The organism is Vibrio sp. 10N.222.52.B7, assembly GCF_041474275.1.
Taxonomy (GTDB): domain Bacteria; phylum Pseudomonadota; class Gammaproteobacteria; order Enterobacterales; family Vibrionaceae; genus Vibrio; species Vibrio crassostreae_C.
Genome location: NZ_JBFRTU010000075.1, coordinates 57,672 through 107,025, shown reverse-complemented (window position 1 = coordinate 107,025; position 49,354 = coordinate 57,672). Strand labels below are relative to the sequence as shown.

General features: G+C 44.7%; 21 protein-coding genes (1 of these 21 running past the window's edge). 10 read left to right on the top strand and 11 right to left on the bottom strand.

Features of this window, described 5'->3' with window-relative positions; genetic code table 11:
• A partial coding sequence (locus AB4512_RS18365; protein ID WP_372175310.1) for a cadherin-like domain-containing protein occupies positions 1-17,475 on the top strand: 17,475 nt, incomplete at its 5' end.
• Between the two features lie 75 nt (positions 17,476-17,550).
• Here AB4512_RS18365 and AB4512_RS18360 read toward each other — a convergent pair.
• From AB4512_RS18360 to AB4512_RS18340, 5 genes are all read right to left on the bottom strand, one after another.
• Positions 17,551-18,315 (bottom strand): transporter substrate-binding domain-containing protein, encoded by a 765-nt coding sequence (locus AB4512_RS18360; protein WP_017072457.1) that lies wholly within the window; start codon positions 18,313-18,315, stop codon positions 17,551-17,553.
• A gap of 263 nt (positions 18,316-18,578) precedes the next feature.
• Positions 18,579-20,345, bottom strand: a complete 1,767-nt coding sequence (locus tag AB4512_RS18355; RefSeq protein ID WP_048607084.1) for a sodium:solute symporter family protein — start codon at positions 20,343-20,345, stop codon at positions 18,579-18,581.
• An 848-nt stretch (positions 20,346-21,193) separates the two neighbouring features.
• A complete protein-coding gene (locus tag AB4512_RS18350) occupies positions 21,194-21,820 on the bottom strand; it encodes a bifunctional 4-hydroxy-2-oxoglutarate aldolase/2-dehydro-3-deoxy-phosphogluconate aldolase (RefSeq protein ID WP_017069898.1) in 627 nt (208 codons plus the stop codon).
• 73 nt (positions 21,821-21,893) lie between these two features.
• Entirely contained in the window at positions 21,894-22,826 is a 933-nt protein-coding gene (locus AB4512_RS18345) for a sugar kinase (RefSeq protein WP_017061485.1), read from the bottom strand.
• A gap of 34 nt (positions 22,827-22,860) precedes the next feature.
• Entirely contained in the window at positions 22,861-23,196 is a 336-nt protein-coding gene (locus AB4512_RS18340; RefSeq protein ID WP_009846518.1) for a cupin domain-containing protein, read from the bottom strand.
• A gap of 333 nt (positions 23,197-23,529) precedes the next feature.
• Here AB4512_RS18340 and AB4512_RS18335 point away from each other — a divergent pair, with 333 nt between their 5' ends.
• A complete protein-coding gene (locus AB4512_RS18335) occupies positions 23,530-25,728 on the top strand; it encodes a heparinase II/III family protein (RefSeq protein WP_017072459.1) in 2,199 nt (732 codons plus the stop codon).
• Between the two features lie 2 nt (positions 25,729-25,730).
• On the top strand, positions 25,731-27,884 hold the full coding sequence (locus tag AB4512_RS18330) for a heparinase II/III family protein (RefSeq protein WP_017072460.1): 2,154 nt from the start codon (positions 25,731-25,733) through the stop codon (positions 27,882-27,884).
• Positions 27,885-28,162: 278 nt separating this feature from the next.
• Here AB4512_RS18330 and phnE (AB4512_RS18325) read toward each other — a convergent pair whose 3' ends face one another.
• From phnE (AB4512_RS18325) to phnD, 4 genes are all read right to left on the bottom strand, one after another.
• Entirely contained in the window at positions 28,163-28,993 is an 831-nt protein-coding gene (gene phnE, locus AB4512_RS18325) for a phosphonate ABC transporter, permease protein PhnE (RefSeq protein WP_372175309.1), read from the bottom strand.
• A 10-nt stretch (positions 28,994-29,003) separates the two neighbouring features.
• Positions 29,004-29,879 (bottom strand): phosphonate ABC transporter, permease protein PhnE, encoded by an 876-nt coding sequence (gene phnE / locus AB4512_RS18320; protein WP_017072462.1) that lies wholly within the window; start codon positions 29,877-29,879, stop codon positions 29,004-29,006.
• A complete protein-coding gene (phnC, locus tag AB4512_RS18315; protein ID WP_372175308.1) occupies positions 29,876-30,694 on the bottom strand; it encodes a phosphonate ABC transporter ATP-binding protein in 819 nt (272 codons plus the stop codon). The genes phnE (AB4512_RS18320) and phnC overlap by 4 nt, the downstream gene beginning before the upstream one ends.
• 143 nt (positions 30,695-30,837) lie before the next feature.
• Positions 30,838-31,794, bottom strand: a complete 957-nt coding sequence (gene phnD / locus AB4512_RS18310; RefSeq protein ID WP_372175307.1) for a phosphate/phosphite/phosphonate ABC transporter substrate-binding protein — start codon at positions 31,792-31,794, stop codon at positions 30,838-30,840.
• Positions 31,795-32,060: 266 nt separating this feature from the next.
• On the opposite strand from phnD, the gene AB4512_RS18305 reads away from it, so the two are divergent.
• The 7 genes from AB4512_RS18305 (at position 32,061) to AB4512_RS18275 (ending at position 45,893) form a co-directional block, all read left to right on the top strand.
• The gene (locus AB4512_RS18305) at positions 32,061-32,780 is read left to right on the top strand and encodes a FadR/GntR family transcriptional regulator (protein ID WP_017069949.1); all 720 of its coding nucleotides are present in this window, start codon (positions 32,061-32,063) and stop codon (positions 32,778-32,780) included.
• A 727-nt stretch (positions 32,781-33,507) separates the two neighbouring features.
• Positions 33,508-35,286 (top strand): sodium:solute symporter family transporter, encoded by a 1,779-nt coding sequence (locus AB4512_RS18300; protein WP_017061477.1) that lies wholly within the window; start codon positions 33,508-33,510, stop codon positions 35,284-35,286.
• 219 nt (positions 35,287-35,505) lie between these two features.
• Positions 35,506-37,584, top strand: coding sequence for a DUF4962 domain-containing protein (locus AB4512_RS18295; RefSeq protein ID WP_102394655.1), 2,079 nt, complete (start codon positions 35,506-35,508; stop codon positions 37,582-37,584).
• A 541-nt stretch (positions 37,585-38,125) separates the two neighbouring features.
• Positions 38,126-39,007, top strand: a complete 882-nt coding sequence (locus tag AB4512_RS18290) for an NAD(P)-dependent oxidoreductase (RefSeq protein ID WP_004733521.1) — start codon at positions 38,126-38,128, stop codon at positions 39,005-39,007.
• Between the two features lie 1,044 nt (positions 39,008-40,051).
• Positions 40,052-41,923 carry a methyl-accepting chemotaxis protein gene (locus AB4512_RS18285; RefSeq protein ID WP_372175311.1) on the top strand — a complete coding sequence of 624 codons (1,872 nt, stop codon included), beginning with the start codon at positions 40,052-40,054 and terminating at the stop codon, positions 41,921-41,923.
• 237 nt (positions 41,924-42,160) lie between these two features.
• Positions 42,161-43,903 (top strand): polysaccharide lyase family 7 protein, encoded by a 1,743-nt coding sequence (locus AB4512_RS18280; protein ID WP_372175306.1) that lies wholly within the window; start codon positions 42,161-42,163, stop codon positions 43,901-43,903.
• A gap of 421 nt (positions 43,904-44,324) precedes the next feature.
• Complete coding sequence (locus AB4512_RS18275) at positions 44,325-45,893, top strand: polysaccharide lyase family 7 protein (protein ID WP_017069952.1); 1,569 nt, start codon at positions 44,325-44,327, stop codon at positions 45,891-45,893.
• Positions 45,894-46,861: 968 nt separating this feature from the next.
• On the opposite strand, the gene AB4512_RS18270 is transcribed toward AB4512_RS18275, so the two are convergent.
• Together AB4512_RS18270 and AB4512_RS18265 are read right to left on the bottom strand one after the other, a co-directional pair.
• Positions 46,862-48,694 (bottom strand): hypothetical protein, encoded by a 1,833-nt coding sequence (locus AB4512_RS18270; RefSeq protein WP_372175305.1) that lies wholly within the window; start codon positions 48,692-48,694, stop codon positions 46,862-46,864.
• A gap of 190 nt (positions 48,695-48,884) precedes the next feature.
• On the bottom strand, positions 48,885-49,354 hold the 3' portion of the coding sequence (locus AB4512_RS18265) for an oligogalacturonate-specific porin KdgM family protein (protein WP_017072468.1). The gene runs 391 nt beyond the window's last position; 470 of the gene's 861 nt are visible here — the last part of the coding sequence; its start codon lies beyond the right edge, outside the window; the stop codon is at positions 48,885-48,887.

Sequence of the window (49,354 nt, the reverse complement as noted above, 5' to 3'; positions counted from 1 at the left end):
GGTGAATACACCTTTACCTTACTTGAAGCGTTAGACCATGCGGATGGTTTAGATAATAACGATCTGAGCTTCGATCTACCTGTTTATGCGGTTGACACAGACGGCGATGATTCATTGGTTTCGCAACTGAATGTGACCATCGGTGATGATGTTCAAATCATGCAAGACGGTACGTTAGATATCACTGAGCCAAATCTGGCTGATGGTACGATCACAAGCAACACTATTGATGTGATGCCAAATCAGAGTGCGGATGGCGCGACGATCACTCAGTTCACTTATGACGGTCAACTACGAACACTTGATCCGAATGACACTGGTGAACAGCTGTTCAGCTTCACTGAAGGTGAGCTTTATATCACCCTTGAAGGGGAAGTGCGCTTTGAACCTAATCGCGATCTAGACCACTCAGTTAGTGAAGATATCGTGAAGTCGATTGTCGTGACTTCAAGCGATTTTGATAACGACCCGGTGACTTCAACCATTACGCTGACCATTACTGATGGTGACAATCCGACTATTGATGCGGTGCCGAGCGTATCACTTAAAGAAGCGGATCTCGCTGATGGCTCATTGCCAAGTGGTAGTGCGGTTAGCCAAACGGAAACCATCTCATTCACGAATCAAAGCGATGATGTTGAGAAATTCCGTTTAGAGCCTAGTGAGTTTAATAGTGATGACTCATTGAAATCCGATGGCCTGCCAATTGATCTGAAAGAAGATCCTGCAGGCTCAGGTAACTATGTTGGTTTTACAACTAGTGCCTCTAATGTAGAAACACAGATTTTCACATTAAGCTTTAGCGCTGCGACTCTGGGGCAATATACTTTTACGCTGTTGGAGAATATCGACCACGAGGATGGTCGTGGCAATAACGACTTCACGTTCGAACTACCAGTTTACGCGGTTGATACCGACGGTGATGACTCGTTAATGTCACCGCTATCGGTAACGATTACTGATGATGTTCAAGTGATGGTGAGTGGTTCGCTTAGTATCGAAGAGCCTACTGTTGCCGACTTGTCTGCAGGTACGCCAGCGACATCCGTTTTCGATGTATTAACATCCGCAAGTGCCGATGGCGCGAGTGTGACTCAATTTACCTATGACGGCACCGCTTACTCTCTAGACCCGAATGATGCGACCGAGCAAGAGTTTACCTTCACCGAAGGCTCACTGTTTATTACGACTCAAGGGGAAGTGCGCTTTGAGCCGAACCGAGATTTAGACCACTCAGCAGGCGATATTGTTAAAAATATCGTTGTGACATCAAGCGATGGCGATGATGACGTTCTTACCTCGACAGTGACGCTTACGATTACGGACGGCGATGTCCCAACCATAGATGTCATTCCACCAATTTCACTATCTGAAACGAATCTAGCCGATGGCTCTGATCCGTCGAATTCTGCGGTCAGTGACACCAAAGTCATTCAGTTTACTCATGAAAGTGACGATATTGAGTCGTTCCGTATCGAGCCAACAGAGTTCAATACTCTAGGTACGTTAACGTCAAACAACTTGGCGGTTCAGCTAAAAGAAGATCCTAACAGTGCTGGCGATTACATCGGTTTTGTTAAAGACGCGTCGGATGTTGAAACCAACGTCTTTACCGTTACCTTCTCTGGTACAAATCTAGGTCAATACACATTTACGTTACTTGAAGCGCTTGACCACGAAGATGGTCTGGTGAATAACAGTTTGAGCTTTGACCTGCCTGTTTATGCAGTAGACAGCGATGGTGATGATTCACTGGTGTCTCAACTGAATGTGACCATCGGTGATGATGTTCAAATCATGCAAGATGGTACGTTAGATATTATCGAGCCAAATCTGGCTGATGGAACAATCACAACTAGCACCATTGATGTGATGCCAAATCAGAGTGCCGATGGCGCGACTATCACCCAGTTTACGTATGACGGTCAAGTTCGCACTCTGGATCAAACTGACAATGGTGAGCAGCAATTTAGCTTCACTGAAGGTGAGTTGTTCATCACGCTTGAAGGTGACGTGCGCTTCGAACCTAATCGTAATTTGGACCACACGGCTAGCGAGGACATCGTGAAGTCGATTGTGGTGACCTCAAGCGATTTAGACAACGATGTACTGACTTCCACAGTGATGCTGACGATTACTGATGGCGATATCCCAACGATTGATGCGGTACCAAGTGTTACGCTTTCGGAATCTAATTTAGCCAATGGCTCTGCGCCAAGCGGAAGTACAGTAAGTCAAACTGAGACGATTACTTTCACCAACCAAAGTGATGATGTGGCGAGTTTCCGTATTGAACCTACTGAATTCAATGTCGGCGGTGCACTGAAATCGAATGGTTTTGCGGTTGAGATAAAAGAAGACTCTGCTAATCCAGGTACTTACATCGGCTTTATTACCAATGGTTCGGGCACTGAAGTTCCAGTGTTCACGATTGCTTTCTCTACGAGTACGTTGGGTGAATACACCTTTACTCTGCTTGAAGCGTTAGACCATGCGGATGGTTTAGATAAGAACGATCTGAGTTTTGATCTGCCTGTTTATGCGGTTGATACGGACGGCGACGATTCACTGGTGTCTCAGCTGAATGTGACCATCGGTGATGATGTTCAAATCATGCAAGATGGTACGTTAGATATCATCGAGCCAAATCTTGCAGACGGCACAATCACAACCAACACCATTGATGTGATGCCAAACCAAAGTGCTGATGGTGCGACGATCACTCAGTTTACTTATGACGGTCAGCTAAGAACGCTTGATCAAAATGACACTGGCGAACAGCAGTTCAGCTTCACAGAAGGTGAGTTGTTTATCACCCTTGAAGGTGAAGTGCGCTTTGAACCTAATCGCGATTTAGACCACTCAGTTAGTGAAGATATCGTGAAGTCGATTGTCGTGACTTCAAGCGACTTCGATAACGATCCGGTAACTTCAACCATTACGCTGACCATTACTGATGGTGACAATCCTACGATCGACGTCATTCCAAGCGTTACCCTTTCTGAAACTAACCTGAGTGATGGCTCTGCTCCAAGTGGCAGCACGGTAAGCTCGACTCAAACCATTACTTTTACCAATCAAAGTGATGATGTGGTTCGTTTCCGTATTGAGCCAACGGAGTTCAATACTAACGACGATCTTAAATCGAATGGTTTAGCCGTTGAGCTACGTGAAGAACCGGCAGGGTCGGGTGACTACATTGGTTTTACGACGAGTACCACAAACGTAGAAACTACAGTATTCACATTAAGCTTTAATTCTGGGTCATTAGGTGAATACACGTTCACGCTCATCGAAGCGTTGGACCACCAAGATGCCCGTGGCAACAATGACCTCAGCTTTGATTTACCTGTTTACGCGGTAGACAGTGATGGCGATGATTCACTGATGTCTCCGTTAAACGTCACCATCGGCGATGATGTTCAAATCATGCAAGACGGTACGTTAGATATCGTCGAGCCAACCGTCGCAGATTTGGCCGCTGGCACAGTGACAACTAACACCATTGATGTGATGCCAAGTCAAAGTGCTGATGGCGCAACGGTGACGCAATTCACTTATGATGGCCAACTTCGAACGCTTGACCAAAATGATAACGGCGAGCAGCAGTTTAGCTTCACAGAAGGTGAACTGTTCATCACGCTTCAAGGTGAAGTGCGCTTTGAGCCTAATCGTAATCTAGACCACACGCTGAACGAAGACATCGTGAAATCGATTGTGGTGACGTCTAGTGACTCGGATAACGATGTGCTGGCTTCAACGGTAACGCTAACCATTACTGATGGCGATATCCCAACGATTGACACGGTGCCAAGCGTTACTCTGTCAGAAACGAATCTGAGCGACGGATCTGCTCCGAATGCAAGTGCGGTAAGTTCAGCTCAAACCATTACCTTTACTAACCAAAGTGATGACGTGATGAGTTTCCGTATTGAACCGACTGAGTTTAATGTTGGTGGTGCTCTGAAATCGAACGGATTGGCTGTCGAACTGAAAGCTGACCCAACTACACCGGGTGGCTACATCGGTTTTGTGACTGATGGTTCGAACGTTGAAACTAACGTGTTCACGATTAGCTTCTCGGATACCAATTTAGGCCAGTACACTTTCACTTTACTTGAAGCATTAGACCATGCGGATGGCCTTGCAAATAACGATCTGAGCTTTGATCTGCCAGTCTACGCCGTCGACAGTGATGGCGATGATTCATTGGTTTCTCAATTGAGTGTAACCATCGGTGATGATGTCCAAATCATGCAGGATAGTACGTTAGATATCACGGAGCCAAATCTTGCAGACGGCACAATTACAACCAATACCATCGATGTGATGCCAGAGCAAAGCGCCGATGGTGCGACGATCACTCAGTTCACTTATGACGGTCAAGTTCGAACACTGGATCAAACGGACACAGGTGAGCAGCAATTTAGCTTCACAGAAGGAGAGTTGTTCATCACGCTTGAAGGTGAAGTTCGCTTCGAACCTAATCGTAATTTGGACCACACGGCTAGCGAGGACATCGTGAAGTCGATTGTGGTGACTTCAAGTGACTTCGATAACGATCCCGTGACAGCAACGGTTACGCTGACGATTACCGATGGTGATATCCCAACCATCGATGCCGTGCCAAGCGTTACTCTATCTGAAACTAACCTTAGCGATGGCTCTAGCCCGAGCGGTAGCGCAGTAAGTCAAACCGAGACGATTACTTTCACTAACCAAAGTGATGATGTGACGAGTTTCCGCATTGAACCAACTGAGTTTAATGTCGGTGGTGTACTGAAATCGAATGGGTTTGCGGTCGAGATAAAAGAAGATTCTGCTAATCCGGGCACTTACATAGGCTTTATTACCAACGGTTCGAGCGCTGAAGTCCCCGTGTTTACCATTAGCTTCTCTTCAACCACGTTAGGAGAATACACTTTCACTCTACTTGAAGCGCTAGACCATGTTGCTGGCCTAGCGAACAATGATCTGAGCTTTGATCTGCCTGTTTATGCGGTAGACAGTGATGGTGATGATTCACTGGTATCGCAGCTTAATGTAACGATTGATGATGATGTTCAAATCATGCAAGGTGGTGCGCTCAATATTACCGAGCCGACCGTCGCTGATTTAGCGGCTGGTACACCGACCACGGCTACTTTTGATGTCATGCCAAACCAAAGTGCTGACGGCGCGACCATCACTCAGTTCACTTATGATGGCGTCGTAAACACCCTCGATCAAAATATTGCAGGCGAACAGCAGTTTATCTTCGCAGAAGGCAAACTGTACATTACCCTCGAAGGTGAAGTTCGCTTTGAGCCTAATCGAGATCTTGACCATACGGCCGGCGATATTGTTAAGTCGATAGTGGTGACCTCAAGCGATTTCGACAAAGACTCAGTCACGTCAACCGTTACGTTAACGATCACCGATGGTGATATTCCAACCATTGATGTTATTCCAACGGTTAGCTTATCTGAAACGAACCTGACGGATGGTTCAGCCCCAAGTGGCAGTGCGGTAAGTCAAACCGAAACCATCACCTTCACTAATCAAAGTGATGATGTGGTCCGCTTCCGCCTTGAACCAACAGAGTTCAATACCAATGATGCACTCACATCGAATGGTTTAGCTGTTGAATTACGTGAAGATCCGCAAGGGTCGGGCAACTACATCGGATTTACAACCAGCTCGTCGAATGCGGTAACCACAGTATTTACGTTGAGTTTTTCTGGGACAACCTTAGGTGAATACACCTTTACCTTAATCGAAGCCTTGGATCATCAAGATGCACGTGGCAACAACGACCTGAGTTTTGATCTGCCTGTGTATGCGGTGGATAGTGACGGCGACGATTCGTTAGTCTCTCAGCTTGGCGTGACTATTGGTGATGATGTGCAGTTGATGCAAGGCGGCACAATAACCAGTCGTGAGCCTGCTGGAGTCGTCGAAACATCGAATACTCTGGACGTGATGCCAAATCAGAGCGCAGATGGAGCAAAAATCACTTCATTTGTGTTTGATGGAAACAGTGCAGAAAGCCTTGATCTCAATGTGAATGGCGAGCAAGAGTTTGTGTTCACTGAAGGTTCTGTATTTATTACCACAGAAGGTGAGATACGATTCGAGCCTGTGCGAAATCAAGATCACACGAGTGGTGATATTACTAAGACGATTGTTGTTACATCTACTGACCTTGATGGTGATATCGTCTCATCTACCGTGACATTGAAGATTACCGATGGTGATCTTCCAACGATCGATTTGGTCCCTGGAATTACGCTCTCAGAAGTGGATCTCGCTGATGGTTCTTCGCCAACCGGCAATCCAGTGGCGATGACTCAAGTTATTGCCTACTCAGAAGGTAGTGACGATGTTAGTTATTTCAGAATTGACCCTGCTCAGTTCAATACTTCGGGGGCTTTGAAGTCGAATGGATTAGAGGTTGAGATTAAAGAGCAGCCAGCGAATTCTGGTAATTACATTGGCTTCGTCAAGGACGGTTCTAACGTCGAAACCAACGTCTTCACGATCAGTTTCTCGACAACCAATCTAGGGCAATATACGTTCACACTGCTTGAAGCGTTAGACCATACAGATGGATTACAAAACAATACTCTAAGTTTCGATGTCCCTGTTTTAGCGGTTGATACCGATGGTGATGATTCTGCAATGTCGCCAATGACCGTGTTGATCACCGATGATGTACAAGGCGTTCAAGATGGGGAGTTAAGTATCACTGAGCCTTCACTTGCTGATATAGCAGCAGGTACGCCAACCACGCCAACAATCGACGTTATGCCGACACAGAGTGCTGATGGCGCGAAAGTGACTCAGTTTATCTACGATGGTGGCACGGCTGTTACGTTAGACCCAACTGTGTCTACAGAACAAGTTTTTACCGTAACCGATGGCTTACTGTACATCACGATTGAAGGTGAGGTGCGCTTTGAACCAAGTAGAAATCTAGACCATTCATCTGGCGATATCGTGAGAACGATAGTCGTGACGACCAGTGATTTTGATAACGATACCGATACCGCGGATGTCACGTTGACGATCAAAGACGGAATTGATCCGGTTATCGATGTAGTGCCAGATATTAACCTATCGGAAGTTGGTCTTGCTGATGGCTCTATGCCGAGTGGTTCAGCGGTTAGCTCGACACAAACGATCACTTATACCGTGGGTAGTGATGATTTAAGCCACTTTAGAATTGCAACCAACGAGTTCAATCCTGGCGACCTACTCAAATCAAATGGTCTTGTTGTTCAGTTAAAAGAAGATCCTGCTTCACCTGGCGACTACATCGGGTTTACTGATGACGGGGCCGGTAACGTAACTAATGTATTCACCATTGATTTTGATAGCGTTAATAAAGGGCAGTTCACCTTCACTTTGATTGAGGCGTTAGATCACCTTGATGGTGATCTTAATAACAGCCTCAACTTCAACCTGCCTGTTTACGCCGTTGATACCGATGGTGATGATTCGGTTAAACGCGATGTCATGGTAACGATACAAGATGACATTCAACAGATGCAAGATGGCACGTTAAGCATCACAGAGCCAAATACTGGCACACCAACCACTGCTACTGTTGATGTAATGCCTACACCAAGTGCTGATGGGGCGACCATTACTCAGTTTACTTTTGGTGGTGGTTCAGCGATCACCTTGGATCAAACTAACAATGGCGAGCAAGAGTTTACCTTCGCTGAAGGCTCACTGTTTGTCACGCTAAGCGGTGATGTAAGGTTCGAACCAAACCGAAATCTAGATCATTCTGCGGGCGACATTGTTAAGTCGATTGTGTTTACGTCTTCTGACTTTGATAAAGATACCTTTTCATCAACAGTCACGCTTACGATTGTTGATGGCGATGGACCAACAATCAACGTTGTGCCAAGTGTCAGCTTGTCGGAAAGCTTACTTGCGGATGGTTCGACACCTAGCGGAACGCCTGTCAGTGTGACTCAGACTATCACCTCGCTAGCGAGCAGTGATGACATTGGAAAAATAGTCGTTGAAGCTGGGCTGTTCAATACCAACGGCGTGTTGAAGTCTGATGGCCTTGAATTGAGTTTACGTGAGGAGCCTGCGGGTTCTGGCGACTACATTGCGTTTACGACGGATGGTTCGGGTGGTGAGAAAATCATATTCACCCTAGATTTTGATGATACTAATCCTAGCCAGTATACCTTTACGCTGCTTGAGCGTTTGGATCACGTTGATGGCTTAGGAAGCAACGATCTGAGTTTTGATCTTTCTGTTTACGCGCAAGACACCGATGGCGATATTTCAGCGTCTAAACCGCTTTCAGTAACCATCACCGATGATGTCCAGTTAATGAAGTCTGGTGCGCTTAGCATCACTGAACCAAGCACGGGCACACCTACCACAACGACATTTGATGTGATGCCTGCGCAAAGTGCTGATGGCGCTACCATAACCAAATTTACTTATGGTAGTCAGCCTGAAGAGTCTCTGGTGCAAACCAACACTGGTGAGCAAGAGTTTGTATTTACGGAAGGTTCGTTGTTTATCACGCTTGAAGGTGATGTGCGCTTTGAGCCTAATCGAAACCTGAATCATTCTGGTGGTGATATCGTTAAGACGATTACCGTGACATCAGAAGATAAAGACGGTGATATTGTTACTTCGACCGTGACATTGACGATTTCAGATGGCGCGCCACCAACTATCAATACTTTACCAACCATCGCTTTAGCTGAAGCCAATTTGGTTGATGGCTCTTCACCGGGCTTACCTGTGAGCCAAACTGAAACCATTATTTTCACAGCAGGAAGTGATGATGTGAGCCACTTCCGTATTGATTCGGCTCAATTCAACACATCAGGCGATCTGAAAGCTGATGGCTTGGTGGTTCAGTTAAAAGAAGATCCTCTGAACAGCGATAATTATATTGGTTATGTTGAAAGCGGCGGTGTCCAAACGGATATTTTCACTATCACTTTTGATAGCTCGGTGCTTGGCCGATATACCTTCATATTGTTAGAAGAGTTAGATCATCTGCCGGTACAAGGTAATAACAACCAAATCTTCACCTTGCCAGTGATCGCAGTCGACAAAGACGACACTGATTCAGCGATGAAACCTCTTACGGTGACCATTACCGATGATGTTCCAACCATCACTGATACTACTGTCGCCAGTACGTTTGTGGTTGATGAAGATGATTTAGGAGCTGTTGTGACTCAGGCTACAGGCTCGTTTGTGACCATAGAAGGTGCAGATAAAGTTGAGGCTTATGAGCTACGTAATATATCTGACCTAGAAGATGATCTGACATCAGGTAACGAAGCGATTTCGATCACAGAGGTCACCGGGGCTGCGAACACAACCACCTATCAAGGAACCACCACAAGTGGAACACCGATTTTTACTCTTGCTTTGGGTAACGATGGGTCATACACCTTTACCTTGCTTGGTCCTCTAGACCATGAGCCTAGCTCAGAGGCGAGAAATAAGCTGCCTATCTTCTTTGATGTAGTGGCTGTTGATAGTGATGGCGATGATTCCAACCAGTATCAATTACCAATTCAAGTCATTGATGATGTTCCGGAAATGACGCCGCCGACGGGCGAAACGGTTGTCGATGAAGACGATCTTACAGGCATAGGTTCGGATCAATCTGAAGATACCGTTATTAATGGCCTGTTCACTGTCGATGAAGGCGCGGATGGTGTTGTGAAGTATGAACTGGTTGATGAAGATTTGGTTCTGACTGGCTTAACCTCCAACGGAGAAAGTTTAGAGTGGCTTGCTGTTTCACAAAGCGGCACAACATTTACTTACGTTGCTCAAACTGCAACGAGTAATGAAGCTGTGTTTGAGATTATTTTCGATACCTCGGATAACAGCTATCAGTTTGAATTGTTTAAACCACTTAAGCACCCTGATGGCGCGAATGAAAACGCAATTGACCTTAACTTTTCTGTTGTTGCAGAAGATTTTGATCAAGACCAATCAAACGCGATCGATTTGAAAATCACGGTGACTGATGATGTTCCATTGGTGACAACTCAATCGATCACACGAATTGAAGGCCAGGGCTATGGTAATTCCAAAGTTGACATGTTTGCTAATGCGACGGATGTCGGCGCGGATGGCGCGGTACTGAGTCGAATTGAGGGCATTACCAGTAATGGTGCAGATATTGTTTTCCGTACAGGAAACAGCGGGCCGTACAGCAGCAGTTTCGATTTAAATAGCGGTAGTCAACAAGTACGAGTGTACGAACAAACCGACGATGGTAGTGGTGGCGTGGACACCCGTGAGCTAGGGCGTTTGCGTATCAACTCAAATGGCGAGGTTGAATTTAGAGCTAACGGCTATCTCGATCATGACGGCCTAGACACCATCGATTTTTCGATTAATGTGATTGCGACGGATGGCGATTTAGATACCTCTGAAACACCGTTAGATATAACGATTACTGATAGGGACTCTACAAGAATCGCTCTGAAAGTGACGACCTTCGAGGATGCGGGTAGAGACTCAACCATACCTTATGCAACAGGTGATGAGCCGGCTCTTGAGAATATTCAAGATAACCAAAATGGTTTGCCTAATGCGCCAGCTCAAGTTGCGCTGCAAGTTAGTCTGTATGACCAAGATAACGCTGAATCTATTGGCCAGTTGACGATTAAAAGCCCGAACGGAGGTGATAGTCATCAAGGTACTTTTTATTACTTTGATGGTGCTGACTACATTGAATTAGTGCCTGAGTCAAATGGGAGCATTATATTTGGTCCTCCTCAACTCGAACAAAGCTTTGCTCCAAATCCGAATGAGCCAAGACAAACTATTGCGACGATAGACAACTTGTTCTTTGTTCCGGACCAACACGCTAGTTCGGATGAAACTGGTGGGCGCGTTCGTTATGAGCTAGAAATTGAGAAAAATGGCAATACGGATCACACCGTTAACTCAAACTTCAGAATCGAGATTGAAGCGGTAGCGGATATTGCAACGTGGGATGACGCCAACAGTACTTATCAGTATCAAGTGAATGAAGATGAAGACAATGTTACGTTGCAGCTGAATGCTGAATCGCAAGATAACAGCAATACTGAGACGATTACCTATGAACTTGAAGCGATTCAGGGTGATGGGAAGTTTGAGTTACTTGATCAAAATGGCAATGTGTTAACGCCTGTTAATGGTGTTTATATCATCGCATCTGCTGATATTAATAGCACAGTCGTTAACCCAATCGACAACTTCTCTGGACAAATTGAGTTCAAAGCGACGGCAATTACGGAAGAGACGCTTAACCCATACGATGATTCAGCGAACGGCGGGTTAGACAAAACGACCGCTCGCTCTGTTGAGCAAAACATTATCATTGATGTGACTGCCGATGCGGACCCTGGGTCGTTCAGTGTTAACCGGATTCGTATTAACGAAGACAATATTGATGACCCAGACTACCTAGGTCCTCTGGACAACAAAGATGCCTTCACGCTAGACGAAGTCATCACAATGAACGGCTCAGTGGACACTGATGGTTCAGAAGAGCTATTTGTTCGTATCAGTAATATTACCGAAGGGGCGGTGCTTTATTTCCTTGGAACTACGACCCCAGTTCCTACAATCACTATTAACGGTATTGATTATCAGGAAGTGGCGTATTCCGATCTCGCCAACGTAGAGATTGTTCCGACTAAACACAGCAATGTCGATTTTACTTTTGATGTAACCGGTGTGGTTAAAGACACTGCGAACCTCTCTACTGGTGCACAAGTTGATGAAGAAATCCTAGGAACTAAAACGGTTAACGTTGAGGTTAAAGGGGTTGCAGATATTCCTTATGGCGGTACAAACGGTACGGCTTGGACAGCAATCACCGATGGCACAACACCTGGTGTTCAAACCACGATCCAAGAGAGCCAGAATGGAGACAGCTACGCCGAGCTTGATTTCACCGTGTTGTCGGGAGAGAGAAGACCTGATCCTGCAGCAGTAGATCAAACCCCATTACCTGACGATGGTTCAGAATCCATAACCGTTATCCTCTCGGGTATTCCTGATGGCGTTATTCTGGAAGACGGTGACGGTACCATTATTGACCTTAACTTTGTCGGTTACGAAACCGGTCCGGGTGGTAGCCCCGATCTTTCTAAACCTATCTACGAAGCGAACATCACTGACGCAGGTAAAACCTCAGGAATCCGCATCAGACCTGTCGATTCTTCAACAGAGAACATTCACATTCAGGGTAAAGTGATCGTGACTGAGAATGACGGTCATACGCTTACGTTTGACCAAGAAGTGCGAGTGTTAGTCGAACCTAGAATCGATACCTCAGCGACGTACAGCACAGTCACTAATGGCGATGAAGATACGGCGATCAGTATTGATTGGCACCCAGAGGGTACTGATTATATTGATGATGATGAGCATTTCACTTCTATTGTGATCAGTGCCATTCCGACAGATGTTGAAAGTGTTGTGGTTAATGGCGATGTAACTTGGGTTTACGATGCTTCAGCAGGCACTTTAACCATTACGCCGAAGAGTGGACAGACGGCAGAAGAGTTTACTCAAATTGCACTGAACAATAATTTTATTCAGATCACACCTGAACAAGACTCGAGCACCGACTTTACGCTTAATACGGTTGTCATGATCGAAGAGCGAGATCATGAGTATGTTGATGCGACTGATCCTGGTCAGGGCATCGCTACCGCGACAATCACGGGCTCGATTGATGTTATCGTACTTCCAGTCGTTGAGCCGAAAGACGCTAGCAACAAGCTTATCGTCGATGATGTGCTGGGTACTGGAGCACTAGCAACCGTAGTTGCTGATGCAAACACTGGCGTGCTTAAGTTCACAACCAACAGCGATAATACATCGGTTACGGATGAGTTCGTCATTCGATATCAAGAAACAGATGCTTCGTCCGCTATCGAAGAAGTTGACCAGTTAGTTATTGAATTAACAAACGTGGACGGTTCGGAGCTATCAGATGCTGTACTCAATCAACTGCTCGTTATTGGCGCTGCTTATGAAGGCAATGGGCGCTGGGTTGTAACGAATGAAGACATATTTAGCATAAGTGCACCGAACGGCCTTGTTCTTCCTTCAGGAAACAGCGGGGCTGGAGGGTTCAATGACATCAAGATGGACATCTTTAGTACGGTGATAGACCGAGGTGATGGTGCTGAGGTTGAGTCATCTACGGCCGCTCGTAGGGACGGAGAAGTCACTCTGTCATTTCCTCAAGTGGTGGTTGGGAGTAACAAGGTTGCTGCCGATATTGATATTACACCAAACAGTGTTGTTGATGCGATTGAGGACACCCAGTTAGATCTGGGGACGGCATTGAATGGTCTAATTACGTTCTCGGGCGAAGACGACTCAACTGATCAAGTGACCATCATTATTGATGACAGTGTGACCATTAATCCAGGAGCGGCGAACGAAGTCACCTTCCCAATTAGTTTATCGGGAAGCAGCGACCTCGACTTTGTTAACGGGAAATATGTATTCCAGACTACCGTCGATCAAGGGGTCTCGACCGACCTCTCTGGACTACTGCTTAACTTACCAGCCGACTACTCCGGCGACTTTAGGTTGCCGTTGACGATAGTAACTAAAGACGTATTGTCGGGGGATGAGAAAACTCTAGTGACAGAAGTAGTCATTAAAGTTGCTCCTGATGTTGAAGGTAACCCAGATATTGACGTTACTGTCGTTGGTTCGCTTGACGATTCGTTTAACCCTGTCGATACCGACGGTCAAGCAGGGCAAGATCCAGTCGGCTACGAAGATACCTATATCCAACTTGATTTCAGCTCGACCATTGATGACCAAGTAAGCGGAGTTGAAGGTGGTGACGAAAAATTCACCTCTATCACACTGACGTTAAATGACACGAGTGTTGGGGCTTTCTATACCAGCGCAGGGGTATCGCTTGGCACATCGGTGACCTTTAATGAAGCTGAGATTAATGCAGGCGCGTTGGATAATGTACTATTCCGACCGGCGTTAAATTACCCAACAGATAATGACGTAAATCAGGTGCAAGTGAATGTCAGCGGGACGATTACCGATACTGCTACATACAATGATGCAGCTTCGCCAACTGGCAGCGCGACTGATACCGATACTTTCTCAACCAATGTCAGTTTTGAAGTCGTTCCTGTGGTGGATGACGTGTCTGTCACTGGCCCGGGTAGCGATCCTGATGTTATCGAGATTACGGGTACTGAGGACCAGCTGATTTCTTTGTCGGGCACAGGGCCTGTATCGATTGCACTGACTGACCTTGATGGCTCAGAACAGTTTGTGTCGATTAAGTTTACAGATGTACCTGATGGCTTCCAGATGCGTGCAGATGCTGGTTCGGCATACACGGTGAAGAATAATGGTGGTGGTGAGTGGAGTGTTCAACTACCTCAAGCATCAGGGTTATCGTTCGACTTGAGTGAGATTTCGATTTTACCGCCTAAGGACTTCAGTGGTACGGCTGAATTTGGTGTTGCCGTATTTACTCAAGAATCTTTGTTGGGTGTGCCTACTGCAGCATCAAATCTGCCAAGCTTTAAGCTGCATGTGGTACCTGTGGGTGATGATGTTGATACTAATCCAACAGATTCTGTGACAGGTAACGAAGGTCAAAACATTGATATCGAAATCAATGCGACAATTTTGGATAAAGAGCTATCTGCAACGGGCAGCGGCACTTATACCGAGAATGCGCCAGAGACACTTCGAGTCGAAGTTGCTGGTGTGCCTCAAGATGCCTCTATCTACTACCCAGACGGCACGACCTTGGCTAGTTACGATCCAGTTACGAAGATCTGGACACTGGATGTTGCTGCGCAGTCACTTGATAAGATCGTATTCAATTCTGGTGAACACAATAGCGATACGGGTAATGTATTAGGCATTAATGGCCCGCTGCAGATTACCGTTCGCTCTGTGGATACTGACGCTGATAACACCGAATATTTGGGGACGCCAACCAGCTTCGATGTTGATCTGGTGATTGATCCTATTAACGATCAACCGATCTTTGTGAACGTAACGAATATTGAAACATCGGAAGACATTAGTGTTGCTATCGACAACTTTAGTATCTACGACGTTGATGCTAACTTTGATAATCCAGACGCTCCGTATGTTCTTACGTTGCAAGTCGATCAAACACTTCCGGGAGCGCAAGGTGTGTTTGAGTTTACGAGCTCACCTGACGTGACGTTTGTATTGCAACCTGGTGGCTCATTGGTGATTACCGGTAAAGAAGCCGACATCAATACCGCATTGACTAATGGAGCCGTGACGTTCAAACCAGACCCAGACCAGAACTATCTCAACCAGAGTGGTTTAGTCACGATTAATGCAACACTCGATGACGGCGGTAATAATGGCTTGATTGACGCGGGTGATCCGAATACAGCACAGACCAACCAAACTACTTTCACCATTAAAGTAACGGAAGTGAATGACGCTCCTGTGGCAACTGATGTTGATTTAGGTTCGATTGCTGAAGATGGTCAAATAGTGATTGTGGAAGGAGACTTGATTTCAGTAAGTTCTGACATTGAAAACCATAACCTGACGGTTACGGGTGTAACCCTGACTCAAGGACAAGGCCAATTAACGCGCTTTGAAAACGCAGGTGGCGCCGATAACGCGGCGATTACCGGACCATTCTGGCTGTTCGTTGCAGATAATGATTTCAACGGTGATGTGAAATTCAACTATTCCATTATCGATGATGGCACAACCAATGGTGTGGATGATTTCTTGACCGATAGCGCTGAAATTAGCCTTGAAGTAACGGAAGTGAATGACGCTCCTGTAGCAACGGACATCGACTTAGGCAACATCCTTGAAGAAGGTCAGTTGATCATCAAAGAGGGCGATTTAATTGCTGCGACGAGCGATCCGGAAAACGACACGATTACCGTGACTAATCTGGCGCTCGATGAAGGCCAAGGTCAACTACAACGCTTCGAGAACGTAGGTGGTGCTGATGATGCTACGATCACTGGCCCATACTGGGTATTTACGGCAGCTGATGAATACAACGGCAACGTTAAGTTTACCTATACCGTAGAGGATGATGGTACAACCAACGGCGCTAATGACTTCCTAACGGATACAGCGGAGATCACCGCGATTGTCGATGGAGTGAACGATACACCGGTCGTTAATGGTGACAGTGTCACTACGGTTATTGACGAGGATGCTGGTCAACTGTTGAGTGGTATCAATGTCAGTGACCCTGATTATGTAGATACATTTTCTGATGATCTGATGACCGTCACGCTGACGGTGGATTACGGTACATTGAATGTATCACTTCCAGCAGTGACGACGGTTGTTGTTAACGGCAACAACACGGGTTCAGTCATCTTAGTGGGGACATTGAGTGACCTGAATGCGTTGATTGATACGCCAACCAGTCCAAATGGTGTTTTCCTTGATGCGAGCCTGTCTCCAACCAATAGCATTGGATTAGAAGTTGTTGCCAAAGACAGCGGCAACCCTTCAGGTATTGCGATAGAGACAGCACCTGTGGTTTACAACATCGCGGTGACGCCAGTGGCGAATGCACCAACCCTGTCTATCGATAGTGCGACTAACTACGTGAGAAACATTACTGCGAGCCAATCAGTGAGTGCGAGTGGTATTCCTTTGGTTGGAATTATCGCAGCCTTAACGGACATTACAGAAGAGCTAACGCTGCATATCAGTGATGTACCTGCTGGCGCTCAAATCACCAGTGCTGCGGGTTCTGTGACGGATCTTGGCGGTGGTGTTTGGGTAGCAACGGCAGATGCAATTGAAAGCTTGCAAGCGGTTGGGCTTTCTCAAACTCCAGGTAACTACACACTGAAAGTCGAGGCGGTTTCTGAAGAGACTGACAACAACGATACAGCAACCTCTGCATCGATTGACCTTAACTTGAACATTGTGTCTAACGCAGTTGATATTAACTTGGCTTCGGAAACCGATGATGTTCAGTTACTGGCTGGTGCTAATGCGACTGACTTAACGGGTGGTTCAGGGAATGATCGACTTGAAGGTGGCGCAGGTGACGATACGCTTGTTGGCGGTGACGGTAACGACACCCTGATTGGCGGCGGAGGCTCAGACATTCTGACTGGTGGTGATGGTATGGACTCGTTCGTATGGCTTAACATCGAAGATGGTGTTGAAGATACGATTACCGACTTTGATTTGTCGGAAGGGGACAGCATTGACTTGAGAGAAGTGTTGCCGGAGCTTAAAAATACATCTCCAGACATGACCGCGTTGCTACAACAAATAGACGCGAAAGTGGACGGGGATGATATTGAGCTTACGATCAACCCGGATGGCTTAGGTACTACGGAACAGGTGATTGTGGTTGAAGACCTTGCGCCACAGCTAACCTTAAGTAGCACCATGCCTTCGGACATTCTGGATGCATTGGTACAGCAGAATGTGATAACTCACGGTTAAAGCGAACCATTGAACCATAACGAAAGAGGCCAGCATTGCTGGCCTCTTTTTTGTTACGGTATAAATTGAAAAGAGTTACTTAAGGGAGTTGTGGATCAGGAACTCTTCTTCAACACCTTTCAATTTCATCTCATCCATAATGAAGTTCACCGTGTTCAACAAACGTTGTTCACCTTTAGGAATCAGGTAGCCGAACTGACTGTTGGTGAACGGGGTTTCGCAGCGGGCCGCTTCAAGACGTTCGTCAGTTACCTGATAGAACAGACCTTCAGGGGTTTCTGTCACCATCACATCAACTTTGCCTTCCGCTACTGCTTTTGGTACGTCGAGGTTGTTCTCGTAGCGTGTGAAGCTTGCGTTCTGCAAGTTCGCGTCGGCAAAGATCTCGTTAGTGCCGCCAATGTTCACGCCCACACGAACAGAAGAGTGGTTCACTTTCTCAATGCTGTCGTACTGTTCTGCGGTGCCTTTCGCAACCAAGAAACACTTACCAAAGGTCATGTAGCCTTGAGTTTGTTCCGCGTTTAACTGACGCTGCATTTTACGCGTAATGCCGCCCATCGCGATGTCGTACTTATCGTCGTCTAGGTCGGTCAGTAGATCTTTCCATGTGGTACGAACAATCTTCAATTCAACGCCTAATTGTTCCGCGATGTGCTGTGCAACATCGATATCGTAGCCAGAGTAGCTTTTACCATCGAAGTAAGAGAAAGGCTTGTAGTCACCTGTGGTGCCCACACGCAGAGTACCTGATTTTTGAATGTCTTCTAGCTGGTCAGCGTGTGCGACACCAGAAAGTGCCAGAGCAATGGAAGCAAGTAATAGTGATGTTTTTTTCATTGTAATTGTCTGTTGTGTTTGTGTTGTCATTCAAAGTAACAGAAACAATCAGAGAAAGAGATCAAACCATTGGAAAGGTTGGAAAAGAAGATGAAACGAGGGCAGGAGATAGGTATTTCTATGGTTTGTGAGCATTGATCGAGGTGCGTTTCATATTCCGTTTTGATAAACCGAAGACAAACAAAAAGCCCATGTTATCGAATAACATGGGCTTCATTTTGGTTTAACTTGTTAGCTGCTTATTTAGCTATTTAGCTGTTTAGCTATTTGGCAACTGACTCGTTGTTCATCTTAGCCGGAGCTTTAGATGCGTTAACCAATAGGATACCAACGGTTAGTACCATTGAACCACATAGTAGGAACAACAAGCGTCCTGTTGGTTCGTTTGGAATCAGAGCCATTGCTAGGATACCGAAACCTGCTGTGCTGATAAGCTTACCAAGCATTGAACGCTGTTTAGTATCTAGGTTTTGTTGCTCTTCACCTTCCGCTACAAGCGGCGTGTTCCAGTTAGTGAATAGTTGGTCAACTTCTTTCTCACGCTCTGGCGATAGGCCTTTGTAGAAGCGAGAAGTCATGATGAAGTAACCACCTGTGAACACTACGTGAGCAGCTAAGCTAAGACCTACTTTCAAGTCGCTCCATTCACGGCCTGTAAGCGCTGTTTCTAGACCAAATAGGTTCTCGATGTCTTCTGCTTGCAGAGAGATACCGAAGATGTAAGAAACAAAACCACCAACCACTAGAGTAGACCAACCAGCCCAGTCAGGTGTCTTACGAATCCACATACCTAGTAGTACTGGGATTAGCATTGGGAAGCCAATCAATGCACCTACGTTCATTACGATATCGAACAAGCTTAAGTGACGCAGAGAGTTAATGAATAGACCAATCGCGATGATGAAAATACCCATCATGATAGTCGTTAGCTTACTTACAATAACCAGCTCTTTCTGAGTCGCATTTTTACGAAGAATTGGGCTGTAGAAGTTCATTACAAAGATACCAGCGTTACGGTTCAAACCTGAATCCATAGAAGACATCGTTGCAGCGAACATTGCTGACATAAGAAGACCAACCATACCTGCTGGCATTACGTTTTGTACGAATGCTAGGTAAGCAGCATCACCGGCTTTGTCGCCCATTGATGTGTATTGCTCAGCGAACTCAGGCATGAATGCACTTACGTACCAAGGTGGTAGGAACCAAATTAGTGGACCAACAACCATAAGGATACATGCTAGGCCTGCCGCTTTACGTGCGTTTTCACTGTCTTTTGCACATAGGTAACGGTAAGCGTTGATGCTGTTGTTCATTACACCGAACTGCTTCACGAAGATGAATACAACCCAAAGGATGAAGATGCTCATGTAGTTTAGGTTGTTACCTAACATGAAGTCGCCATCGAAGTTAGCAACGATGTTAGTTAAGCCGCCACCGTGGAAGTAAGCTGCTACCGCACAAGTGATTGTCACGGCCATGATTACAAGCATTTGCATGAAGTCAGAAGCAACAACCGCCCAAGAGCCGCCGGTTACAGCCATCAATACTAGAACCATACCCGTTACCACAATGGTAGCTTCCATTGGGATGTTGAATACCGCTGCTACAAAGATAGCTAGACCGTTTAGCCAGATACCTGCAGAGATAAGGCTGTCAGGCATACCTGCCCATGTGAAGAACTGTTCAGACGTTTTACCAAAGCGCTGACGAATTGCTTCGATCGCCGTTACCACACGAAGTTGGCGGAACTTTGGAGCGAAGTACATATAGTTCATGAAGTAGCCAAAAGCATTGGCTAAGAATAGGATTACAATAACGAAACCGTCATTGAACGCGCGTCCTGCGGCACCTGTAAACGTCCATGCTGAAAACTGTGTCATGAAGGCAGTTGCACCAACCATCCACCACAACATTTTGCCGCCCCCTCTGAAGTAATCACTTGTAGAGGTGGTGAACTTACGGAACATCCAACCAATCGCGATTAAAAAGAAGAAGTAGGCGAGAACAACAAAAGTATCAATAGTCATCTTTTCAGCCTTTTAAATATCATAATTAACTGGGCTTAGATTAACGCGTCCTAAGTTTTATTTGTACTACAATATGTCTTTAGTATGATCTAGGTCGCATTGATTTTTCTAGTGCCAATGTGTGATCGCGTAAGTATTTGTTTTAATTGAATTTAAATGTGAGTGTATTTTGTTTGAGATCTAAAATAAACTGAGGGTTAAATGTTTATATGTATTACAATATAAACAAGGGCGCTTACTTTGCCGTATCTATAAGATTTTAATTATAACCGTAACAAATGTGCTACAAATCGATGTGTTGTGCGACGACATTCACGTTAATTTGGAACTCTATACTGAAAATTTTTGTATTGAGATTTCAAGTGTAGCTCATTGTTTTCACTTCGCTATTTTCTGTTTATCTGCGGCTATGAAGCCTTTCTATGCCATTTGTTTATTTTTTGTGCTTTAGAGGTGCGTGTTTGGAATTTTTGTCACTGAGTGGGCGTTAAACTGGACGGGCGGGACACATTTTGCGGCTCACTTTGTCTATTGTGGTCTTCAGTGCATGCCATGAGAGATGTTTGACGACGTATCGAAAAGGAACATTGCTGGGTAAGGGGCTGGATAGGCGATAGGAGGCACCAGTAACGCTTCGTTAGATGCGTGCTGAAGTCGATTGAAAGCTTACATTACTTGTTATTGCCTGTCTTAGTCGCGGAGCTGGACGAGCCCATAGAGAGAAAGGCGATAAGGTGTGGGGGAAACATAATGTTGATTGAGCGTGTTTTACGGTTAGTCAGCGCAATAAACGCCAGATAACAAAAAGCCCCACCGAGGTGAGGCTTCATCACTCAATCTAAAATAGATTAAGCGTTAACGTGATCAACTGCGTCACGAACCAGCTTGCCTAGTTCGTCCCACTTACCTTCGTCGATAAGGTTAGTTGGAACCATCCAAGTACCGCCACACGCAAGTACAGAAGGGATCGATAGGTATTCATCAACATTCTTCAAGCTTACGCCACCAGTAGGCATAAATTTAACAGGGTAAACCGCTGTTAGTGCTTTAAGCATACCAGTACCGCCAGAAGGTTCAGCAGGGAAGAACTTCAACGTGCGAAGGCCCATTTCCATTGCTTGTTCAACTAGGCTTGGGTTGTTAACACCCGGTACGATTGCAACGCCTTTATCGATACAGTATTGAACAGTGCGCGGGTTGAAACCTGGGCTTACGATGAAATCAACGCCAGCTTCGATAGATGCGTCAACTTGCTCGTTAGTCAGTACAGTACCTGAACCAATTAGCATGTCTGGGAATTCTTTACGCATGATGCGAATCGCTTCGATTGCACATTCTGTACGTAGCGTGATTTCTGCACATGGCATGCCGTTTTCAACAAGTGCTTTACCTAGAGGGATAGCGTCTTCAGCACGGTTGATAGCGATTACAGGAATTACTTTTAGGTTTGCTAGTTGTTCATTTAATGTAGTCATGAATTCTTTCTCACGTTAAATGTGGGCTTGCTTTCAACTAAGCAAACCCTTGATTAATAGTTAAAGTTCGTAATTATAGAGACAGATCAGGCGTCGCTTCTAGAGGAATGATAGCACCTGGATGCTGAATCACAGTCCCTGCCACAATGTGACCTGCTAACGCTGCATCACGTGCATTGCCACCGCTTAAGCGCTTAGCTAGGAAGCCCGCGCTGAACGAATCGCCAGCCGCTGTTGTATCAACAATGTTGTCTACTGGATTTGGAGCAACGTACTGTGCGCTTTGGCTCTCAACTACTAGGCAGTCTTTAGCACCACGTTTAATGATGATCTCTTTCACACCAGATTCAGACGTACGTGCAATACACTGTTCAATGCTTTCGTCGCCGTACAACTCTTGCTCGTCATCGAACGTCAGTAGAGCCGTGTCTGTGTACTTAAGCATCTTCAAGTACCAAGAAATCGCTTCTTGTTGGCTTTCCCAAAGTTTTGGACGGAAGTTATTATCGAAGAATACTTGGCCGCCTTGCGCTTTAAATTTGTCTAAGAAGTTGAATAGCTGCGTGCGTCCATTCTCTGTCAAGATAGCAAGCGTAATACCACTTAGGTAAACCGCATCAAAAGAGAATAACTTATCAAGTAGAGCAGGCGTGTCTTCCTGGTCAAACATGAACTTTGCTGCAGCATCATTACGCCAGTAGTGGAAACTGCGTTCACCAGTTTCATCGGTCTCGATGTAGTAAAGCCCTGGTTGTTTGTGATCAAGCTGAGCAATTAAGCTAGTGTCGATACCTTCCGCTTGCCACTTTTCTAACATGTCGGTACTGAATGGGTCAGTGCCTAGTGCTGTTACGTAGCTCGTGTTGATATCTTGCTCTTTTGTTAAGCGAGACAAGTAAAGTGCAGTATTTAGTGTATCGCCACCGAAACTTTGCTTAAGCCCGTCTTGTTTCTTTTGTAGCTCAACCATGCACTCGCCAATGACCGCGATGTTTAATGATTTCATATGCTTACCTTAGCAACTGAGGTTGCGCTGTTTATTATTTTAGGAAATCTTCACGCGCAGGGTTGAAGATATCAAGAAGGATGCTGTCTTGCTCTAGTGCAACTGCACCGTGCATCATGTGTTTACGAGCGAAGTAAGCATCGCCTTCTTTAAGGACTTTCTTTTCGCCTTCAATCTCAGCTTCGAAGCTGCCACGAACTACGTAACCGATTTGGTCATGGATTTCGTGAGTATGAGGGTGGCCAATCGCGCCCTTATCAAAACATAGGTGTACTGCCATTAGATCGTCAGTGTAAGCAACGATTTTACGCTTAATGCCGCCACCAAGTTCTTCCCATGGGTTTTCATCTAGGATAAAGAAAGAGTTCATTGTGTATCTCCTAATCTGTTTAAATCTTTTAAGTGTTACTTAACTTGCATCCATCATAAGGGAATGAGTTCAATTGTAATACAATATATCTAAATTTGTGTGATATTGATCAAGCGATACTTCATATAGCGTAAATAAATCAACAACTTAATAAATGGCTGATATTTACCATTAGTCAGCTACATCAATGACTTATGACTAATAGTGTGACTCTACTCATCATTTGGCGACGAATAGGTATAATTAAAGCTCATATTGTATTACTTTATATGGAGTTTGAAAATTTAATCAAAGTTTAAGCAGATAAACTCTTTATTGAGGGTGACAAAGAATATGACGACTAAACCAGTATTGTTGACTGAAGCAGAAATCGAGCAGCTTCATCTTGAAGTGGGCCGTTCTAGCTTAATGGGCAAAACCATTGCAGCGAACGCGAAAGATCTAGAAGCATTCATGCGTTTACCTATTGATGTCCCAGGTCATGGTGAGGCTGGTGGTTACGAACATAACCGCCATAAGCAAAATTACACGTACATGAATCTAGCTGGTCGCATGTTCTTGATCACTAAAGAGCAAAAGTACGCTGACTTTGTTACAGAATTACTAGAAGAGTACGCAGACAAATACCTAACGTTTGATTACCACGTACAGAAAAACACTAACCCTACAGGTCGTTTGTTCCACCAAATCCTGAACGAACACTGCTGGTTAATGTTCTCAAGCTTAGCTTACTCTTGTGTTGCTTCAACTCTGACACAAGAACAACGCGACAATATTGAGTCTCGCATTTTTGAACCAATGCTAGAAATGTTCACGGTTAAATACGCACACGACTTCGACCGAATTCACAATCACGGTATTTGGGCAGTAGCGGCTGTCGGTATTTGTGGTCTTGCTTTAGGTAAGCGTGAGTACCTTGAAATGTCAGTGTACGGCATTGATCGTAATGATACTGGCGGTTTCCTAGCGCAAGTTTCTCAGCTGTTTGCACCGTCTGGCTACTACATGGAAGGTCCTTACTACCACCGTTATGCGATTCGTCCAACGTGTGTGTTCGCTGAAGTGATTCACCGTCATATGCCTGAAGTGGATATCTACAACTACAAAGGCGGCGTGATTGGTAACACAGTACAAGCGATGCTGGCGACGGCTTACCCGAACGGTGAGTTCCCGGCTCTGAATGATGCTTCTCGTACTATGGGTATTACAGACATGGGTGTTCAGGTTGCAGTAAGTGTTTACAGCAAGCATTACTCTTCTGAAAACGGCGTAGACCAAAACATTCTTGGTATGGCGAAGATTCAAGACGCAGTTTGGATGCATCCATGTGGTCTTGAGCTATCTAAAGCCTACGAAGCAGCGTCTGCTGAGAAAGATATCGGCATGCCTTTCTGGCCAAGTGTTGAATTGAACGAAGGCCCTCAAGGTCACAACGGCGCGCAAGGCTTTATCCGTATGCAGGATAAGAAAGGCGACGTTTCTCAACTTGTTATGAACTACGGCCAACACGGCATGGGTCACGGTAACTTTGATACGCTGGGTATTTCTTTCTTCAACCGTGGTCAAGAAGTACTGCGTGAATACGGTTTCTGTCGTTGGGTGAACGTTGAGCCTAAATTCGGCGGCCGTTACCTAGACGAAAACAAATCTTACGCTCGTCAAACAATTGCACATAACGCAGTAACGATTGATGAAAAATGTCAGAACAACTTTGACGTTGAACGTGCAGATGCAGTACACGGCTTGCCACACTTCTTCAAAGTAGAAGACGAGCAAATCAATGGCATGAGCGCATTTGCTAACGATCATTACGAAGGTTTTGACATGCAACGCAGCGTGTTCATGCTAAACCTTGAAGAATTAGAATCTCCGCTACTATTAGATCTTTACCGTTTAGATTCTGAGAAAGGCGGTGAAGGTGAGCATCAGTACGACTACTCACACCAATATCAAGGTCAGATTGTTCGCACTAGCTTTGAATACCAAGCAAACAAAGAGCTGAACACGCTAGGTGAAGACTTCGGTTACCAACACCTATGGAACGTGGCAAGCGGTGAAGTGAAGGGCACAGCACTGGTAAGCTGGCTACAGAACAACACCTACTACACGTGGCTAGGTGCAACGTCTAACGACAATGCTGAAGTTATCTTTACTCGCACTGGCGCTAACGACCCAAGCTTCAACTTACGTTCTGAGCCTGCGTTCATTCTACGCAGCAAAGGTGAAACAACACTGTTTGCTTCTGTTGTTGAAACGCACGGTTACTTCAACGAAGAATTCGAGCAATCAGTTAATGCACGTGGTGTTGTGAAAGACATCAAAGTAGTGGCTCACACCAATATCGGTTCGGTAGTTGAGATCACCACAGAGAAATCAAACGTGACAGTGATGATCAGCAACCAACTTGGCGCGACTGACAGCACTGAACACAAAGTAGAGCTGAACGGCAAAGTATACAGCTGGACAGGCTTCTACTCAGTAGAAACAACTTTAAACCCAGAATTAGCAAGCAGAGCAGAGCAGGGGAAATAATAATGAGCTATCAACCACTTTTACTTAACTTTGATGAAGCAGCAGAGCTTCGTAAAGAACTTGGCAAGGATAGCCTTTTAGGTAACGCACTGACTCGCGACATTAAACAAACTGACGCTTACATGGCGGAAGTTGGCATTGAAGTACCTGGTCACGGTGAAGGCGGCGGTTACGAGCACAACCGTCACAAGCAAAACTACATCCATATGGATCTAGCGGGCCGTTTGTTCCTTATCACTGAGGAAACAAAGTACCGTGATTACATCGTTGATATGCTAACAGCGTACGCGACGGTGTACCCAACACTTGAAAGCAACGTAAGCCGTGACTCTAACCCTCCGGGTAAGCTGTTCCACCAAACGTTGAACGAGAACATGTGGATGCTTTACGCTTCTTGTGCGTACAGCTGTATTTACCACACCATTTCTGAAGAGCAAAAGCGTCTGATCGAAGACGATCTTCTTAAGCAAATGATCGAAATGTTCGTTGTGACTTACGCACACGACTTCGATATCGTACACAACCACGGCTTATGGGCTGTGGCAGCGGTAGGTATCTGTGGTTACGCAATCAACGATCAAGAGTCTGTAGACAAAGCGCTTTACGGCCTGAAACTAGACAAAGTAAGCGGCGGTTTCTTAGCACAACTTGACCAACTGTTTTCGCCAGACGGCTACTACATGGAAGGTCCTTACTACCACCGTTTCTCGCTACGTCCAATCTACCTGTTCGCAGAAGCAATTGAACGTCGTCAGCCTGAAGTTGGTATCTATGAATTCAACGACTCAGTGATCAAGACAACGTCGTACTCTGTATTCAAAACAGCATTCCCAGACGGTACATTGCCAGCTCTGAACGATTCATCGAAGACAATCTCTATCAACGATGAAGGCGTTATCATGGCAACGTCTGTGTGTTACCACCGTTACGAGCAGACTGAAACTCTGCTTGGTATGGCTGATCACCAAAAAAATGTTTGGGTTCATGCTTCTGGTAAAACACTGTCTGATGCGGTTGATGCAGCAGACGACATCAAACCATTCAACTGGGGTAGCCTGTTTGTAACAGACGGGCCTGAAGGCGAAAAAGGCGGCGTAAGCATCCTTCGTCACCGTGATGTGCAAGACGACGACACAATGGCGTTGATCTGGTTTGGTCAGCACGGTTCAGACCACCAGTACCATTCTGCGCTAGACCATGGTCACTACGATGGCTTGCACCTAAGCGTATTCAACCGTGGCCACGAAGTGCTGCACGATTACGGCTTCGGTCGTTGGGTAAACGTTGAGCCTAAGTTTGGCGGTCGTTACATCCCGGAGAACAAGTCTTACTGTAAGCAGACGGTTGCTCACAACACAGTAACGGTTGATCAGAAAACGCAGAACAACTTCAACACAGCATTGGCTGAGTCTAAGTTTGGTCAGAAGCACTTCTTCGTAGCAGACGACCAGTCGCTACAAGGTATGAGCGGCACAATTTCTGAGTACTACACTGGCGTAGACATGCAACGCAGCGTGATTCTTGCTGAACTACCTGAGTTCGAAAAACCGCTAGTAATTGATGTGTACCGCATCGAAGCTGACGCTGAGCACCAGTACGACTTACCAGTTCACCACTCGGGTCAAATCATTCGCACTGACTTCGATTACAACATGGAAACAACGCTTAAGCCATTAGGTGAAGACAACGGTTACCAACATTTATGGAACGTTGCTTCAGGCAAAGTGAACGAAGAAGGTTCTCTAGTAAGCTGGCTACATGACAGCAGCTACTACAGCCTAGTAACCAGCGCGAATGCGGGCAGCGAAGTGATTTTTGCTCGCACTGGTGCTAACGATCCAGACTTCAACCTTAAGAGTGAGCCTGCGTTCATCTTACGTCAGTCTGGTCAAAACCACGTGTTTGCTTCTGTACTAGAAACGCATGGTTACTTTAACGAGTCTATCGAAGCCTCTGTAGGCGCTCGTGGTCTAGTTAAATCAGTATCTGTTGTGGGCCATAACAGTGTCGGGACTGTTGTTCGCATTCAGACTACTTCTGGTAACACTTACCACTACGGTATCTCAAACCAAGCTGAAGACACGCAGCAAGCAACTCACACTGTTGAGTTCGCGGGTGAGACATACTCGTGGGAAGGATCATTTGCTCAACTGTAAATGATTAACATACATGCCGTTTAACGATGGCATGTATTGATGTGGTGCTTTGCGGGAACGAAGCATCACATTGAGTTCAGTCGTGATTGCAAATCGTTCGTTGATACCAACAACGACTGAATACATCGGGAATAAGTCAAACCGAGTAACTCACTGCGAGTTGCTCGGTTTTTTTATGTGTGTAAGAAACAGAATAGAACGTTTCAACAAACGAAAAGCCTACTCACTGAGTAGGCTTTGATCCTAACTAACCGTCTATTTGACGTTGTTTTTATTATTTAGATAAGGGCTTTTCTTGCTTTGGCTGCCACCCATTCGGAGAAGATGACCGTCACTAGAATCGCATAGAAAATCACAGTCACTTGAGGCCATGCCAGCATAGCCATCGACTCTTGCAATTTCAAGCCGATACCGCCAGCGCCGACCAAGCCTAAAACTGTAGACTCACGAATATTGATATCCCAACGGAACAAGCTCGTGCCGATGAAGCTTGGCATCACCTGAGGAAGAATGCCGTAGTTCAATACTTGCAGCGCAGAAGCTCCGGTCGATTGGATTGCTGACATCTGTGTTGCGTTCACTTCTTCAATCGCTTCGTACATCAACTTAGCCACGAAGCCAATCGAGCGTAGCGCAATCGCGATAATACCGGCCAGTAACCCTGGGCCGATGATAGCCACTAACAGGAGTGCCCAAATTAATGAGTTGATTGAACGACTTGCCGCAATGATGAACAGTGCGATAGGCCTGATAAACGTTGTGCTTGGCGTTGTGTTGCGTGCGGCTAAGAATGCAACTGGAAACGCGAGTACGATCCCTAACAGTGTGCCAATTGTTGCGATGTTAATGGTGTCCCACAAAGGGCTCCAAAGTGACTCTAAGTAGCTCCATCTTGGTGGCCACATACGTGACGAAATATCAGCAAGTTGATTCGGTGAGTCAGTCACAAAGTACCAAATCGTGTCCTTGTTCATGACTTGCCATGCAAAAACCGTTAGCGCAACAAAGCAAAGCCAGCCAAGCCAAAGCATAAGGCTCTGTTTACTGTCGTAACGCTGCCATTGGGTACGATTCATGGCGCTTGTAGAGGTGTCATTTAGCGTGCTCATTGGTCGTTCCTTACTGCACATGCTTGCGGATAATGGTCGATAGGTATTCACACAACATCACAATCACAATAATAATCAATAGAATAGCGGCCGCTGCGCTGTATTCGTAACGGTCCATTGCGGTGTTCAATGTAGCACCGATACCCCCTGCGCCAACAATGCCAATTACCGCTGACTCTCGGAAGTTGATGTCGAGTCGGTACATCGAAAGCCCGATAAAGCGTGGCATTACCTGCGCTTGAATCGCATAGTTCACTTGTTGTAACCAACTTGCGCCAGTTGCGCGCATTGCGGTGAGTGGTGCTGGGTCGATGGCTTCAATTTCATCGGCAAACAATTTCGCGAGAAAGCCGATGGTTGCGAAGGTCAGCGTGACAAAACCCGCAAACGTACCAAAGCCAAACAGAGCCACACACAGAATCGCAACGATGATCTCTTGTAAGCTACGAGCGATCGAAATAAACGCACGGCAGAATAGATAAACGGGAGTAGGGGCAAGGTTTTTGGCTGCGCCTAATCCGAATGGGATTGAAAGAAGGACACCCGCCACGGTTGATGTCAGGGTCATGGTTAAACTCTCAATCAAACCTTGTGAGATGTTGTTCCATCGGCCACCAAAATCTGGGTTCATGAAAGCCAAAATGAACTGCCAGCCGCGTTCGCTGCCTTCGTAAATTCGAGTCCAGTTGACGTGTACCGATTGAGTCGCAAGGTACAAGTAAACCGCGACAATGATGATTAAGCTCCAGCGTAACCATGGGCTAGAAATCAGTGGCGGCTTTGTCCACTGTGTCGGGTATTGTTTGGAATTCTGTTTTCCTGACTTTAAATGTTGTTGTGCTGACTTTAAATGCTGATGAGCTTGATTTGGATATGGTTGAGTCATATTGTTGCCTCAGACAGGCGAGGACTTGTGATGATGAGGTCATCGGCTTCTTCTTCTGCTTGTTGACTCCAGTCTTCTTCACCGTAGATTTGCGTTAAAACATATTCAGTGAGCAGGTTTGGTTTGTCATCAAATACGACACAACCTGCATTTAAGCCGACAACACGGTCAACAAACTGCTTTGCTAATTGAACATCGTGAATATTGATGATGGCAGGGAGCTGTTGCTCTGAACAAATCTCACTGATCAGTCGCATGATTTGGCGCGCTGTACGTGGATCAAGTGCGGTCGTTGGTTCATCAATCAACAGTAATTTCGGTTTCTGAGCAAGTGCACGTGCAATACCAACACGTTGACGCTGACCACCCGACAGAGCATCGGCCCTTTTATTGGCGTGTTCTAATAACCCAACACGGTCGAGTAGCGCATAAGCGGCTTGGATATCTGACTTTGGGAAACGACGAGTAAAGCTCTGCCAGAAGTTCACGTAACCCAAACGCCCTGAAAGTACGTTTTCCATCACCGTTAAACGCTCAATCAGCGCGTACTCTTGGAAAATCATCCCGATTTCACGGCGTGATTGTCTCAGTTGTCGCTTAGACAGCGTTTCTAGATTGGTATTGGAAAAGATCACTTCGCCGCTGGTGGGCTCGGTGAGCCGATTAATACAACGGATAAGCGTTGATTTACCCGCACCAGATGGACCAATTAAACCAACCACTTCACCGGCATTGACCGACAAGCTAACGTTGGTAAGGGCTTTATCAGAACTGGAGTAGTGCTTGGTAAGCCCTTTAAGGGTAAGAGTAGACATAGAATTCCTATAAGAGCGGTGTACTAAGAGTTCGCCTGAGACAGGCATGGAAAGTAAACCGGAAAGAGTGGTGAATAACTGCAGGCGATTACACCTGCAGTTAGTTTTATCGGTGTGTGATTGGCTTTTTAGTTCGGTTGAACTTAGCTACACGTGTAAGAGACTTTGTTTGCCGTATCGATAGTGCGGATCACTTCCCAGTGCTCTTGGTAAGTGATCGGAACGAACTTCGCTTCACCGTTACGCTCAAATTCTTCTTGAAGCTTTGTGCCTTCCCAGTCGAAAGTGAAGAACGCTTTTTGAATCTTCTCTTGAAGCTCTGGTGTTAGGTTGTGCGCTGTGCCGTAAGCTGTTGTTGGGAAGGTTTGTGACTTGTAGATGCTCTTGATTTGACCTTCTTTCACGACTTCACGTGAAAGCATACGGTTCAATACTGAGTTAGCGACGGCTGCTGCGTCATAATCTTTGTGTGCCACACCCAAAATAGAGTTGTCGTGCGCGCCAGAGAAAGCCGGTTTGAAATCACGTTCAGGTTGAAGCTGGTATTCAGCATCCAGAATCGCAGAAGGGGCTTTGAAACCAGAGTTTGACGTTTGCGATGTGAATGCTAGGTTTTTGCCTTTTAGGTCTTCAACCTTTTCGATGCCTGAACCTGGGTGCGTGATGATTTCCATTTCGTAACCGAAAGAGCCATCTTCAGCCGTCATCATGGTGAATGGAGCAAAGCCAGCACAGTTAACTGCTAGTGGCGTTGAACCTGTGTTGAAACCTGCGATATGCAGACGACCTGAACGCATTGCTTCAATTTGAGCTGCGTTATTTTGAACAGGGAAGAAACGAACCGTTTTTTCCGTTGTTTTTTCAAGGTGGCTCAAAAACTCGCTCCACACATCAGCGTATACTGCTGGATCTTCAACTGGCGTGTAAGCAAAAATTAGCGTGTTTGGATCCACCCATTGTGATTCATCTTGAGGTACATCGGCGACCAAGTTACCAGAGCGGTCTTCGTATCGTGTATCCATTGCTAATGCAGAACCAGAAAAAATCAGCGCAGCAGTAATAGCGCTCTTAAGCGTGAGATTTGTTTTTGTCGGTTTCATTATTTCAGTCCAATTGAGTGATTTTTTGGGAAGGGAGTATAGAAATCGAGGATGACAGAACCGATGCGTTTTGATGACGGATTTATGAATGGTGTAACATAATGTTTCTAGCTGTGTGGAGTTAGATGCTTTATAAGTGTTTGATTCATTGAGTAAATTAATAGAACGCGACTCGTTGCTAATTTACTCAATTGGCGCTAGGTTGAAATCCTGTTATAGTGATCCTTAAATAATACATAAACATAACATATAAAATAAGTGAACTTATGGTTAGCACTTTTAATTCAATCTCGGGCTCGAAGCGCAGCCTGCACGTGCAAGTAGCGCGTGAAATCGCTCGTGGAATCTTGTCTGGTGAACTGCCACAAGGTTCTATTATTCCTGGTGAAATGGCGCTGTGTGAACAGTTTGGTATCAGCCGTACGGCACTTCGTGAAGCAGTTAAACTACTGACTTCTAAAGGCCTGTTAGAGTCCCGCCCGAAAATCGGTACTCGTGTAGTGGATCGCGCATACTGGAACTTTCTTGATCCTCAACTGATTGAATGGATGGATGGTCTAACCGACATAGACCAATTCTGTTCTCAGTTTTTAGGCCTTCGCCGTGCGATTGAACCAGAAGCGTGTGCATTAGCTGCAAAATTTGCGACTGCTGAGCAACGTATCGAGCTTTCAGAGATCTTCCAGAAGATGGTAGAAGTGGATGCTGCTGAAGTATTTGACCAAGAAAGTTGGACAAACATCGACATTCGTTTCCACAGCTTGATCTTCAATGCAACAGGTAACGATTTCTACCTGCCATTCGGCAATATTCTGACGACCATGTTCGTTAACTTCATCGTGCACTCTTCTGAAGAGGGCAGCACATGTATCAATGAACACCGTAGAATCTATGAAGCGATTATGGCTGGCGACAGTGAAAAAGCTCGTACAATGTCAGCGGCTCACTTGCAAGATGCTAACCACCGTTTAGCCACTGCAAGCTAAACACGGTTTTCAACTTCATTTGAACCAGTCAAAAAGGTATGCCAAGTGCATGCCTTTTTTGTTTTTAGAAAGCGTGTTGCACCATGTGTGGCACTGTTTTGGTTCACCCCCGCTTAACTCCTTCTTAAGTCAGTTCCTTCTTGTATACGCCTAGCGGTCGTTCTCTTTACCATCAAAATAAAAATAATATTACGCTCGATATTCGTTTTAGACACTCGAGCTCCCCCCAAATAATTATGCGTCATCCATGATTTTTCATTTTTGTATATTTTTAATCCGCCATCGTTTGAACAGGATATGCCGCTTCAATATGGATTAATTTAAGTTGAATTCTAATGAAATTGTCCACTCTCAATAGATAAAAACACTGGTTTATTGTGTGATAAATGAGGGGGATTTAGCTCGGATTTGGCTTTTATTATTTTTGAGAATTTTATATTTATATGTGTTTGGTTGTATTTGTTAATAAGTGTGCAAAGTCTCGCTTTTTTATAAGTCTTTGATTTTAATGGGTGTGATGTTCTTTGGTCTTGGTTTTTTGAGTTTTCATCTCAAATGCCAGTAATTTCCTTAATGGATTGGCCATATTCCATCCTATGTCATATATATAATTAACTTAATCAATCAAAATAAGATCGCCATCACTTATTTGGATTATTGTACTACAAATAAAGTTTGAGATTTCCTATAGTCCTCGTAACAAAATACAACGGACAAAGGATACACGATGGAACTCAACACGATTATTGTCGGCATTTATTTCCTATTCTTGATTGCGATAGGTTGGATGTTTAGAACATTTACAAGTACCACCAGTGACTACTTCCGCGGGGGCGGTAACATGTTGTGGTGGATGGTTGGTGCAACCGCCTTTATGACCCAGTTTAGTGCATGGACATTCACCGGTGCGGCAGGTAAAGCGTATAACGATGGTTTTGCAGTAGCGGTCATCTTCGTAGCCAACGCATTTGGTTACTTCATGAACTTCGCATATTTTGCTCCAAAGTTCCGTCAACTACGTGTAGTAACGGTAATCGAAGCAATTCGTATGCGTTTCGGTGCGACTAACGAACAAGTGTTCACTTGGTCTTCAATGCCAAACAGTGTTGTTTCTGCCGGTGTATGGTTAAACGCACTAGCAATCATCGCTTCTGGTATCTTCGGTTTCGACATGACAGCAACTATCTGGATTACCGGTTTGGTTGTATTGGCAATGTCTGTAACGGGTGGTTCATGGGCGGTAATTGCATCTGACTTTATGCAGATGGTTATCATCATGGCAGTAACCGTGACATGTGCTGTTGTTGCTGTTGTTCAAGGTGGCGGTGTTGGTGAAATCGTGAATAACTTCCCTGTAGCGGAAGGCGGTTCTTTCCTTTCTGGTAACAACATTAACTACTTAAGCATCTTCAGCATTTGGGCATTCTTCATCTTCGTGAAGCAGTTCTCTATTACTAACAACATGCTTAACTCTTACCGTTACCTAGCGGCTAAAGACTCAAAGAACGCGAAGAAAGCGGCGCTACTAGCGTGTGTGCTAATGCTTTGTGGTGTATTTATCTGGTTCATGCCTTCTTGGTACATTGCAGGTCAAGGTGTCGACCTAGCAGCAGCTTACCCAGAAGCAGGTAAGAAAGCGGGTGACTTTGCCTACCTATACTTCGTACAAGAGTACATGCCAGCAGGTATGGTTGGCCTTCTAGTTGCGGCGATGTTTGCAGCGACAATGTCTTCAATGGATTCTGGTCTAAACCGTAACTCGGGTATCTTTGTTAAGAACTTCTATGAACCAATCGTTCGTAAAGGTACGGCTAGCGAAAAAGAGCTAGTAACGGTTTCTAAGATTACTTCTGCCGTGTTTGGTATTGCGATCATCCTTATTGCACAGTTCATCAACTCGCTTAAAGGTTTGAGCCTGTTCGATACAATGATGTATGTAGGCGCACTTATCGGCTTCCCAATGACAATTCCTGCATTCCTTGGCTTCTTTATTAAGAAGACTCCAGACTGGGCTGGTTGGGGTACGCTAGTGGTTGGTGGTTTTGTTTCTTACTACGTAGGTTTCGTTGTTAACGCTGAAATGGTGTCTTCAATCTTCGGTCTAGAAGAGCTAACAAGCCGTGAATGGTCTGATGTTAAGGTTGCTATCGGTCTGATTGCTCACATTACGCTGACAGGTGGTTTCTTCATCCTATCAACTCTGTTCTACAAGCCATTAACTGAGAAGCGTCAAGCAGACGTTGATAAGTTCTTCGGCAACCTGTCTACTCCATTAGTTGCTGAGTCAGCAGAACAGAAAGTACTGGATAACAAACAGCGTGAAATGCTTGGTAAACTGATTGCGGTAGCGGGTGTCGGTATCATGCTAATGGCTCTACTTACTAACCCAATGTGGGGACGTCTAGTCTTCATCCTTTGTGGTGTGATTGTTGGTGGTGTTGGTGTGTTATTGGTTAAAGCGGTCGATGACGGCGGAAAGCAAGCGAAAGCAGTAACCGAAAGCTAATATAGATAAAACGATTATAATAGAATGCGACGACTCGAAAGGGCGTCGCATTTTTTTGCTCTGTGCAACGGAAAAACCGTCAGGTGGAAGATATCTGACCTAAATCACGAAAACTGTACAAAATGGTTCAATCGAATCGAAATATATTCAATTGTCCTACAATAAGACGTATATTATTGCTAATTCCTTTCAATCAACTTGAAAAATAAGTGAGTTAGAATGAGCGACCAAAAATCTCTTGATGCAATCAGGAAGATGAAGCTGGAGAATGATACTTCAGCAGGTAATCTTGTAGACCTACTCCCTATCGAAGTTCAAACACGCGACTTCGACCTATCATTCCTAGACAACTTGAGCGAAGCACGTCCACGTCTTCTTGTTCAAGCAGATCAGTTAGAAGAATTCAAAGCGAAAGTGAAAGCTGATGAAGCTCACTGCATGTTTGATGACTTCTACAACAACTCGACAGTTAAGTTCCTTGAGACTGCTCCTTTCGAAGAGCCTCAAGCGTACCCTGCTGAGACGGTAGGTAAAGCTTCTCTATGGCGTCCTTACTGGCGTCAAATGTACGTTGATTGCCAAATGGCACTGAACGCGACACGTAACCTAGCAATTGCTGGTGTTGTGAAAGAAGACGAAGCGCTCATTGCTAAAGCAAAAGCTTGGACTCTAAAACTGTCTACGTACGATCCAGAAGGCGTGACTTCTCGTGGCTATAACGATGAAGCGGCTTTCCGTGTTATCGCGGCTATGGCTTGGGGTTACGACTGGCTACACGGCTACTTCACAGATGAAGAACGTCAGCAAGTTCAAGATGCTTTGATTGAGCGTCTAGACGAAATCATGCACCACCTGAAAGTGACGGTTGATCTATTGAACAACCCACTGAACAGCCACGGTGTTCGTTCTATCTCTTCTGCTATCATCCCAACGTGTATCGCGCTTTACCACGATCACCCGAAAGCAGGCGAGTACATTGCATACGCTCTAGAATACTACGCAGTACACTACCCACCATGGGGCGGTGTAGACGGCGGTTGGGCTGAAGGTCCTGACTACTGGAACACACAAACTGCATTCCTAGGCGAAGCATTCGATCTATTGAAAGCATACTGTGGCGTAGACATGTTTAACAAAACATTCTACGAAAACACAGGTGATTTCCCGCTTTACTGCATGCCTGTTCACTCTAAGCGCGCGAGCTTCTGTGACCAGTCTTCAATCGGTGATTTCCCAGGTCTAAAACTGGCTTACAACATTAAGCACTACGCAGGTGTTAACCAGAAGCCTGAGTACGTTTGGTACTACAACCAACTGAAAGGCCGTGATACTGAAGCGCACACAAAATTCTACAACTTCGGTTGGTGGGACTTCGGTTACGACGATCTTCGCTTTAACTTCCTTTGGGATGCACCTGAAGAGAAAGCACCATCGAATGACCCACTGTTGAAAGTATTCCCAATCACGGGTTGGGCTGCATTCCACAACAAGATGACTGAGCGTGATAACCATATTCACATGGTATTCAAATGTTCTCCGTTTGGCTCAATCAGCCACTCTCACGGTGACCAAAACGCATTCACGTTGCATGCATTCGGTGAAACGCTAGCGTCAATCACTGGCTACTACGGTGGTTTCGGTGTTGATATGCACACGAAATGGCGTCGTCAAACGTTCTCTAAGAACCTTCCACTATTTGGCGGTAAAGGTCAGTATGGCGAGAACAAGAATACAGGCTACGAAAACCATCAAGATCGCTTCTGTATCGAAGCGGGCGGCAACATCTCTGATTTCGACACTGAATCTGATGTGAAGATGGTTGAAGGTGATGCGACAGCGTCTTACAAGTACTTCGTTCCTGAAATTGAATCTTACAAGCGTAAGGTCTGGTTTGTTCAAGGTAAAGTATTCGTAATGCAAGACAAGGCAACGCTTTCTGAAGAGAAAGACATGACTTGGCTAATGCATACAACTTTCGCAAACGACGTGGCAGACAAGTCTTTCACTATCCGTGGCGAAGTTGCGCACCTAGACGTAAACTTCATCAACGAGTCTGCTGATAACATCACGTCAGTTAAGAATGTTGAAGGTTTTGGCGAAGTTGACCCATACGAGTTCAAAGATCTTGAAATCCACCGTCACGTTGAAGTGGAATTCAAGCCATCGAAAGAGCACAACATCCTGACCCTTCTTGTTCCTAATAAGAACGAAGGCGAGCAAGTTGAAGTGTCTCACAAGCTTGAAGGCAACACGCTAATGCTAAATGTTGATGGTGAAACGGTTTCAATCGAACTGTAATTCGCTGAAGCAACAGAAGCTAGATACTAAAAACTCCGAGTGAAAGCTCGGAGTTTTTTTGTTTGCACAGAACAGGCAGTAGCCTACGAGGTGGGAAGAGGTTGCGTTGGTTAGTTAGAGGCTAAGTAGCAAGAGTGCCAGGCTTAGTAAGTGGCGACAAAACTTGGTTTAAAACCCGTGTTCAGTAAACCTTACTAAGGCTAGGGCAGTGACTGTCTTCCAATAATTTGTCAACTACTGACAGTGGGCAGCCTTAATCTTGTCTGAAAAAAGGGACGGCAGGTTAATAATCGTTATTGGAGTGGCTTATTCTCATTAATCGTATGACATTTAGAGTGCATTATTTCATCAATAGGTTATTTTTTGATTGGGATATCGCTCTTGTAAGTACAAAGCGTGACCATATTTTCTCGTAAAGTGAATCCCCGTCACAACTTGCGTCTAAGCATTGAAGGATTACCCTAAAACTATTGCGTAACGGAAAAGACGTCGTTATTATAATGACCATATAATCATACAATACTATATTTGGAGTTTGAACATGACTAAACCTGTAATCGGTTTCATTGGCCTAGGTCTTATGGGCGGCAACATGGTTGAAAACCTACAAAAGCGCGGCTACCACGTAAACGTAATGGATCTAAGCGCTGAAGCTGTTGCTCGCGTTACAGATCGCGGCAATGCGACTGCATTCACTTCTGCTAAAGAACTAGCTGCTGCAAGTGACATCGTTCAGTTTTGTCTTACAACTTCAGCTGTTGTTGAAAAAATCGTTTACGGCGAAGACGGCGTTCTAGCTGGCATCAAAGAAGGCGCAGTATTAGTAGACTTCGGTACTTCTATCCCTGCTTCTACTAAGAAAATCGGCGCAGCTCTAGCTGAAAAAGGCGCGGGCATGATCGACGCACCTCTAGGCCGTACTCCTGCACACGCTAAAGATGGTCTTCTGAACATCATGGCTGCTGGCGACATGGAAACTTTCAACAAAGTTAAACCTGTTCTTGAAGAGCAAGGCGAAAACGTATTCCACCTAGGTGCTCTAGGTTCTGGTCACGTTACTAAGCTTGTAAACAACTTCATGGGTATGACGACTGTTGCGACTATGTCTCAAGCTTTCGCTGTTGCTCAACGCGCTGGTGTTGATGGCCAACAACTGTTTGACATCATGTCTGCAGGTCCATCTAACTCACCATTCATGCAATTCTGTAAGTTCTACGCAGTAGACGGCGAAGAGAAGCTAGGTTTCTCTGTTGCTAACGCTAACAAAGATCTTGGTTACTTCCTTGCTCTTTGTGAAGAGCTAGGTACTGAGTCTCTAATTGCTCAAGGTACTGCAACTAGCCTACAAGCTGCTGTTGACGCAGGAATGGGTAACAACGACGTACCAGTAATCTTCGACTACTTCGCTAAACTAGAGAAGTAATCGACGTACGACCTCGCTAGGGTATTGCCTGTCTTTTTAGGCGGCGATACCTCAGCGAGGTTCGTTTTTATCTGCCATACCCAACCCTTTGTTCCCTCGTTAAACTCTTCTACTTCTACTTCCTCAGCTACACCTACTCAAAACTCTGTTCAACTTTGTTACTGCCTCAATTCCTATTTTTGTTTCTATATCTATATCTATATCTATTTGTAAATTCAAAGCCTTCTAGCACCAACTCACTCACTTTTCCTCGCAAGCTTAAACCAGTGCACTTAACTGATTGTTGGCGATGGCTTAACACCGCTCGTATATCGGGTCTGAAAAGAAAGTAAAAAAAACCCACACAGCTGGTGACTGTATGGGTATGTTCGGACGAGCCGTCTGGAAAAACAAATGATCAATAGAAAGTGAAAAAACGAATAACGAGATCCCCCGACAGTTTCTACGTTAAACGAGTTCAATGACCTTAAAGCGGCTGCTTCAATTATCACTTTGAACTGAACAAAAGCATCCAGAAAGAACTTAAGTTATGATTCAAATACACCATAACTTAAGGCTTATTGTATTACAAATAAATTTTAAGATTGAATGCCTTGAGTGAATGGTTGGTTAGTGAAAATGTGACCTAAGGCTCACTTTCCTAGTCAGGTGACCGAAAGTGATATGAATAATTTGAGTGGAGGCATTATCGGCGAAGTTGTGAGGTAATCATCTGAAAGTTGATCATTTTTAATTGGTTAATTATTCCTTTCTAATCATGTTAAAAGTTCAAACTCATAAATGATACCTATGTCACAGGGTGATTTTAACCAGTTTTGATATGTCAAGATTGCTCACAGAAAGTGCAGTAAATTAAACATACAATATTAATTAAATTGATGGTTGTGACGATGGAACGGCATGAACAAGTTTTGCTTCCCGTATCTTCGAATATCTAAAAAATGACCATTTCATTCGGATAAAAATAATAGACATAGGTTGATATGGATTATGAGTTTTATGAATTCAAAATTGTCTCTAGGGTTTAAAGGAAAATTGATTTTAATGGTGGCGATCGTCAGTTCCAGTGCCTTGGCATTTACGAACTGGTTCACGCTTAACTTGGCGACTGATCAAGTAAACCAAACGATTTATAACGAGATTGATCACTCGTTAACGATAGAAATTAATCAAATAGAAAATACCGTTCAGCGCACCATCGATACCGTTAACTCTGTTGCACAAGAGTTCATGAAATCCCCATACCAAGTGCCGAATGAAGCACTCATGCATTATGCTGCAAAGCTGGGTGGCATTGACAAGATTGTGGTGGGTTTTGACGACGGCCGTTCTTATACCTCTCGCCCTTCAGAGTCTTTTCCTAACGGTGTAGGGATAAAAGAAAAATACAATCCAACCGTTCGACCTTGGTATCAACAAGCCAAATTGAAATCAGGCTTATCTTTTAGTGATCTGTTTTTCACTAAGAGTACTCAAGTGCCTATGATCGGTGTGACCTACTCATACCAAGATCGTGTCATCATGGCCGACATACGTTTTGACGATTTGGAAACTCAGCTTAAACAGCTGGACAGTATCTACGAAGCCAAAGGCATTATTATCGACGAGAAAGGGATGGTGGTCGCTTCAACAGTCGAAAACGTACTTCCGCAAAGCAATATATCTTCTGCAGATACTCAGATGAGACTCAATAGTGCCATTGAACAGCCTGACCAATTCATTGAGGGTGTGATTGATGGCAACCAGAGAATTTTGATGGCCAAGAAAGTGGATATTGGCAGCCAGAAAGAATGGTACATGATATCTAGTATCGATCCTGAACTCGCGCTCAATCAGTTGAATGGCGTGATGTCGAGTGCGCGTATCCTTATCGTGGCATGTGTGCTTGGCTCGGTGATATTGATGATTTTACTGCTGAATCGCTTCTACCGCCCAATCGTGTCACTGAGAAAAATCGTCCACGATCTATCTCAAGGTAACGGAGACCTGACTCAAAGGCTTGTTGAGAGGGGGAATGATGACTTAGGGCATATCGCCAAAGACATCAACTTGTTCATCATTGGTCTGCAAGAGATGGTTAAGGACGTCAAATTTAAGAACTCGGATCTCGATACTAAGGTACTGAGTATTCGTGAAGGTTGTAAAGAAACCAGCGATGTACTGAAAGTTCACACTGATGAAACGGTTCAAGTGGTCTCTGCAATTAACGGCTTATCTGAAGCATCAAACGAAGTCGAGAAGAGTTCTCAGTCGGCGGCAGAAGCAGCAAGAGAGGCCGCTGTGTTCAGTGATGAGACGAAACAAATTAACACCGTGACGGAAACCTATATCAGTGATCTTGAGAAGCAAGTCTGCACCACCTCTGATGATATTCGCTCAATGGCGAATGAAACGCAGAGCATCCAGTCTATCGTGTCTGTGATTGGAGGAATTGCGGAACAAACTAATTTGCTGGCATTGAATGCGTCAATTGAAGCGGCGAGAGCGGGTGAGCATGGCCGAGGTTTCGCGGTGGTTGCTGATGAAGTCCGTGCGTTAGCCAACCGAACTCAAATCAGTACTTCTGAAATTGATGAAGCGCTGTCTGGCTTGCAGTCTAAATCAGATGGTTTGGTTAAATCGATTGAGTTGACCAAAAGTAACTGTGAAATGACGCGTGCCCAAGTGGTTCAAGCGGTAAATATGTTGGCCAAGCTAACGGAACAGATGGAAACGGTAAGTCGTTTTAATAACGATATTTCGGGTTCGTCTGTTGAGCAGAACGCCCTTATTCAGAGCATTGCTAAGAACATGCATAAGATTGAAAGCTTTGTTGAGGAGCTTAATAAGCTAAGCCAAGATCAGTTGATTGAATCAGCAGAAATCAAAACACTTAACGGCAGCGTTAGTGACTTGATGAGCAGCTTTAAGGTTTAACTTTTCTAATATTTATATTTAAAAATCAACATACTAAGTTTAGTTGTTGATCTGAGAGCCACTCAATAGCTTGCGAGTTTAGAGTGGCCTTTCTGCGTTTTTCTTGAGTCTAACTCTACGCAATACTCATTCATCCCACTTCATTTGCCGCATCTCACATTCTGATAAATATATAATTGACATAAAATAGTACAAATATACATTGTCACTCTATTCTTATGGATAAGTGAGATAAATGTGAATAAGCCAATCTTCGTCGTAGTACTCGCTTCGCTTACGTATGGCTGCGGTGGAAGCAGCTCCAGTGACAGCAGTGATCCTTCCGATACCAATAACCCAGGAATGCCCGCTGGTGTTGTTGCTCCCTATGATATTACCAAGTATCAAAACATCCTTTCCAGCTCAGATCTTCAGGTCTCTGATCCTAATGGAGAGGAGGGCAATAAAACCTCTGAAGTCAAAGATGGTAACTTCGATGGTTATGTCAGTGATTATTTTTATGCTGATAAAGAGACGGAAAATCTTATCTTCAAAATGACGAACTACAAGATGCGTTCTGAGGTTCGTGAGGGAGAAAACTTCGATATCAATGAAACGGGTGTAAGACGAAGCTTGTATGCGGAAATAAGCTTACCTGATATCGAGCATGCAATGGCGAGTTCACCTGCCGACCATGATGAAGTGACGTTGCTGCAGATACACAATAAGGGGACTGATGAGAGTGGTACGGGTTATATCCCTCATCCGCTATTGCGTGTGGTTTGGGAGCAAGAACGAGATGGCCTCACAGGTCACTACTGGGCAGTCATGAAAAACAATGCCATTGATTGTAGCAGCGCTGCTGACTCTTCGGATTGTTATGCCACGTCATACAATCGCTACGATTTAGGTGAGGCGGAATTGGACAGTTTTACCAAATTTGATCTTTCTGTTTATGAGAACACACTGTCGCTCAAAGTGAATGATGAAGTAAAAGTGAATCAAGACATCGCTTACTGGCAGCATTTATTGAGCTACTTCAAAGCGGGTATCTATAACCAATTTGAGAATGGTGAAGCGATTGCTTACTATCAGGCGTTGAGATACACCACGACTCAAATCGATGGATCAAACGATTGGGACATTAATGATTGGAAGCTGACTATTCCACCGAGTAAGAATGATTGGTATGGAAGCGGTGGTGACAGTGCTGCTGAGTTAGAACCAGAACGTTGTGAATCGAGTAAAGATCTTCTTTCAAATGACAGCGATGTGTACGACAGTGATATTGATCTTTCTTACTTCAATACTGATGAAGGAAGAATGCACTTTAGAGCGGATATGGGATACGGCACCTCTACCCAAAACTCTAGCTATATTCGCTCTGAGCTCAGGGAGTTGTATCAAAGCAGTGTTCAACCGGATTGTAGCACCAGCGATGAAGATACAAGTTGGTATTTGGACGACACTAGAACGAACGCTACCAGTCACGAGTTAACCGCAAGCTTGCGAATTGAAGATTACCCGAACATCAACAATCAAGATCCAAAAGTGGTACTTGGACAAATTCATGGTTGGAAGATCAATCAAGCATTGGTGAAACTGTTATGGGAAGGCGAGAGTAAGCCAGTAAGAGTGATACTGAACTCTGATTTTGAGCGCAACAACCAAGACTGTGATCATTGTGACCCGTTCAGTGTCGAGTTAGGGACTTATTCGGCAAGTGAAGAGTGGCGATATACGATTCGAGCCAATCAAGAAGGTATCTACTTGGCGACTCATGATTTAGATGGAACCAACACCGTTTCTCATTTAATCCCTTGGGGACAAGATTACACAGATAAAAATGGGGACACGGTCTCGTTGACGTCAGATTGGACATCGACAGACATCGCTTTCTATTTCAAAGCGGGCATCTATCCGCAGTTTAAGCCTGATAGCGACTATGTGGGTGAAGTGTTTGATGTGAGCTTTAGTTCTCTAAGAGCAGAGCATAACTGAGTTCTCTGATGTTTGATGAGCCATGTCGGTAATGAGGAAGACCATATTGATACCTACAATGTGGTCATTTTTGTTTTTGGACACTTACAGTGGTGTGTTTGGAAGGACAAATATTTTGCCCGAACCCTGAAAATACACACCATTACCGCTCGGATTTTTCGCCCTTGATAGCCCATTTCGCATTCTAAATTTTCATATGTTGTCTTTTATCAATAGGAAGTGTGATCCAGTTAAAGTATGGAAAAAGCGAAAAGTGTTCCCAGTCTCATTTATTCAACGAAGTGTTTTATTTGTATTATAAGATTACGTAATATTTTTGTGTTATCGCAAATACTGAGAGAGAAAACGCCTTATAGCTCGTGTTTGCCAATTTATCTTTCACTTACGAACGCTGTCTTTGTATTATAATAATGGATTAGATATGAAACAAATTACTCTAAAAACCTTACTCGCTTCTTCTATTTTACTTGCAGTTGGTTGTGCGAGCACGAGCACACCGACTGTTGATTTCCCAAATAACAAAGAAACTGGTGAAGCGCTTCTGACGCCAGTTGCTGTTGCCGCTAGTAGCCATGATGGTAACGGACCTGATCGTCTCATTGACCAAGACCTAACTACACGTTGGTCTTCAGCGGGTGACGGTGAGTGGGCAATGCTAGATTATGGTTCAGTTCAAGAATTTGATGCGGTTCAAGCATCTTTCAGCAAAGGTAACGAGCGCCAGTCTAAATTTGATATTCAAGTAAGTGTCGATGGTGAAACCTGGACAACCGTACTTGAAAACCAACTGAGCTCAGGTAAAGCGATCGGCCTAGAGCGTTTCCAATTCGAGCCAGCAGTGCAAGCGCGCTACGTAAGATACGTTGGTCACGGTAACACCAAAAATGGTTGGAACAGTGTGACAGGGTTAGCTGCGGTTAACTGTAACATTAACGCATGTCCTGCTAGCCATATCATCACTTCAGACGTGGTAGCAGCAGAAGCAGTTATTATCGCTGAAATGAAAGCAGTGGAAAAAGCACGTAAAGATGCGCGCAAAGATCTTCGTTCAGGTAACTTTGGTGTAGCAGCGGTTTACCCTTGTGAGACCTCAGTTGAATGTGACACACGCAGTGCACTGCCAGTTCCGACAGGCCTGCCAGCGACACCAGTTGCAGGTAACGCGCCAAGCGAAAACTTTGACATGACGCATTGGTACCTATCTCAACCATTCGACCATGACAAAAACGGTAAGCCTGATGATGTTTCTGAGTGGAACCTTGCAAACGGTTACCAACACCCAGAGATCTTCTACACAGCTGACGATGGTGGTCTAGTCTTCAAGTCTTACGTGAAAGGTGTTCGTACCTCTAAAAATACTAAGTATGCGCGTACAGAGCTTCGCGAAATGATGCGCCGTGGTGACCAGTCTATTAGCACTAAAGGTGTTAACAAGAACAACTGGGTATTCTCAAGCGCACCTGAGTCTGACTTAGAAGCTGCTGCTGGTATTGATGGCGTTTTAGAAGCAACGTTGAAAATCGATCACGCAACAACAACAGGTAATGCGAACGAAGTAGGCCGCTTTATCATTGGTCAGATTCACGATCAAAACGATGAACCAATTCGTTTGTACTACCGTAAACTGCCAAACCAAGCAACGGGTGCGGTTTACTTCGCACACGAAAGCCAAGACGCAACTAAAGAGGACTTCTACCCTCTAGTGGGCGACATGACGGCTGAAGTGGGTGACGATGGTATCGCACTTGGCGAAGTGTTCAGCTACCGTATTGACGTTAAAGGCAACACGATGACTGTAACGTTAATGCGTGAAGGCAAAGACGACGTTGTACAAGTGGTTGATATGAGCAACAGCGGCTACGACGTAGGCGGCAAGTACATGTACTTCAAAGCCGGTGTTTACAACCAAAACATCAGCGGCGACCTAGACGATTACTCACAAGCGACTTTCTACCAACTAGACGTATCGCACGATCAATACAAAAAGTAATCTAACCGAATAACACTTAATATTAAAGCTATCGCAATAGCCTCCAGCCTTAGGGTTTGGAGGCTTTTTTGTGCCTGCTGTTGGTTGGGCTTAAGCGTATGATTTAATTGAGTAGGAGAGGGGTAGTTATCAGTTGCACAGAGTTTAAGACATTATCATTAAGCTCATTCAGTATTAACTTTAGTCATTATCAGTTTCAGTCACTATCCTTTCCCCAATCGCCGATCACCATTAACCTCAGTCATGATTAATCTCAGCTGATAACAGGTCATATTGGCTCTCATTCAAAGCTAAACAATGCCAATATTATTTTGGAATCGCCATAGCTAGAAAACTTCGACTTCGTTCTCAAGGTATGTACTAATGCGACGTCTACACATGAACGTATTGTTTTGCCTGGTCTACTAATAAGCGTTAGCTCGGCTGATTACTCCCGTTTTGTTCTTGAAACCGTCACTTTTGGGTTGTTTAGCAAGACTCTTAGCAACAGCCATAAATCGTGCTCTAACTCTTGCATAAATAGAAGGGCGGTTAGCCATCACTTTATTAGCGCCAATGCTTAATGAAATACTCAGGCGGGCTCAAGTCGATGATCAAACGCATCTAGTGCTCAAGGGGATACGCTTGAGGGTTAGTTGCTTGCAGGCCGTAAATACCTTGATTGTATGCTACGGTGATGCTGAATAATAATTTGTGGGTTGAGTGCAGAGCTGAGGGGTTTTGTTTATCTATGATAGATACAGGGCTTTTGAGAGGGTTAAATAAGTTAGAGAGGCAAGGGGGCATTCGTTACTAGCAGCATCGGTGCTTATTCAACGCTGAAGCAAAGTTCCGCTGAGTCAGAGAGCTTAACTGAATCGCCAGTCTGCTTTTTATTCTTGAGCTAACAATAAAAAATCCCTATCAAATTACGTTGATAGGGATTTGTTTTATCTAGCAATCAAGTCAAACAGACTTTCTAGTGAGAACTAGAATAGGTCTGAATCTAGGTTGTCGAAGTAGGTGTATGTCCCTTTTGAACCATTGTCACCATTGTATAGCGCAATAGCGGTCGGGGAACCACCTGCACTTTCAGCTTTTAACCCAGTGTAGTCTGTTCCATCAACATTGACGGTAATGTCTGTATCTACCCATGAAATGGTCACATCTACCCATGTGTCTTTTGAGTATGAAGCAAGGTCAACTTGGCTGCCTGATTCGTTGCGGAATTTAATCATACTAGATGTAAATACAACTTCAGTGAAGCGACCACTAGATGATGCATCGTTATTAGAACCTAAGAAAATGTATGATGCTTTTACATAGCCATCGCTAGGGATGTATACAGATGTAGAAACAGAGCCAGTTTCTGCTGCGCCATTAGCAAAGTCGCGGCCAACGATAGCTTTGTTATTATCAGTGGTTGAGTCCGCACCATCTTCAATTCGTAAAGAGTTAGAACCCGACTTGGCAAAGTCACTACTGATCACTGCTGTATTTAAAACCCCATCAACACCTTTTGTCTGGTACGCAGGGTTAGCCACATCGATCTGCGTACCTACAGTATAAGAATCGAAGTTGTCTGTTACTTCGCCGGGCTCTGGATCTGGATCTGGATCTGGTTCAGGTTCTGGCTCAGTATTGCCGCCATCAACAACAACTGTCGCTTCCGCAGTATTGTTGTTGTACGGATTACCTGATAGCGCTTGGCCATTCGGGTAATTGTTAAAGTTATCTTCAAACACTAGCTCATCAGAAGCTGTGTCATTCGAATAAACTTTAAAGTTGTCAGCGTTTAACTCGTAGTGTGTTGTGTTAGAAGTATCACCAAGCTTCAATGACACGATAGTAACGGCAGATTTGTCGAAAGCCTCAAAACCGTTGCCGCTATTGTCGTATACAGTGTCATTGACTTTGAATGTGTAGTAACCGCTCGCCCAACTGATTTCAACCGCGAGATCTTCACCTAAAGTGTAAGTGCCTACAGGCTCATCAGGAATTTGAGGTTTACCGCTACTATCGGTAACCGTGGAACGGTAGAAAATTTCTCCAGCATTAAAAATAACTTCGCCGTGTAAATTAGTGTTAGAAGTACCAGAAGCGTAGAGACTAATATAAGCGTTGTTACCTGAACCATTCGCTTCTTGCTCGGTGTTTTCATCTACTTGGTAGATTAAGTCAACGGTTACCTTTCCTGATGCGATACTGTCTACTGTTGCCCCTGTGCTGCTGTCAGACAATTTCAAACGTAGTTCACCCACATCATTCTTTACACCACCATTGTTGGTGTCCAAAATTTGAACGTAGCCATTGATACCATTTGCTTCATTGGCTTTACTGATAGCTTCTTGTACGGCGTCAGTCGCAGTTTGGTCTGAACCAGAGTAGTCTATGCCAGTGGTGTTATCTGAAATATTCAGAGCACCAGCGTCATCGAAAGAAAAAACACCATCTAGAATTTCGATCGTTGATGTGCCTGTTTCATAATATGTGAAAGAGACCGTACCGGCTTCTTCATCATAATTATTAGTAGAAGCACTTGCATCTTTAATCGTGTAAGTACCTAAGTCATCATCATCGTCATAGTATTTATGATTGCCATCTTCTTGGAAAACATAAACATTTGGTAGATCAGCGTTTGATGACGCGGATATTGAAGCGGAGTTACCATCACTGATTTGCCAGTAACCCGTAGTTAATGCTGAAGGTTGGTTACCTGGATCAGTAGAACCATCGGTCGGGATAGGTAAACCGTCACTGTTACAACCAAATAATAAACCTGTCGAAAGAGCGACAGCTGTAGCGACTTTAGAAATCTGCATAAAATATTCTCTTTATGATATTAAATCCATATGTAAATCACATAAGAAATAGATAATGAATAGTCGTTAAATATTTATTAGGATGAAACTAACGTTAATTAGAACATCCTATTATTTAAATAAAGTGCTTAAAATATGCCCCAAAAATTTACAAGAGGAGAGGGGTATTTTATAAATTGACTATTTCTAATTAGAATGAGTAAGCAACACCAACACGGTATTTTGCTTCGCGATCTTTAGAAGATGAGCTGATATCAGAAGACCAAATCTCAGCAAAAGGTTTCCAAGAACCGAACTTGTAGTTTACTTTTAAGCCAGCATCCCATTCCCAGTCATCACTATTATAAAGAAGTACGTTATCCAAAGATTTTACATAGTTTGCTTCGTAAGAAAGACCAAGCTTCGGTAGAGACTCAATTTTATATGCACCTGTTAGCGTTATTTTGGATTTTTGAGCTGATTCTAAACGTTCGCCAGTTTCTGAATCCTTATCACCAAACTGTGTATGGTTGCGGAAATCAGCATACTCGTGACGGTAACGAATGGCAGTCGTTAATCCCATATCCGCATTATAACCAACACGGAATTGAGGTTTGTAAGTGACTTTTTTCATCTTCCAGTCACCGCCGTTGTAGTTCGGCTCATCCCAGTCCCAAGCGA

Bases quoted from the DNA above. Each gene is read 5' to 3' on its own strand.
- AB4512_RS18270 (WP_372175305.1), bottom strand. From the start codon at position 48,694: ATGCAGATTTCTAAAGTCGCTACAGCTGTCGCTCTTTCGACAGGTTTA.
- AB4512_RS18275 (WP_017069952.1), top strand. From the start codon at position 44,325: ATGAAACAAATTACTCTAAAAACCTTACTCGCTTCTTCTATTTTACTT.
- phnE (WP_372175309.1), bottom strand. From the start codon at position 28,993: ATGAGCACGCTAAATGACACCTCTACAAGCGCCATGAATCGTACCCAA.
- AB4512_RS18335 (WP_017072459.1), top strand. From the start codon at position 23,530: ATGACGACTAAACCAGTATTGTTGACTGAAGCAGAAATCGAGCAGCTT.
- phnE (WP_017072462.1), bottom strand. From the start codon at position 29,879: ATGACTCAACCATATCCAAATCAAGCTCATCAGCATTTAAAGTCAGCA.
- AB4512_RS18330 (WP_017072460.1), top strand. From the start codon at position 25,731: ATGAGCTATCAACCACTTTTACTTAACTTTGATGAAGCAGCAGAGCTT.
- AB4512_RS18345 (WP_017061485.1), bottom strand. From the start codon at position 22,826: ATGAAATCATTAAACATCGCGGTCATTGGCGAGTGCATGGTTGAGCTA.
- AB4512_RS18355 (WP_048607084.1), bottom strand. From the start codon at position 20,345: ATGACTATTGATACTTTTGTTGTTCTCGCCTACTTCTTCTTTTTAATC.
- AB4512_RS18340 (WP_009846518.1), bottom strand. From the start codon at position 23,196: ATGAACTCTTTCTTTATCCTAGATGAAAACCCATGGGAAGAACTTGGT.
- AB4512_RS18305 (WP_017069949.1), top strand. From the start codon at position 32,061: ATGGTTAGCACTTTTAATTCAATCTCGGGCTCGAAGCGCAGCCTGCAC.
- AB4512_RS18285 (WP_372175311.1), top strand. From the start codon at position 40,052: ATGGTGGCGATCGTCAGTTCCAGTGCCTTGGCATTTACGAACTGGTTC.
- AB4512_RS18295 (WP_102394655.1), top strand. From the start codon at position 35,506: ATGAGCGACCAAAAATCTCTTGATGCAATCAGGAAGATGAAGCTGGAG.
- AB4512_RS18290 (WP_004733521.1), top strand. From the start codon at position 38,126: ATGACTAAACCTGTAATCGGTTTCATTGGCCTAGGTCTTATGGGCGGC.
- AB4512_RS18350 (WP_017069898.1), bottom strand. From the start codon at position 21,820: ATGACTACATTAAATGAACAACTAGCAAACCTAAAAGTAATTCCTGTA.
- phnD (WP_372175307.1), bottom strand. From the start codon at position 31,794: ATGAAACCGACAAAAACAAATCTCACGCTTAAGAGCGCTATTACTGCT.
- phnC (WP_372175308.1), bottom strand. From the start codon at position 30,694: ATGTCTACTCTTACCCTTAAAGGGCTTACCAAGCACTACTCCAGTTCT.
- AB4512_RS18300 (WP_017061477.1), top strand. From the start codon at position 33,508: ATGGAACTCAACACGATTATTGTCGGCATTTATTTCCTATTCTTGATT.
- AB4512_RS18360 (WP_017072457.1), bottom strand. From the start codon at position 18,315: ATGAAAAAAACATCACTATTACTTGCTTCCATTGCTCTGGCACTTTCT.